At 34.9% G+C, this 57,671-nt stretch carries 52 protein-coding genes (2 of these 52 cut by a window edge); 24 read left to right on the forward strand and 28 right to left on the reverse strand.

The genetic code is table 11. The features are described 5' to 3' along the window. From QSH13_RS13150 to QSH13_RS13165, 4 genes are all read right to left on the reverse strand, one after another. Positions 1–156, reverse strand: partial view of a M15 family metallopeptidase gene (locus QSH13_RS13150; protein ID WP_196544832.1) — the 5' end (the start) only. Its footprint begins 234 nt before the window's first position; only the first 156 of its 390 coding nucleotides appear in the window; its start codon is at positions 154–156; its stop codon lies beyond the left edge, outside the window. After that, positions 153–470: a phage holin family protein gene (locus tag QSH13_RS13155; RefSeq protein WP_196544831.1), complete on the reverse strand. Its 318-nt coding sequence runs from the start codon at positions 468–470 to the stop codon at positions 153–155. Before QSH13_RS13155 ends, QSH13_RS13150 begins: the two co-directional genes overlap by 4 nt. A 62-nt stretch (positions 471–532) precedes the next feature. Continuing rightward, the gene (locus tag QSH13_RS13160) at positions 533–4,864 is read right to left on the reverse strand and encodes a SpvB/TcaC N-terminal domain-containing protein (RefSeq protein WP_286039257.1); all 4,332 of its coding nucleotides are present in this window, start codon (positions 4,862–4,864) and stop codon (positions 533–535) included. 55 nt (positions 4,865–4,919) lie between these two features. Continuing rightward, a complete protein-coding gene (locus QSH13_RS13165) occupies positions 4,920–11,789 on the reverse strand; it encodes a Tc toxin subunit A-related protein (RefSeq protein ID WP_286039258.1) in 6,870 nt (2,289 codons plus the stop codon). Positions 11,790–12,204: 415 nt separating this feature from the next. On the opposite strand from QSH13_RS13165, the gene QSH13_RS13170 reads away from it, so the two are divergent. After that, entirely contained in the window at positions 12,205–13,077 is an 873-nt protein-coding gene (locus QSH13_RS13170; protein ID WP_286039259.1) for a LysR family transcriptional regulator, read from the forward strand. Positions 13,078–13,081: 4 nt separating this feature from the next. Here the strand turns inward: QSH13_RS13170 and QSH13_RS13175 are convergent, their stop codons facing one another. Beyond that, positions 13,082–13,537: a regulatory protein RecX gene (locus QSH13_RS13175; protein WP_109398273.1), complete on the reverse strand. Its 456-nt coding sequence runs from the start codon at positions 13,535–13,537 to the stop codon at positions 13,082–13,084. Between the two features lie 356 nt (positions 13,538–13,893). Here QSH13_RS13175 and QSH13_RS13180 point away from each other — a divergent pair, with 356 nt between their 5' ends. From QSH13_RS13180 to QSH13_RS18595, 7 genes are all read left to right on the forward strand, one after another. Continuing rightward, the gene (locus tag QSH13_RS13180) at positions 13,894–14,895 is read left to right on the forward strand and encodes a hypothetical protein (RefSeq protein ID WP_286039260.1); all 1,002 of its coding nucleotides are present in this window, start codon (positions 13,894–13,896) and stop codon (positions 14,893–14,895) included. Beyond that, the gene (locus QSH13_RS13185; protein WP_109398275.1) at positions 14,895–16,037 is read left to right on the forward strand and encodes a BamA/TamA family outer membrane protein; all 1,143 of its coding nucleotides are present in this window, start codon (positions 14,895–14,897) and stop codon (positions 16,035–16,037) included. The genes QSH13_RS13180 and QSH13_RS13185 overlap by 1 nt, the downstream gene beginning before the upstream one ends. After that, positions 16,037–17,191, forward strand: coding sequence for a DUF4056 domain-containing protein (locus QSH13_RS13190; RefSeq protein WP_196544305.1), 1,155 nt, complete (start codon positions 16,037–16,039; stop codon positions 17,189–17,191). Before QSH13_RS13185 ends, QSH13_RS13190 begins: the two co-directional genes overlap by 1 nt. Positions 17,192–17,466: 275 nt before the next feature. After that, positions 17,467–18,261: a protein bax gene (locus QSH13_RS13195; RefSeq protein WP_109407032.1), complete on the forward strand. Its 795-nt coding sequence runs from the start codon at positions 17,467–17,469 to the stop codon at positions 18,259–18,261. Between the two features lie 163 nt (positions 18,262–18,424). After that, a complete protein-coding gene (locus QSH13_RS13200) occupies positions 18,425–19,843 on the forward strand; it encodes an MBOAT family O-acyltransferase (RefSeq protein ID WP_286039261.1) in 1,419 nt (472 codons plus the stop codon). Continuing rightward, complete coding sequence (locus QSH13_RS13205) at positions 19,830–21,032, forward strand: SGNH/GDSL hydrolase family protein (protein WP_286039262.1); 1,203 nt, start codon at positions 19,830–19,832, stop codon at positions 21,030–21,032. Before QSH13_RS13200 ends, QSH13_RS13205 begins: the two co-directional genes overlap by 14 nt. Next, the gene (locus tag QSH13_RS18595; protein ID WP_286039263.1) at positions 21,007–22,239 is read left to right on the forward strand and encodes an SGNH/GDSL hydrolase family protein; all 1,233 of its coding nucleotides are present in this window, start codon (positions 21,007–21,009) and stop codon (positions 22,237–22,239) included. The genes QSH13_RS13205 and QSH13_RS18595 overlap by 26 nt, the downstream gene beginning before the upstream one ends. 69 nt (positions 22,240–22,308) lie before the next feature. Here the strand turns inward: QSH13_RS18595 and QSH13_RS13215 are convergent, their stop codons facing one another. From QSH13_RS13215 to gntK, 3 genes are all read right to left on the reverse strand, one after another. Continuing rightward, positions 22,309–23,247, reverse strand: a complete 939-nt coding sequence (locus QSH13_RS13215) for a methyl-accepting chemotaxis protein (protein ID WP_109398281.1) — start codon at positions 23,245–23,247, stop codon at positions 22,309–22,311. Positions 23,248–23,397: 150 nt separating this feature from the next. Next, positions 23,398–24,735: a gluconate transporter gene (gene gntU, locus QSH13_RS13220; protein ID WP_109398282.1), complete on the reverse strand. Its 1,338-nt coding sequence runs from the start codon at positions 24,733–24,735 to the stop codon at positions 23,398–23,400. After that, complete coding sequence (gene gntK, locus QSH13_RS13225) at positions 24,732–25,286, reverse strand: gluconokinase (protein ID WP_286039264.1); 555 nt, start codon at positions 25,284–25,286, stop codon at positions 24,732–24,734. Before gntK ends, gntU begins: the two co-directional genes overlap by 4 nt. Before the next feature lie 148 nt (positions 25,287–25,434). On the opposite strand from gntK, the gene QSH13_RS13230 reads away from it, so the two are divergent. After that, a complete protein-coding gene (locus QSH13_RS13230; RefSeq protein ID WP_286039265.1) occupies positions 25,435–25,557 on the forward strand; it encodes a hypothetical protein in 123 nt (40 codons plus the stop codon). A gap of 49 nt (positions 25,558–25,606) precedes the next feature. Here the strand turns inward: QSH13_RS13230 and gntR are convergent, their stop codons facing one another. Continuing rightward, complete coding sequence (gntR, locus tag QSH13_RS13235; RefSeq protein ID WP_109398284.1) at positions 25,607–26,602, reverse strand: gluconate operon transcriptional repressor GntR; 996 nt, start codon at positions 26,600–26,602, stop codon at positions 25,607–25,609. A 231-nt stretch (positions 26,603–26,833) separates the two neighbouring features. On the opposite strand from gntR, the gene QSH13_RS13240 reads away from it, so the two are divergent. The 6 genes from QSH13_RS13240 (at position 26,834) to QSH13_RS13265 (ending at position 33,538) form a co-directional block, all read left to right on the forward strand. Continuing rightward, positions 26,834–27,865 (forward strand): iron ABC transporter substrate-binding protein, encoded by a 1,032-nt coding sequence (locus QSH13_RS13240; protein ID WP_196544308.1) that lies wholly within the window; start codon positions 26,834–26,836, stop codon positions 27,863–27,865. Next, a complete protein-coding gene (locus QSH13_RS13245; RefSeq protein WP_109407034.1) occupies positions 27,862–28,860 on the forward strand; it encodes a FecCD family ABC transporter permease in 999 nt (332 codons plus the stop codon). The genes QSH13_RS13240 and QSH13_RS13245 overlap by 4 nt, the downstream gene beginning before the upstream one ends. Then, on the forward strand, positions 28,857–29,651 hold the full coding sequence (locus QSH13_RS13250) for an ABC transporter ATP-binding protein (RefSeq protein WP_109407035.1): 795 nt from the start codon (positions 28,857–28,859) through the stop codon (positions 29,649–29,651). Before QSH13_RS13245 ends, QSH13_RS13250 begins: the two co-directional genes overlap by 4 nt. Next, positions 29,638–30,462, forward strand: a complete 825-nt coding sequence (locus QSH13_RS13255; protein ID WP_286039266.1) for a class I SAM-dependent methyltransferase — start codon at positions 29,638–29,640, stop codon at positions 30,460–30,462. The genes QSH13_RS13250 and QSH13_RS13255 overlap by 14 nt, the downstream gene beginning before the upstream one ends. Beyond that, a complete protein-coding gene (gene modD / locus QSH13_RS13260; RefSeq protein ID WP_235375974.1) occupies positions 30,459–31,307 on the forward strand; it encodes a ModD protein in 849 nt (282 codons plus the stop codon). Before QSH13_RS13255 ends, modD begins: the two co-directional genes overlap by 4 nt. A gap of 278 nt (positions 31,308–31,585) precedes the next feature. Further along, positions 31,586–33,538, forward strand: coding sequence for a TonB-dependent receptor plug domain-containing protein (locus tag QSH13_RS13265; protein WP_286039267.1), 1,953 nt, complete (start codon positions 31,586–31,588; stop codon positions 33,536–33,538). A gap of 98 nt (positions 33,539–33,636) precedes the next feature. Here QSH13_RS13265 and QSH13_RS13270 read toward each other — a convergent pair whose 3' ends face one another. From QSH13_RS13270 to QSH13_RS13355, 18 genes are all read right to left on the reverse strand, one after another. Then, positions 33,637–34,734: an IpaD/SipD/SspD family type III secretion system needle tip protein gene (locus QSH13_RS13270; protein WP_286039268.1), complete on the reverse strand. Its 1,098-nt coding sequence runs from the start codon at positions 34,732–34,734 to the stop codon at positions 33,637–33,639. 172 nt (positions 34,735–34,906) lie between these two features. Next, a complete protein-coding gene (locus QSH13_RS13275) occupies positions 34,907–35,038 on the reverse strand; it encodes an IpaD/SipD/SspD family type III secretion system needle tip protein (protein WP_196544332.1) in 132 nt (43 codons plus the stop codon). A gap of 99 nt (positions 35,039–35,137) precedes the next feature. Next, positions 35,138–36,001 carry a type III secretion protein gene (locus QSH13_RS13280; RefSeq protein ID WP_286039269.1) on the reverse strand — a complete coding sequence of 288 codons (864 nt, stop codon included), beginning with the start codon at positions 35,999–36,001 and terminating at the stop codon, positions 35,138–35,140. Between the two features lie 22 nt (positions 36,002–36,023). Further along, positions 36,024–38,291, reverse strand: coding sequence for a type III secretion system translocon subunit SseC family protein (sctE, locus tag QSH13_RS13285; protein WP_286039270.1), 2,268 nt, complete (start codon positions 38,289–38,291; stop codon positions 36,024–36,026). 1 nt (position 38,292) lies between these two features. Then, positions 38,293–38,799: a type III secretion system translocator chaperone SicA gene (sicA, locus tag QSH13_RS13290; protein WP_109398294.1), complete on the reverse strand. Its 507-nt coding sequence runs from the start codon at positions 38,797–38,799 to the stop codon at positions 38,293–38,295. Between the two features lie 148 nt (positions 38,800–38,947). Continuing rightward, positions 38,948–40,009, reverse strand: coding sequence for an EscU/YscU/HrcU family type III secretion system export apparatus switch protein (locus QSH13_RS13295; RefSeq protein ID WP_109398295.1), 1,062 nt, complete (start codon positions 40,007–40,009; stop codon positions 38,948–38,950). Beyond that, positions 40,002–40,775, reverse strand: a complete 774-nt coding sequence (gene sctT / locus QSH13_RS13300) for a type III secretion system export apparatus subunit SctT (RefSeq protein WP_196544315.1) — start codon at positions 40,773–40,775, stop codon at positions 40,002–40,004. Before sctT ends, QSH13_RS13295 begins: the two co-directional genes overlap by 8 nt. 5 nt (positions 40,776–40,780) lie before the next feature. Further along, positions 40,781–41,035 (reverse strand): type III secretion system export apparatus subunit SctS, encoded by a 255-nt coding sequence (gene sctS / locus QSH13_RS13305; protein WP_023583014.1) that lies wholly within the window; start codon positions 41,033–41,035, stop codon positions 40,781–40,783. After that, positions 41,035–41,694: an EscR/YscR/HrcR family type III secretion system export apparatus protein gene (locus QSH13_RS13310; RefSeq protein ID WP_109398298.1), complete on the reverse strand. Its 660-nt coding sequence runs from the start codon at positions 41,692–41,694 to the stop codon at positions 41,035–41,037. The genes sctS and QSH13_RS13310 overlap by 1 nt, the downstream gene beginning before the upstream one ends. Before the next feature lie 3 nt (positions 41,695–41,697). Next, complete coding sequence (locus QSH13_RS13315; RefSeq protein WP_286039271.1) at positions 41,698–42,639, reverse strand: FliM/FliN family flagellar motor switch protein; 942 nt, start codon at positions 42,637–42,639, stop codon at positions 41,698–41,700. Then, positions 42,639–43,946, reverse strand: coding sequence for a hypothetical protein (locus QSH13_RS13320; RefSeq protein WP_286039272.1), 1,308 nt, complete (start codon positions 43,944–43,946; stop codon positions 42,639–42,641). The genes QSH13_RS13315 and QSH13_RS13320 overlap by 1 nt, the downstream gene beginning before the upstream one ends. Further along, positions 43,927–44,388 carry a type III secretion protein gene (locus QSH13_RS13325; protein WP_196544318.1) on the reverse strand — a complete coding sequence of 154 codons (462 nt, stop codon included), beginning with the start codon at positions 44,386–44,388 and terminating at the stop codon, positions 43,927–43,929. Before QSH13_RS13325 ends, QSH13_RS13320 begins: the two co-directional genes overlap by 20 nt. Beyond that, entirely contained in the window at positions 44,372–45,673 is a 1,302-nt protein-coding gene (gene sctN / locus QSH13_RS13330; RefSeq protein ID WP_109407041.1) for a type III secretion system ATPase SctN, read from the reverse strand. Before sctN ends, QSH13_RS13325 begins: the two co-directional genes overlap by 17 nt. A gap of 2 nt (positions 45,674–45,675) precedes the next feature. Beyond that, entirely contained in the window at positions 45,676–46,089 is a 414-nt protein-coding gene (locus QSH13_RS13335) for an InvB/SpaK family type III secretion system chaperone (protein ID WP_109398303.1), read from the reverse strand. Between the two features lie 9 nt (positions 46,090–46,098). Next, positions 46,099–48,195 carry an EscV/YscV/HrcV family type III secretion system export apparatus protein gene (locus QSH13_RS13340; protein ID WP_109398304.1) on the reverse strand — a complete coding sequence of 699 codons (2,097 nt, stop codon included), beginning with the start codon at positions 48,193–48,195 and terminating at the stop codon, positions 46,099–46,101. Between the two features lie 35 nt (positions 48,196–48,230). Beyond that, positions 48,231–49,319, reverse strand: coding sequence for a type III secretion system gatekeeper subunit SctW (gene sctW / locus QSH13_RS13345; protein ID WP_286039273.1), 1,089 nt, complete (start codon positions 49,317–49,319; stop codon positions 48,231–48,233). A gap of 4 nt (positions 49,320–49,323) precedes the next feature. Continuing rightward, complete coding sequence (sctC, locus tag QSH13_RS13350; RefSeq protein WP_196544319.1) at positions 49,324–51,030, reverse strand: type III secretion system outer membrane ring subunit SctC; 1,707 nt, start codon at positions 51,028–51,030, stop codon at positions 49,324–49,326. Then, complete coding sequence (locus QSH13_RS13355) at positions 51,014–51,769, reverse strand: helix-turn-helix domain-containing protein (protein WP_109398307.1); 756 nt, start codon at positions 51,767–51,769, stop codon at positions 51,014–51,016. Before QSH13_RS13355 ends, sctC begins: the two co-directional genes overlap by 17 nt. A gap of 297 nt (positions 51,770–52,066) precedes the next feature. On the opposite strand from QSH13_RS13355, the gene QSH13_RS13360 reads away from it, so the two are divergent. Genes QSH13_RS13360 through QSH13_RS13390 form a run of 7 tightly spaced genes read left to right on the forward strand, consistent with a single transcriptional unit; the run spans position 52,067 to position 56,174 of the window. Further along, positions 52,067–53,140 (forward strand): hypothetical protein, encoded by a 1,074-nt coding sequence (locus tag QSH13_RS13360; RefSeq protein WP_286039274.1) that lies wholly within the window; start codon positions 52,067–52,069, stop codon positions 53,138–53,140. 50 nt (positions 53,141–53,190) lie between these two features. After that, positions 53,191–53,445, forward strand: a complete 255-nt coding sequence (locus QSH13_RS13365) for an EscF/YscF/HrpA family type III secretion system needle major subunit (protein ID WP_109398309.1) — start codon at positions 53,191–53,193, stop codon at positions 53,443–53,445. A 24-nt stretch (positions 53,446–53,469) separates the two neighbouring features. Continuing rightward, positions 53,470–53,751 (forward strand): type III secretion system inner rod subunit SctI, encoded by a 282-nt coding sequence (sctI, locus tag QSH13_RS13370; RefSeq protein WP_109398310.1) that lies wholly within the window; start codon positions 53,470–53,472, stop codon positions 53,749–53,751. Between the two features lie 2 nt (positions 53,752–53,753). After that, positions 53,754–54,524: a type III secretion system inner membrane ring lipoprotein SctJ gene (gene sctJ / locus QSH13_RS13375; RefSeq protein ID WP_194294858.1), complete on the forward strand. Its 771-nt coding sequence runs from the start codon at positions 53,754–53,756 to the stop codon at positions 54,522–54,524. Then, positions 54,499–55,065, forward strand: coding sequence for a type III secretion protein (locus tag QSH13_RS13380; protein WP_196544321.1), 567 nt, complete (start codon positions 54,499–54,501; stop codon positions 55,063–55,065). Before sctJ ends, QSH13_RS13380 begins: the two co-directional genes overlap by 26 nt. Next, positions 55,046–55,735: a type III secretion protein gene (locus QSH13_RS13385; protein ID WP_196544322.1), complete on the forward strand. Its 690-nt coding sequence runs from the start codon at positions 55,046–55,048 to the stop codon at positions 55,733–55,735. Before QSH13_RS13380 ends, QSH13_RS13385 begins: the two co-directional genes overlap by 20 nt. Beyond that, the gene (locus QSH13_RS13390) at positions 55,725–56,174 is read left to right on the forward strand and encodes a hypothetical protein (RefSeq protein WP_286039275.1); all 450 of its coding nucleotides are present in this window, start codon (positions 55,725–55,727) and stop codon (positions 56,172–56,174) included. Before QSH13_RS13385 ends, QSH13_RS13390 begins: the two co-directional genes overlap by 11 nt. Here the strand turns inward: QSH13_RS13390 and soxR are convergent, their stop codons facing one another. Next, positions 56,175–56,624: a redox-sensitive transcriptional activator SoxR gene (soxR, locus tag QSH13_RS13395; RefSeq protein WP_109398314.1), complete on the reverse strand. Its 450-nt coding sequence runs from the start codon at positions 56,622–56,624 to the stop codon at positions 56,175–56,177. It lies immediately after the preceding gene. A gap of 109 nt (positions 56,625–56,733) precedes the next feature. Between soxR and QSH13_RS13400 the strand changes: the two genes are divergently transcribed. Together QSH13_RS13400 and QSH13_RS13405 are read left to right on the forward strand one after the other, a co-directional pair. Continuing rightward, positions 56,734–57,156, forward strand: a complete 423-nt coding sequence (locus QSH13_RS13400) for a DoxX family protein (RefSeq protein WP_109407045.1) — start codon at positions 56,734–56,736, stop codon at positions 57,154–57,156. 45 nt (positions 57,157–57,201) lie between these two features. Then, a protein-coding gene (locus QSH13_RS13405) for an efflux RND transporter periplasmic adaptor subunit (RefSeq protein ID WP_286039276.1) crosses the window boundary here: on the forward strand, positions 57,202–57,671 show its beginning. It continues 637 nt past the right edge of the window; the window shows 470 of its 1,107 coding nt (coding positions 1–470); it begins with the start codon at positions 57,202–57,204; its stop codon lies beyond the right edge, outside the window.

A 57,671-nucleotide genomic window follows, 5' to 3' on the forward strand; every position in this document is an offset into this window, starting at 1 on the left:
CATTAACGCTTTTTGACGCGCAAATGAACGTAGCCCTTCGATGACAACAAAATCATATTCACTCAATGTCAGCGCCAAATTAACCACTCGGACTAAATCTTGATGCACATCCTTTAAGTTATTTTGACTTCGTTGACTCAATGTATACGTATTCATTTAGGCTCCTTAAGGCTATTCATGCCAAAAACACGGTTCCATAGCCAAATCAACGTGGTACTCCCCATTGAGCCAAAAAGCCCTGCAATCATGTAAGACATATAGCGACTTGCCCCACTTTCAAAACTCAATAATCCACCAAGTAAGCCTGTAAATACTGAAATCACGATCTGGCTAGCAATGCCATACCAAGACCACTTAATTTGTTTTTGCCTAATTTCCATTAAATACCTCACGATACCTCCCCAGGCTGAAAATCCACCGATAATCATCCAAGCGAGTGCATCACTTTCAGATGGGATTGAGACCAGCATAATAAAATTCCTACGTTAAGCGGGTTAGAGAAAGAAGAGTCAATAACCCGCATTTCATCACCTTATGTTAAAGTGTCATTTTCATCTTCCTGCACAATAAACCAAGGTGTCACAAGGGTATTACGCTGATAACCTTTGGCAGTAATAACCCGATATAAACGCCCCAATGCGTCATAGTAGTGAGTATCAGCAAAACGATTTTGCTGAGCTGAACTATCAGCGAGATAACGCCAGTCATTAAGAAAGTAAGGTTGATAAACTCGCTTTACATTCCCTTTGTTGTCATATTCTGTTTCGCCTGAAATAGCCCAACGAATCGTGGTGCTCTTTTGTTGCGCTCGCTGATTTTTATCAACCCTCAGTGTGGCATTATCGCTACGTAAAAAGGCTTCACCGGCTTCTACTCTGACAGAAGTTTGCAATAGGCGTCCCAAACCATCGCTAAAGGCGATTTGTTGGCGAATTTGCTGTTGTGAATTGCTGTCATAACGATCTGTCATGATTTGCAGAGCGTGCGGAGGTAGCTTTGACGATGTTGACATCCAACTGTCTGTTACATACACAAAACCCGTTGCAATCGGCAGTGGCGCGGTTAATGCTAAAGCCCCATCGATGGTTGTTGGCATAGAAAACGCTTTATCGCTATAACCGCTTTGTTTGCCGTCTTCCGTTCCTGAAAAACGCGTCGTCGTCACACGACCTAAACCATCAAAAGTGACTTGATGAATATTATGATTGGCATCAGTAATCGAATTAGGCGATAAAAAACGCCAATCGTAAGTGAGATGGAAATCTTGTGTATTCTGAGGGGATCCTTTACCCATTAATGCGCAAAATTGTTTATCCCATAACAGTTTGTAATCACAAGAAAGCGCAGACTGTTTATACACCAGCGGTTTGTGAAACTGAGCTAAAGTACCGTAGGTTGTGACGCCTAATAACTGTTTTATCCACAGCTGTTTCTCTTTCTCTTTTTCATCAGCAAACTGATAATTTGCTTGTGAATAACCCGCATCTTTCAGTACGTTATCAAGCTGTAATTGAGGATAAGGCTGCGATAATACTCTTGCTGTCTCTTCATCCAATTCTGCGGTTTCTGTATAAGCCAAACGAATAGGAAAATCAGGTGTTTCCAAGGTTGCTTTATTATCAGCATCCATATAGGCAAACTGCTGTTGACCAGCAAATACGGATGCGGATTTTTGTGTGAGCAAATTATTGGTTGCTAATAATGCTTCGACACTTAAGCCCTCTTTAGGCTGTTTTTCAGCACCAAAAGTCCAAATATCGTGACGACTTGCTTTCACAACGCCGAGCTGATAAATCTGCTTTTCTGAAATATCAAGATGATGACAAGTTTGACGCGATAAGCTTAAACGTAAGCTTTGTTGCTGTTGATCATAGCTAGAGCTCCATAATGTATCAGGTAGGCTTTCATAATGCTGATACGGATTTTCCGCTGTATTATGGCGTCTTGGGTAATCAACAGAGACTGCTTTAGAGACAACACCATAGCCATCTTGCTCTAAGGTGATTTGTTGATGGCAAGTGGGATCAGACGCAATACGCTCATAATGATAGGCACGACTCTCAACCACAGATGGTATCACCACAGGGGAACTTCCTTGTGCTTCAATCAAACGCACTTGTGGGCGTTGTTCTGTTACGGCATAAGGTACAGTTGATACCGTTGAATTATCCAATCCATAGACTTCACTTCTTATTAACGTGCCTTGCAATCCACGCTCAAGCCAATAATTTTGTTGTTGACGTAAATCGCTATCGCACTCTTTTTCTGCACTCCCTTCACCTTGCGTAAATCGAGGAGAAAACTGTGGAAATGCCGCGTTATCGCCCTGCCAGAATTCATCAGCAAATTTGGCATCAACAGACAATTTACCAGTAAAAAACCACTGACGCGTTAATGCATTTGGGGTTTTATCTGCGCTGTTTTCTTCGCTTTTAAATGACTCCGCATTAGTGACTTCAACACAACCAAAACCACGAAACTCTTTCTCTTTACCATCCCACACACCGTGGCGATAGTTATAAGTTTGCGTTAAACGGCTTTGTGTTATTTCATCAACGGTTTCAATTTGCCACAGAGTATGCAACGCAAAAGGCAGATAACTAACGGCTTTTTCTTTACCTTGCTGTTTTCTTGCTAATTTTTCATCCAACCAACATTGCGCTGAACTGCGGTAATGTAGATGTTGAACCATGCCCATATTGTTATTAATCGAGCTTAACAACCACGGTTTTTCATTCTGTAAAGAGAGCACCCAATGTTGTGCTTTAGGTGTCAATTTGGTCAGTAAAATACTGGCAACACCTAAACCTTGCACATCGGCAATCTGTAATTGGCAAAGGTTATCGAAATGCATCCCTTTAGGTAGCGCGATATCATCGCCACGCACAAATTGATTACCACTTTGGTTAAAATAGACCTCTAAGTGAGTGGATTGAGCATAAATAATATCCGTTGTACCACTGCCATCTAAATCCGCCAAATAGAGCTGATTAGGATTAAATTTCACGCGATCAGCAGAAAAACCCGTAAGAGTGATAGGAGTACTAAACTTACCATTACCTAAATGCACCCAACACGTCACACCTTGATAATCCACCTTAATCAGATGTTGTTGACCGGAACCTAATACATCACTAAATGCCACTAAAGTTCGTCGATTAACGTTTTTAATCGGCAAAGTGACGCCATCAGCCTGCATAATCTCTTTACTTTTTTTCCAGCCTTGCGCTGAACCGGCATAAAGACGAATACTACGAGGACCAATCAACGCTAAATCAGCAAAACCACTGCCTGTTAATGAGGTTATTTCTGCTCGAGGATGAAAATATTCCATCGGAAAGGCATTAAGAGGCACAAAATTTAGCCAATTTTCTGCTTTTTCTTCATCTTGCGTGTAATAGCCATTCACATTGCCTTGTGTCACTAACCACTCTAATTTGCCGTCACCGGTAATATCCGTCAGCATTGCCGAACCGCGTAATGAAGGAATAATCGGCAATGGCTGCGCTTTATCCCATGTCATTGCATTTGGGTTTTGCTGATCTTCTTTTCTAATCGGTGCGCGATACCACCAAGCGTCGCTGTCTTGATACAGTACGCCAGCAAGTCCTTCACCTAATAAATCAACATATTGATAAGGCTGTTGTGGTGAAAATTGCGCCAATTCATCTAATGATTGCCACTGTGCTTGTGTAGGAGAACCCACTTTTTGCCAATCAAAATTTACAGGTGGTAATGTCATCAGCGATTGTGCATCTTTATTGTTATTAAATGCCGATTGCTGTGCTGAAACTAACATGCTACCTGATGCTGATTCATCGTAAGTCAGTGTTAATCTTGAGACTAACTCTGGCGTTTCCGCTTTGGCACTTTGCTGCGCTAAGCTTTCTAAACGGTGATACATCAGCACTTGGCGACATAAACGACGAGTACGCACTTCAAAACCGTAATTAAATTGAGAAAAACAGTCTTTACGCACTGCCCACGCTGAACCACTTTGCCATTGCGGATACGTTGCTAATGCACTGCTACGTTCACCGTAATCAAATACCAGTGTAAATAATGCATTGTCAGGTAATGTGTTATCGGTTTTAGTACATGAAAAGGCTCTTTCACCAATAGGATTACCGTAATACACTTTTTCTAAATAACGTTGTGTATTGGCATTCTTGTGTGATTGAATTTCTTGCTTATCGCACCCTTGTTCATCTTCAGCGCGATAGTGATATTCAATTTGCTCACCGGTTGCTGAAACAGACGCATTGAGGTTCCATTGCGCAATATTCGCACTGTTTTGACTATCCACAATCTGCGCTGTGGTTTCATAACCAAATAAATGCACATCACCATTTGCACTTAACATCACCCAAAACTGTTTTGGGGTATTGGCAGGTGCATTCTTGTCATTAAGTGACCAACACTCAAAACGGCTAAAGCTTTTTTCAATACGAGAGCGATAAACGGTCACTTGATATTGATGTGATAAATTCACACCTAATAATTCACTACGTTGTAGGGTTTCAATGTCGCCCTTTTTATTAACAACCGGGACAATCACTTCGCCTTCAGGACCAACAAATTCATCTTGTTGAGTATAAGTAGGAACACCTTTTGAAGTACGACGACGAATCGACATCACTCCTACAGACCAACCAAAACCAAAAGCGCCATTACCAGATTGATTTTGATAAGTTAAACCTAAAGAAGGGGCGTAACCACGGCCTTGACTAATGGGCAACGGCAAACTAAAAGTAGCGGCACCATCAGGGCCAACAGCGCCCATATTGCCAGTTAACCCTGTGACAGCACCACCGCCTTTCGGTAAATTAGGTGCATCAAAGGTCAATTTCTCTGAATTTTGCATGTAGAACTCCTGACAGGCTCCCTAAGGAGCCTGTAATTAATTAAGATTTAGATAATTAACGAATGGTGTAATTAATGTGGAGAATGATGTCGTTCAGTGTCAGTAACATCTCTTTTTGCTTATCTGTGGCATCAGGGAAGCTTAAAGTCAGTGTACTGGTGTCATTCACTGGTAAACCTTCAAAGGGTAGATAACGCTCATCATTAAAGTTCAGTTGGAACTGACCACTGTCATTCATGCCATGAGAAATCGCAATTGCATTACAACCACGTGGTTTCACTGCACTACCGCCATAATTCAGTACGGCTCTAATATTCTGATAACTGCCTGTTAATGCTGGTAATGTCACACTAATTTGCTTAACGCGACGCAATTTACCTAAATCAGCAGGGTAATCTTTGTCAATAGCTAAATCAGATAACTTAATAGAGGCTTGCAATTGACCATTTTTCAGCGTGATACCATTTTCTGCTGTACCTAGCTGAGTTTTCGATTTGTTAATCACATCAGCCACTTGGTCAAAGCCAAACTTATTACTACTTAAACCTTGATACACATCTGCCAACGATACAATCTTGGTGATTTCCAGTGCACGTTTGTCTTTTTCAAGGTAGCTATTTTCCATTTGAGTCAGGTTATGCATTAAGCTTTCACCCGCCATCAAACCAGAATAGTTACCTTGCCATGCCCTTGGACGAATAAAGGTTTGTGTTTCACCTAAGTCGTACTGATAAGCCAATTCTGCCATACGACAACGAGAAACAGTTAAGTCGTAAAAAGGTTTATAAATCGCCATTAATTTACCGCGTAACCAGCTATACAGGGCTTTATTGGTAAATTTATTTTGCAAGAAGATTAAGTGCTCTCGTGTTTGCTGTTGTTGTAACTTCATGCTATCTAACTGCAGTCTCGCCGCCTGTTGACGAACCTCTAATGCAGCAAGCTGAGCATCAAACTGATCTAATTCGGATTGTGCGGTATCACATAATGAGCCCCACTCTTCATGGCGTCGACGATAATACTCTGATTGACTTAATCTATCTGCAGAAATACGGGTGGAAGAACTTGATAATTGCAGACAAATTGATGTTGCATTAAAAATAGCGCCTAAACGTGATCCCCCGACAGCCATACCATAAATATTTGGCACAAGATCTGCAGCCGCTGCTGCCATATTGAGTCCTTGGCTTGCGGTATTTAGCACAGAAGAGCTCAAATAGAGATCCATGGCTTGTTGTTCTCGCGTGCTAATATTCTGGTTATACAATTTTTTATAATAAGTAAGGCGTTTATCAGCACCTGAACGTAAATCCTGTAATGCTTTTTTATTATGCTCAAATTCTTCCAGCGTTTTCTGCTGGTATTTGATATTTTGCAGAATAATTTCGCTACCTTGAGTGATCAATAATTCAGACAATGCTTGTGCATCTTGGCGTTCTGTAATGCTAAAAAGTGAGCTACCAAATTGCATTAGCTGATTTACCACAGATTTTGCGCTATTTAAAATAACAGGGAAGCGCTGTATTGGCATCACTGCATTTGGCAAACCACTACCACCTTGTGATTGAATCACGGCAGCATTTTGCAGTGCTTTAGGATCTGCTGGTGCCGTATAAATTGGCAGTGACAACGGTTGTCCATCAATCGATAAATTGTGACGTAAGTTAAACAAACGAGCTTTTAATATGTCTCGATACTGCGCTAATTTTTCATTAATTTGCGGTAAAAAAACCGAAGTTAAGGTATTTGCAGTACGCGGTAACTCCCCATCGTTACACACTTCATGAATTACGCGTGTTGAGGTTGTTTTTGATGCTGCATCAATTAGTTTTGGCGCAGACCAAATAGCGTCACTGACTGATTCCGTTTCAGCACCTAACAGTTTCAGTGCCTGCACATACCACATTTTAGCTTCATTTAAAGAGTCTCGTTCAAGTAGACGATAAGCGCTGTCTCCCCTCGCCATAACAATATCGAGGTACTTCATAAACGTAGCCAGCTTATAGTGCATTGGATCAGCTTGTGCCACAGCATCAGGATCGGTTGAATCCAATTGGTCATTATCCCAAGCTATATCTGCTAACAATGGCTGCGAATTCCAAACACGATGAGTATGAGTATCACTATCAATATAACCAATTGGACTAAAAACATAACGTAGCCAACGATTAGCTTCATCGTAATTTTGTCCTTCTAACATCACATTTGCTAACATCATCGGAGTGTAATAGAACAGTTCCCAAAAATAGAGGGCATTAGCACCATTAAAATCCATCGGTACGTCAGCACCTTCATCCAAAGCAGGTTCAGGTAGCCTCTGAGAACTTAATGTTAAAATAGCATCAATTCCTTTATTCGCACGTTTGACTAATTGGCGTGCAAATAACGTATTTAAACGTACTAACAAAGGTTTATTTGCTACTGTCATTGACATATATTGAGCATGCTTTCGATTTGTTTTTAAGCTAATAACACTTTCATTTATATGTTCCAATTCACTAACTTTGAAAGAACATAAGATTTCAGAAATAACTTTTTGTTTCTTATTAACCGCTATTACTTTTGTAGTTAATATTAATTCACCATCATCATTAAATTCTCTTAGCGGCAGATCAAGCTTAAGTACATTATTTTTACTATTGAAGCTATTACTGCCTTCATTTAAAGAAGTATTGGCTTTAGACCATTGTTCAAGAGAATAGGTGACTTTATTATCTGGATTAGAAGATAATGTTATCTTAATATCTTCAATCATTTCATCATCAGTATAGATAACTTTATTTAAATCACTCTCACTAATAGTCAATGGGTAAGATATCATTTTCCCATATGCACCCAGAAGCAAGTCACTCTTTGTTTCTCCTGAAACAGAAAAAAGAAATCTTGGCGTTTCTGTGTTTAAAAATTTTTGTAACGATACATCGCCTAACTCATTAGAAAGCGTAAAGGCGATTTCATTTTTCGATGTATAAGTTAATAATTTATTTGACTGTTTAGTAAAAAAAGCCAGTTCTACGTTATAATCTTCTCCATTATTAATATCTGAGCCTTTAATTATCGCATTTTTATTATTATCATAAATAAAGAAGTAAACTGTATCTGTCTTAATATCAAAACCCAAATAATAACTATAATCAGTTTTTATATTAAAAGCCAAAGTTTCTAACTTACCGACACTACCAGAAGTATAAACAATATCCTCTAATATAGCCCCCTCTTTTAACAAACCTTTAAAAATATCTTTAATAGATGCAGGAGCAAGATGTCCATAATTAACATCACAGTTAATAAAAGCGGAAAGATAACAAGATAACATTTCATTTTTCGATTCTATACTTACGCCATTAATTAAACTGCCTGAAAGAGAAACATTTTTAGAGTCAGTCGTTTTTATATTATCAATAGGATCATGAGAGATAGAATAAGCAAATTTTCCTCTCAACATAAATTTATTATTAACATTATTAATGGATTCTTTACCAACTATATCAAATTCAGATTTCACATTAATATAAATGTTTTCTGCATTTTCTTCATTTGAGTCCGATATATTAGAAAATATCATTTCATTATCAATAGAATAAACATTATACTCCTTATTTCCATCATCATAGGTATCCTTAGTGATATAAGTTAAAAAGTATAATTTATCAAGCTCTTGATCATAGCTTAAATGAAAATTCCCTTCTTTTTTCTCTATGATATTATTAGAAAATTGGAAATCAATAGGTGAACTCCAAGTTCCATCATAACGGATATGTGATAAATTTAAACTATAACGTGCCTGCGTAGAAATTGGTACAGACATCGTTTTTTCTTTATTTTCAATTTCTCTATTTTCAGCTTCTTTACGTTCAATCCAAGCAACATATAATCGATTATTAAAAATAACAGGACGAATTAAATTATTGTAAGGGCTAGCACCATTCTCAATTTTCGTCCACTCAGTCCAGGCATTGGATGCCATGACACCTTTTTTTATTTTACTATGATCTGCACTACGCCAATAATAACTTGCTTTTTCTGATACATTATGACCAATAAAATAAGTCTTTCCATCTTCTAATGTCACACCATCATGGTAACCACTAATTACATCTAAATTAGCAATTTGTTCAAAAGAAGTTAAATATGTTTTAAATGCATCATCAATTGTATCACTGTTAATGCTATTTTGACCGATCGTCTGTAACAGCGTATCCATCATTTTAGTTTGACCAATACGTACTGTAGGATCAATATAATTTTCAGGATAATAAGTTAATAAAGAAACGCTACTCCAAGTGCTATAACGCTTATTATATTTATCCCAATCTATAAAAAATTGACGAGATTTAATAGGTGTGTGATTAGCTTTTATATCTAAGGATAAAAATTCATTGATATATAGCTGTATACTTGCAATAGCTTGCTCTATCTTTGTGGTTTTTATTTCAGATGAGATCTTATTATCAATCAGTAAATAATAATAAACATCATCACTAGTTACTAAATTTAACTCACTAAACTGATTAATATAAAATGAACATAATGCAACATTCTTTTTTTCATCCATTTTATTTTTTAGTAAAATAGCTTGTTGAGCATTTAATCCACTTTGTAAGTTTTTACTGACTCTATCCCAATTCAAATAATCTTCTTCTTTATTACCACTTATGGAAAATTTTAATTTAGTTAATAAATCAAAATTATTTGGTGTAATATTAAAAACTTTAACCATATCAATATAGCTAGAAATTTCTTTGATATTATCAAAGTTAATCACATCATCAAGTTTCAATAGAGAGATTATTTGATTAATAACATCTTCACTAACTTTATATATTTTTGATAAAATTGAAGCTCTATCTCTACCTATAATAATGTTTGACAGATCCTCTTTATTACTTATTTTATCTAAATAAAAATGATGAAAATCAGATAAATCTTTTATTGACTTGATATTTGGAAGGATTGTTCCATTACCAATCACACGTTGCCACCCCAATATATTTATCTCATCTTCATTTAAGCCTATTTTAGCAAAAATAGCGATCATTTGACATAAATTTTGTATATAAGTAATAACATTATTTTTATCCTCTTGTGTTTTATCTTCCTTATTGATTAAATCAACAAAATCATAAATAGTTGAATTTAATGAATCTGTAGATTCCAGAGTCATCCATACAGAACCAGCTTGGTTTAAAGAAGAAATATGAAAATAAGAAGATATTATAGGTAAATAAGATTCTAATATTTTCTGTGGAGATAATAAAACATCATTAACTAACTTAACATTCATTAATTCTTCAATAAGATTTTTTATTTCATCTGTATAGCGCAAATCATATTTATTTGCCGTCATTACATATAGTTCCGGAATATTCAATTTATAATCTGTAATAAATTTTAAATAATTATCTATTGTATAAATTAAATTAGCCGCATCATCTGATGAAGATTGTTGATTAATAGGTTTACTAAAAGGATCTGACAACATATCGAGTAATAAAGAAAGAGTATAAATATCTAGGCCATGTACTGTTGCCAATAAATATACTCGATATAACAGTGAAATATTTTCTATAGAACAAGTAAATTCCGTTGTTTTACCAGAAGCTAATTTCCACATAGCAACAATACCAATATCATCAGCATGAAATGCTCTTTTTAAGGTATTAATACGTATTATATCATCTGGAGATGATGAATTAAAATCAAGTGCTTTATTATCTGCAATAAATTTTAATTCACCTAAAGGAGGAGAATTAAATAAAACATCAAATAGAGATAAGGAATTATTTAATGTTTTTTCATTAATGTTAGCACCATTAAGCACTATAGATTGCTCAATATTAATATTGTATTTCTCCATAATATATTGCACATGAAGAATAGCTCGGATCACCTCAGAATCAATATTGTTATCATTATTTTTTGTTTTAATTAAAATAATTAAATTATCAACAGAGATCCCCGTTGCTTTATGCAAGCGAATAATTTTATTTAAGATCAACATGCCTTTTGAAGATAATTCATTATTTACTTTAAGTGTATTAAATAATGGTAATATTTCTTCTTCTGGAATAGAATAATATTCAGATAAGAATCTTAGATTATTTTTTAAACTAATATCCTTATTTCCGAAATTTTTCTCTACTAGTTCATCAATATTATTTTCAGAAATTACTTCTGTTAAAATAGTATATAACTCAGGAGAAATCGATGAAATAATTGTTGAGATCCATTCTGTATCCAAAATATCAAGAGAATCCTCAGCTTTCACTAATTTATCAACCAAGCCATCCTGTAATAATAATGTTTCTCGAATAGTTTGATAAGGTTGATGATAAGGATTTTCACCCATTGTACGGTTTGTTGCTAGTTCTTGAAATAAATCTTTATCATTACCTAATTTATGTTGTAATGCTGTGGTTAATATTTGATTTGATAAAGACAGTGTTGAAATTTCTTTATCCATATTTTCTTGAGAAAGTACTAATTCTGCTAAATCAGGACGGCGTCTATTAAGGCGATACCTTGGGTTTTCAGCATGTATTTCTTTCGCTTCACGATAAAGTTCTGTTAAATAACCCGCAGGCGAAAACATCGATGCTACAGATTTAGAATCGACATAATAGTTGTCTCGATTTGGGATCCAATTTTCTAATGTATTACTTTGAGCAATCTGAGATCGCATTCCTAAAGCCACTGCATTTTGCACTTGTGGATTACGACGTGCTAAATAGTGCGCTTCATTAATTTTACTCTTTTTGGCGGCTTTTTGTGCTTCTTTATATAATATTTTTGCTTCATGCCAACTAAGTTTTTCTTCACTAAGTGCGTAAATTTCATGAAGTGATAAGGGAGCCAGATCATTTAACGTAATATTTTCTACTGCATCAGAATTCATTTTTGTTAAAAGCGTATTAATGTTTTTCATTAAATATTTTCCTAATATAAGTTAATTTAAAATAGAGAGAATTTAATCGTCGTTTCATCTCGAAAATTAAAATAACAAGAAAAATAAAAATGAAAATTGAGTTTTTATAACGTGATATTGAGTTTTTTTATGCTTTATAGAATAGCCACGTTTTTTAATAAAAAAAACATATAAAAAAAGATATAAATAACAAATAAAATGTAGCAATAATAAAATCAATCATTTGATTTTATTTCTTATAAAAAATGCCATTATTTATTATCAAATTTAGTCATCGATATTCTTTTTTAAATTTATCTTCGATAATTTTTCACTTTTAGTCGCTGTAAAAATATTATTGACCAATATCAATATAAAAATCCCATTCAAGCAGATTATTGTTTTCAATTAATATGTCTCTGTGGAGAACACTTACATGTTTTTCTCACGAAAAATAAACCAGTTTTTTGCCGTTGCAACTTGTCAAAGCCTAGTCAAAGCAGCAGAACAAATCAATGTTACCCCATCCGCATTACGCCACGGTATTAACGAACTTGAAAGCCAAATAGGTAAATCACTGATTAAACGCTCCAAAAGCGGAATGAATCTTACTCCTGCGGGGAAAACACTCTATGAACGTTTATATCCCTATTATGAAAAAATTAGAAAAATTGAAAATCAGATACTGACCTCAAATGAGGACAAAATCTCACTCTCCATTAAATTAGATGGTCTTTATTACCCTGATTTAAAAACAAAATTGTTAGAGATCCGACAAAAAAACAATCAATACAGCCTGTCTTTAGAAGACGGTTATATCGATGATATTAAAGAGGAACTTTTTGATAAAGAGTTTGATCTTGTGATTTCTTCTCTTGAGTTTGACTATCCACAAAAAAATATCAATGCAATCAATTTATGCACACAAAAAGTCGGCTTATTAGTAAATAAGAAGCTCTATGAACAATATCCCAATACCAAAACATTTTTTGCCAAAGAAACCTTGATACAAAGAAACAGCACTTTACAAAATCCAATATTTTCAACGATTTTGAGTAAACTAAAAAATCAAGGTTATCAATACCATACTTTAGGTTTAACAGAAATGGCGGATGTTTTGCACTGCGTGGATGAGGGGGCTGGTTACTGCTTTATACCTGAAAATATTCATTATATTTCAGCCATTACAAACGATGAAGTACAGTTTATTCGTTCTCCTTTTCCTTTTGATATTTTCTTACATCAAAAAGTCTATTTTAAAAAAGAGAATAATAAGAAATTAGATGATATCGCAATGACACTACGTTAATGACTTAAAACAGAGCATTAATCGTATCAGAGGTAAACCCTCGGTATTGTAAATAACGAACTTGTTTGGCTTTCTCTTTATAATCTTTGGGTTTACCTGTACCAAATTTTTTCTCTTTAAGATCTTGGCAGAGTGCATACCAATCAGTATCTGTTTCTTCTAATACACGGTCGATTATTTCGCTAGGGAATCCTTTTAGGCGTAATTCTTGGCGGATACGTAAAGGTCCATAGGATTTATTTAAATAACTGCGAAAAAAACTATAAATAGTTCGATTATCATCAAGATATTGGCTTTCAAGTAAGCGTTCGATAACTTGAGGCAAATATTCAGGGGCGGTAGGCGAATCTTTCTCCGTTTCGCGAATTCGGCGTTCGATTCGACGTTGTAGTTCGTTTGTACTGTAATCACGGCGAGAGAGCATAAAAATAGCGTACTGATAAAGTTCTTGATAGGTCATAACGTTCCTTTATTAAAAGAGTCCATGTGAATTGACTCTTATCATAACGGTTTATCACCGAAATAACTTATTTCGACGTTAATTTAATCAGTAATCTGGCGAGTAATAAAATTGTAATAGTTAAAAGAAGAATTATCATTCTCTTTTATAATTTAAATCGACTATCTTTATTAAGGTTAACTTAGAAAAAATAAGGCTTTTTACTTAATAAACCCTTAATAATCCTATAATGGGGCTAAATAAAAGCATCTTTTACTATATATCGCACTTATAGCTGGTGATCATTAATAAGAAAAAGATTAAAATTTCCGGCTACTCTTTTACTACTTACTTTTTTAATTTTCTGTGGGTTATATATGCACTTTTCCAATTTAAATAAGGTGGTATTAACCGCCTCCCTCCTTGCGACTGGCTTTTCTTACGCGGATAGCGATCGCCCACTACTCTCCCTAAGTGTTAGCCAATCCGGCGGTACTGCTTTAAATAGCGAAGGCTCATTAAATACTCGTACCCCAGCAAGCCAATCTCGTGTTTTACCAATCTGGGGCGATGAAGCCCGCGCCCGTGGTTATGATTTACCCGAGCCTTTTGGTGTTAGTTATAATTATATGAATCTGCGCCAAGATATTATTGTAGATAAAATTGGATTTAATTCTAGTACAGAATTTGGTCAAGATATATTTTCACAATTACTTATTGATGTTGGCCATACACGCAGTAGTAATGAATCTCATATGCTGAAACTAGATACTTGGGTTTTCCCTTTTATGAATGTTTATGGAATTTATGGTAAAACCAAAGGAACATCTACAGCACAACTAAAATCTGTTGGCTTTGACGTTAATGCCCCTCTAGCAACTGATATCCCTTTTAATTTAGATTATGAAGGTAAGTCTTACGGTGCTGGTTTTACTTTAGCAGGTGGATATAACCAATATTTTGCTACTTTTGATCTAAACTATACCAAAACAAATCTAGATATTTTAGATGGGGATATTAAAGCATTAGTAATCACACCTCGTGTAGGTTATGAATTTGTTTTTGAGCCTTTAATTGCGGGACAAGGAAATACTAAATTGCAGGTATGGACAGGTGCAATGTACCAAGATATTACTCAACGATTTAAAGGTGACATTAGTAAACTGAGTTTACCTGATGAATTTGACGATATAATGAATAAACCTTGGATAAAACCCCTTATGGGTGACATGAAATTCGATGTTGAACAGCATCTTGCTCATAAATGGAACCAAACTGTGGGTGCACGTTTAGAAGTCACACGTAATTTTAATGTCATTACAGAACTCGGTTTTAATAACCGTAATAGCTTCTTTGTTTCAGGTGAGTTCCGTTTTTAATGGTTAAATACCCTTTTATTTTTGGGCTGGCCTTTGCCAGCCTCTTTACTTCACACACCGCACAAGCACAACTCTTTCCCGATAGACAACAAATAGACCAATGGTTAGTGGGCTTAGGGGGAGAAAATAACTTCGATCGCAGTAAAACTATCGACTGGGGGATCTTACCTGGCCCTTTTTATACACCAGAATTAGAGTTTGGTGTGGGGATTGCCCTTGTTGGGCTTTATCAAGCAGATAGTCGCCCTGATAGCAAAATTTCGTCTTTCTCATTAAGTGGCTTTGGCTCATCAACGGGTGCTTTTGGGATGACCTTTAGCAACTATACCTATTTAGCCGATGATACTTGGCGCTTTTATCTGACGGGAACATTAAATAATGTCCCTACCAATTATTGGGGAGAGGGTTATCACGAAGGGCAAATTAAAGATCATTTCGGTGAATTTCGCTCTCAAGAATTGCATCTAACACCTACTTTACTGCGCCAAATTACCAAAAACACCTATATAGGCTTAGGGTGGGATTACTCCAATCTACAAGCCGCCAACCCTGATACCCCATTTAAAACGTATATGGATAAGCGTGGTTTGCCATTACGCAGCACAAGCTCTGGATTAAGTATCCGTTTTACTTATGATAGCCGTGATTTTTTGCCGAATGCTTATCAAGGTCAGGCTCTTGATATCCGTTATACCCATTATTCACCGAAGACAGGTAGTAATAACCGCTTTAATGCGACTCAAATACAATATAACTACTATTATCCTTTAAGTGACAGTGCGGTCTTAGCATTTGATAATTATGCGCGCTTTACATCAGGTGATATACCTTGGAGTCAATTATCTAAACTGAGTAATGGACAGCAAATGCGAGGCTATTACGAAGGCCGATACCAAGATAATCATGTCTTTTCAACCCAATTAGAGTACCGCCAAAAACTCGATTGGCGCCATGGCATTGCACTTTGGGTCGGAGGGGGAACGTTAAGCGATCAAGCGCGTGATTTAGGTAAAGGCCACTGGCTACCTAGTATCGGCGTGGGTTATCGATTTGAATTTAAACCACGTATGAATGTACGTCTCGATTTTGGTATCGGTAAAGAAAGTACAGGATTCTATTTTCAAGTAGGTGAAGCATTTTGATGTTTAAGCGGTTTCTTTTTATCAACACCATTGTCTTCTTCTTATTTATTACAGGTTGCACTCAAGTCACACCTGTTAAATCTCTGTATGCCAATATTGATAGTGTTACCCATGAAGAAGCAACACAACTTTGGCAAACGCCTGCACCGTTAACAGCCCCCAATGGTTTAAGGCCTTGTTGTGCCTTTGGTTACGATTTAAAAGTTAAAGCGTTTGAAATTCCCATCCCGTTTTATCGTATTGATAACGTTATTGAAGCCTCAGCATTGGGCAATCACCGTTATAACGACAATTTTTGGCTCGGTACTGTAGCTGTATTAGGGATTGGAAGCGAAAAATCCGGTTTAATTTACTCTCATAAGGGTGGGTTTCTTGATATTGCCCATATTCGTGACACCGCAGATTATACTTATTATCTCTTTAGTCATATTTATCCAAAATTAGGACAGGAGTGGACATTAGCGCTAAGTGATGAATTAGCACAACGTAAGATCCACTTTAATGCATTTACGCCACCTAAAAACGAATTAGAACGTTATACCTTAAGCGCCTATCTTGCCGCACACCTCGGTTATCGCCTTGCTGTATGGCATGAAATTGCACAATGGTATGGTTTTCGTTCTGTACCCAGTTTTTCAGAAGGTATCTCGGCATTTTCACCCGAAGATCTCTATTCCAATTTACTTGGAGCAAGGCTTTCTCTTACACTGATCCTAAAGGGACACGCCACCAGCCTTGAACAATATAATCAATCAATGCAAGGTATTATTCCTTCTGCACTTTATCAGTTAGAAGCTCAACCACGCCAAATAACACAACAATGGTTTGATGTTATTGATGGACAATGGTGGGATAGTCAGCAGCGAGTTCCTGATAAATTTTTAGTTTTAATGCGTGATTATCATATCTCAGATCAACGCTATCCCGTGTTACCTTTCGAGGAAATCGCATCACCTCACTTTCTCACTTTACCTAGTGCTTATTCTGGTTACGTTTTAAAACAATTAGCAGAATTTCAGCTTTGGCCAACAAAAGAGATGGAGAATTTACCTCATCCCAAAACCTACTGGAGTGAAGCGGATTTTACTGATTTAACAGAAAAAGCACGTGAAATTGATAATAAAACTAGACCTAAAACAACAAAAATTGACTAAATAACAAACAAAATTGACACATTAAAAACGCTTAATTTCACTAAATTTAGGTTAAGTCACATCTTTTTTCATAAGACAAATTTAAGTTTAGAACAAAAAAGCACTTTTTGTTAAAGGAAAAAAGCGATTATAAAACGAGGCTTTCCAGTAAAACTTATACATTTATTTAACAAATCACTCGTAGTTATCCTAATGTGAGGCGATATTTTGTAGATATGAAAAAAGTAATTTGCTAGTATTCGTTCGATTTTTATCCAGTTAAACGAGGAGAAGCAATGCCCTCTCAATTGATGAGGACAAGTGCCGTCTTCGCTTTCTTGATTTCACTACTCTTTACTGGTGTAAGTTTTGCTTCAACCAGTACCGGCAGTTCCCATATACTGCAAGCGTATTCTTTCAAAAGCACGTCAACACCGTTGCCAGATTTGAAAAAATACCCTTCGGGAACACAGCGTAAGAAAGCGTTTTTAAATGTCATAGTTCCTATTATTGACAATGTTAATAATAAGATTTTGAGAGATCGTGAGTGGTTAACCGCTCAACGTAAAGCCCAGCACTGGGGCAGCGCAGATTTAAAAAAATTGCGTGAAATCTGTCAATATTATGGCGTTACATGTACCAGCCCGAAAAAAGTAAATTGGGATTCGTTATTAACTCGCGTTGACATTATTCCGACACACTTTGTCGCAACGCAAGCTGCAACAGAATCTGGCTGGGGAACATCGAAGTTGGCACAACAAAATAATAATCTATTCGGTATGCGATGTGGGAGTCAGTCTTGCAATAACGTTCCAGGGAAAACCAAAGGCTATGCAGCCTACCCTGATATTGAAGGCTCAGTGATTGCTTATATGCGTAATCTAAATACGCACCGCGCCTATAATTCATTGCGCTCCTCAAGAGCACAGCAAAGAATGACGCAGCAACAACTCGACTCTCGCCAGTTAATCACTGACTTGAAAGGTTACTCAGAAATGGGCTCAAGTTATAACGATTATCTGACCGAAATGTTCGACTCAAATAAAAAACTGATCACTCAAGTTCAGTTGCAGTCGAAGCAAGATAGTTAAGCTTTAACAAGCTTTCATCCAACAAAAAGCCACTTTTCTATCTAGAGAAAAGTGGCTTTTATTTATCACAAGATAATCTTTTGATTGAAAGCCTGCTTAGAATTCATAATATATGTGGTAACACGTTTGGTATGACTTTTAAATCACACCCTTAGAGCCATTTATGAATTTTTTTTCATTCGAGTTTCTCGGAGCCTTTGTTAGCTTTTTTGTTCTATACTGGCTCTTTCAAAAGCACGTCAAGATCCAAAATATCCTACTGATTACAGTCAGTTATGCTTTTCTATTTTATGCGGATTATCGTCCTGCGATTATCTTATTAAGCTATACGCTCTTTATTTATTTACTGGCGAATATATTAACTAAGTATACATCCTCTAAAGTAATATACTGGCTATTAGGATTACTCGTTGCAGTCTATTTTACTGCCTTTAAATATTACTCATTTTTCCAAGAAACACTGACACAAGCATTCCAACAATGGGGACTCAGTATTGAGTTGCCTCTTATTGAGTTGCTTGCACCATTAGGACTCTCTTTCTATATTTTCCATTCGGTCAGCTATGTTGTTTCTGTTTGCCGAAAAGAGATCCCTAAAGCGCCATTTTTAGATGTCGTTCTTTATTTATGCTTTTTTCCAAGCATCGTCGCGGGGCCAATTAATCGCGCTAAAGAATTTCTCCCACAAATTCAGGCGCCAACACGTAAAATCATTGATTATAAAGGGGCGATAATGCTAATTGTTTTGGCTATCGCAAAACTCTTTTGGTTAAGTGGTTGGTTCTCAACAAACTATGTCGATCCCGTATTTAATGCACCTGATTTAGCGCAAAGTGGACAAGTACTAACCGCAGTTTATGCCTATGCATGGCATATCTATTTCAACTTCTCGGGTTACACCAATCTTGTTACAGGTATTGCCTTATTACTGGGTTTTGTCGTGCCTCGTAACTTTAATGCACCTTATTTAGCGATAAACTTAGCCGATTTCTGGCGTCGATGGCACATTAGTTTATCTACCTTTATTCGTGATTACGTCTATATTCCTTTAGGGGGTAATCGTAAAGGGGTGATTAGACAAAACATTAATGCATTTGCTGCAATGGTGATTTCTGGATTATGGCACGGTGCGGCAATGACCTTTATTATTTGGGGCGCTATTCACGGGATGGGTGTGGTGTTATTGAATATTAAACACCGCCTCTTTCCGCCGAAGAAAAATCCCCTGCCGAGTGCCTTATCGTCATTAAATATGTTGTTGTCGTGGATAATCACTTTCCACTTTGTTTGCTTTGCGTGGATATTTTTCCGCAGTCAAACCGTGGGAGATGCGTTGGTCTTAATCCAGCAACTCTTTAGTGTGGGAGCTTGGGCATCATTACAAGCTGAAGGCTTAACCCTCTTTATGTTCTGGGGACTTTTCTTACTTTATCCTTGCTTTGTGACATTAAGGGATATCGTGGCTCGTCTTGAGAAAAAAGTGCCGTGGTATGTTTATCCTCTACCACTTGCGTTGATCCTCACGATTATTTTTATGTTGTCTCCAGATGGGGTGCCAGGATTTATTTATGCCAACTTTTGATTTCTGCTCAAATTTAAAAAAGACAGCAAAAGTCGCCTTAATGGTACTCTTTAGTACCATCTTGTTGATTTGGCTAAACCAAACATCGCTAGAGCGCTTTTGGCAACAACAATATCACCGCCCTGCACCTTGGTCTGGGCTTTCTCACTATTATGCTTGGCAAGTAGGTGGACAACTACGTGATGGTGTATTCGTTGCGATAGAAAGCTATGGTGATTACCTACAAGTTAACCATCCCGATAATCAGGCAAAACCAATAGTACAAACCTCAGCACCTGAGCAACTTCCTGAAGGCTTTGCTGTTGGCCTACACTTCTTTAACGGGTATACACGACCAGCGACTCAATTAACACAACGCTTCCCTCAACTGTTAGAGCGTAAGCAAGCAATGAGTGGATTACCTTACCATTCAGTTACGGATGTGTCTGATGACGCCTTACAAGCCCTAAAACCTATCGTTCAGAAAACAGAAATTACCTTATCACCAAAAGATAAAGTGTTATTTGCGGGCGATTCAATGATGCAAGGTGTTGCACCTTTACTTAAACGCCAGCTGAAAACAGATTACAACATCAGCAGTATCGATTTAAGTAAACAAAGTACAGGACTTGCTTATCCACGCTTTTTCAATTGGCCACAAACGATTGCGACACGTTTAGCCAGTGACGACTCTATCAAATTATTAGTGGTCTTTTTAGGTCCTAACGATCCTTGGGATATGCCACCCGATGGGGGAGGACGTTACTTAAAATTTGCGAGTGAAGCGTGGGAATCAGCCTATCGAGCTCGTATTGCAAGCATTATAGAAAATGCTCGGCAGAATAATGTCACTGTTATTTGGGTTGGACCACCTAATATGCGCAAGCAGAAGTTATCTGAAGGTATGGCATATCTCGATAAACTTTACCGTGAAGAAGCTGAAAAAATGGGCGAAATTTACCTTTCCGTCAATGATATGTTTAAATATGAGAAAGATATTTATTCTGATTATATGGGTGACGGTAGCAGTCGTGTTAAGTTAAGAGCCGGTGATGGCATTCATTTTAGCTTAAAAGGCCAGCAAATTATTGCTCAACACGTATTCTCACGCATTCATCTTCAAGAAGAAATTAAAGAAGATAATGCAGTCGATGATGTAAACGATAAAAACACGGTTATTGTAAATGAAACAGATAACGCACATCCTTAAGCGTAAAACTTTAGTCAGTAGCTCAATCATATTGGCTTTAGTTTCACTCTTAGTTGCTTGTAACCAAGACACTGAAAAAAAAGTAAAGCTCCCCACACCAACCGTATTACCCGCTGATGGTTCAAGACAGCTTTATAACTATCATGATCCCAACTTTGCAGGCTTTGTTAAGAAACTCCAGCAAGGTCGCCAAACTGTTCACATTGTCCAGTTAGGAGATTCCCATACTGCGGCTGATTTTTTCAGTGGTAAGTTGCGTGAACGTTTTCAAACTGACTATGGTAATGGCGGTATTGGTTTTATTCCTCCGACAAATATCGCAGGTCAACGCATTGCAAACGTACAATACCAGAGTGACAAAAAGGCATGGGCACTGCTTTCAAGCAGAAAAGACAGCGATCCTGATTTCCCATTAGGAGGCTTTATTAGTGAACCTCAAGCGAAATGGGCAAAATTACAGTTATCTGAAAACCCTGTGACTCAACAACGCTATCAGTTACAAGCACTTTATAAAACGCCAACAACGGCACAAGTGAATGTACAGTCATCGACAAGCAAAGTCCTTTCACTATCGCAAACACAAGGTAAATGGCAGTTTTCAAATCCAACAGCCATGACATTCCCTGTCAACATTACAGTGAGCAAAAACCAGCCAGTAAAATTAGGCGGTTGGTTGATCACCAATCAACAACCTGGGGTAATGCTTTCTTCATTAGGCATTAATGGCGCCACTATCAATATGATGGATAAATGGGGCCCACAGTGGACTGAAACGTTAGGACAATTACATCCTGATATGGTGATTTTGGCTTATGGTACAAATGAAGCTTTTAATGACACCTTCGATTTAGTCGCCTATCGTCAACAACTTACGGATAAGATCCGCCAAATTCGCCAGTACGCTCCTAATAGTGCCATTTTATTAATTGGGCCTTCTGACTCAATCAAAAATAAAGAAGCGCTAGATTGCCGTTCACAACAACCTCAATGGCTAAGTGATATTGTCAAAATTCAAAAAGAAGTCGCCCAACAAGAAAAAACCCTTTTTTGGGATTGGCGTAACTATATGGGCGGAGAGTGCTCAATAAAAGTGTGGGCATTGTATGATTTAGCAAGGCCAGATGGTGTTCATCTTTCTCGTGAAGGTTATGAAAGTAGTGCCAATACACTTTATAGCCAATTAAATACCTTAATAAACAAAGGCTGATCCACTCTGTTTAATACACCAAAAGGAGCCTATCGCTCCTTCTTGGTTTTCTTATTTTTATTTATCTAATTAGTAAGTTCCTGAGTTTAATAAAACATCCACATACTTGATAACATCAACACTGGCTTGTTCCATTCGTTCTATATATTGCGTTACTGCATCTTGATCACCATTTATATTAGCGCTTAGTGCTAAACGCCCGCATTCATGTACCAACTTATGTGGTTCTTCTAAACGACGAAAAGCCTCTGTACCTGCGAATTTCCGTCCATCACCTTGGTAATACCATTTACCTAATCGACATTCGGTATGTTGGTTAACACAGTGCTCATCATCATTATTTAATAAATGGATATAAATCGCTTCTTTCCATAAAACATGATCAAGTTTAACGGTATTAAAAAATTGCTGCATCGAAATAAAGGTAAAAATATGTTTAAGTTCATTCACTTGCTCTGACAATGAGATTAAGTTTTGATGCCCTTCTTCTACCTGTATTTTTATTTGTTGAACCTGTTCTTGGTTTTTTTCTGTAGTTTCTTTAACTGGAATAAAGCGAGCACCTAAATTGTTATTAATGCTAGCAATAGAAGAAGCTTGTTTCTGGATTTCTAATGATAATTTTTTCATCTCTTGGGCTAAGACTGAAAATCCCGCACCTTCTCGCCCTATATGCCCAGCTTCAATTGCCGAATTTATCGATAACAAGTTCGCTTGACTAGAAAGCCTATCAATATTGCTGGCACTCTCTTTAATTTTTTTTAGCCAATCTGAAAAATTTTCTATCTCTTCTCGGCTATGCGTAAAATGTGTATCAACCTCATTTAAAAATTGAGTTAATAAGCTGGAATTATCTAACATCTTATTGAATAGATGTTCCATCTCATCAAGTAAATTAAGCTTATCTTGTAACTTATTACTTGATGCCAAAATCGAATCACGTATAAGTGTGATTGTATGAATATTACAATCCGTGTGTTTAATAAAAAGCGAATTATAGTCAACCATATATGATAGCCCTAAATATTCTCAACGAATAAAGAAGCCTATAGGTTAATCATTAATGCGGTATTTTCTGTCATATTTGATAGGCATTTATAGCAATGAAAAAAGCGCGTCAAAAGACGCGCTAATAATTTGAAACACAGGGATTAGATATCAAAGAAAAGCGAAGAAAATCATACCGATCACTGCACCTGTTGTGCCAAGAATCGTTTCCATTAATGACCATGTTTTTAAGGTTTGTGCTTCTGTCGCACCCGTAAATTTACCAAACAACCAGAAACCTGAGTCATTAACATGGCTAAGAATAATAGAACCACCCGCGATACAGACTGACAATGCTGCCATTTGAGCACCACTGTATCCCAACTCATTGATCACCGGTAAAACTAAACCCACCGCGGTTAAACAAGCAACCGTTGCTGATCCTTGAATCACACGTACTGCACCCGCTAATATAAAACACGCGACTGCGATAGGCATACCCGCGCCAATTAAAGCATTCCCTAAGGCAGGGCCAACACCTGAATCGACTAATACTTGTTTAAAGACACCACCTGCACCCGTCACCAGCAAAATGATCCCCGCCGGTTGAATGGCAGCAGAACAAATCTCCATCACTTTTTCTTTGCTCATACCACGGCGGATTGCTAAGCCATAAATAGCCACTAAACACGCCACAAGAATAGCGATAAAAGGATGACCAACAAATTCAAGAATGTTGTACAGCTCTGAGCCTTTCTCAACGAAACGTGCACCAATGGTTTTACATCCCACTAAGACTAAAGGTAACAACACAAGTGCAAGACTGAAACCAAAAGAAGGCATTTTATTCTGACCTAAGCTAGGCTCCGATAAATCTTTTGGTAAGTCTAAGGTGACATAACGGCTGATAAAGTTACCAAAGATAGGACCGGCTAATAACATGCCTGGAATAGCCGCACACAAACCAATTAAGATCATCCAACCAAAATCAGCATTCATTTGATCAGCTAACAACATCGGTGTTGGTCCTGGCAATAAGAAAGCTGCAGCACCGGCAACCCCCGCAAATAGAGGAATAGCCATTTTTACCACATTGCCACCGGTACGACGAGCAACAGCGAATACAACACCAATTAATAAGACAACAGCGACATCAAAGAACAGAGGTAGAGCACAAATTAAACCTGCAATACCTAATGCGTAGTTGGCACGTTTCTCACCAAAGTATTTTAATAATCGCACTGCGATTTGGTCTAATGCCCCAGTTTCATGCAGTACCTTACCAAACATTGCCCCTAACGCGACGACAATAGAGAGGAAACCTAAAGTCCCCCCCATGCCGTTTTGCATGGTTTGTGTGATTTTCTCCAAAGGCATACCAGAGAAAAGGCCTGCGCCAATGGCAACAATCATTAATGCAATAAAAGCATGTAAACGAGCATACATCACAAAAAAGAGCAGTAATAAAACAGAGCCAACTGCCGTTAGCACCAGTGTTAATGTACTCATACCGTTTCCCCTTCAAAGGTCCCTTGAGTGACTGAATTTATCTTATTAATTGCACTTTCAATCACATCATCAAGTGGCATTGAAATATCAATTTCATACACATCGTTTTCAGCTTTAGTTGGCTCTTCTAAGGTTTCAAATTGAGTCACTAACATTTGAGGTTTAAAGAAGTGCCCTTTACGTGCTTTTAAGCGACTTTCAATCAGCTCATAGTCACCTTTTAAATATAAAAAGTGCAGACATTGATTGCCGTCTCTTAACATATCTCGATACTGTTTTTTCAATGCAGAACAAACAATTAATGAAACACTATTGGTTCTTTGCATTGCAAATGCGGCATCATTTAATGCTTGTAGCCAAGGTTTACGATCTTCATCATTTAAAGCATGGCCAGATGCCATTTTAGTAATATTTGAGCGAGGATGGAGGAAATCACCGTCCAAAAATGCAGCACCTGTACGTTGTGCTACACCACTTGCGACCGCAGATTTACCGCTGCCTGATACCCCCATTAAGATGAAAACATGGTGTAGGGATTGGGTATCGTTCATAGAATGCTCCTTTAAGGCAGATATTAAGTCTTTCTTGTAATGTTACCCGTAACTGTTACGGGTAACATATCCGAAGTAGCAAGGTAAATACAACAACGAAGATCAACTAAGAAGTGAAAATGTGAAGCGACTCTCAAATGAAAGTAAGATGATCTACAAACTGACAACAAAATATCTTACCAACTTCTTTTTATTCTCAGCAAAATGGGGAAAGATAACGCTAAAAGCGAAAGGCTATCTCAATAAAAAAGCCCTACTGTTACGAACATAACAATAGGGCTTAAATATTTATTTTTAAATATTATCAATAAGTTAATTAATTATATACTTTCACCAGTAATAATGCGGAAACCAACATCTATCACTTGACCCCGAGCAATTTTACCTTTCATTCGTTTAAGCAATAAATCAGCCGCTTGTTGCCCCATTTCATCACGTGGCGTGAAAATACTGGCAAGGCGAGGTGTCATCACTTGTCCAACATCGTGCCCGTGGAAACCCGATATCGCAATATCGTCTGGTACAGAAATCCCTAAACGTTGACACTCAAAAACAGCACCAATTGCAATATCGTCATTGGTACAATAAAGCCCGTCTAAATCAGGATATTGCTTACGTGCAGCATGTAATAATTCGGCCCCTAACGAATAAGATGAGCTTTTGGGCGTCATCACATTACCGATAGGTAAACGCGCATCTTGCATTGCTTTTTCATAACCCTTTAAACGCATTAAGGTCCGTTCATCCTGTCTTGCACCAAGATAAATAACGCGTTTACATCCACGTTTGATCATCTCATTGACCATCTGTTCTGACGCATTCACGTTATCTAATCCCACCGCCGAATCAAAACAAGGCGACACGCTGTCCATGATTTCCACCACAGGAATACCTGCAGTTTCTAACATTTTCATTGTCTTTGGCGTGTGCGTTCTTTCAGCAAGAATAAGCCCATCGATATTATAAGAGAGTAATGAAATCAGACGTTCTTCTTCTTTTTCAGCACGATATCCGTAGTGCGCTAACATGGTTTGATAACCGTATTTATCGGTCACTGATTCAATACCACGAATAACTTCAGCAAAAACTTGGTTAGTTAAAGAAGGTAGCAATACCCCAATCGCATGACTGGTCGAATTAGATAAAATATCAGGTGCGCGATTAGGAATATAATTGAGACTATCTAATTCACGCGCAATTTTTTCTCGTAAAGCTTCAGAGACTTGTTCGGGGTTACGCAGAAAACGACTCACGGTCATTTTGGTAACTCCAACTCGTGAAGCGACATCCTGTAATGAGGGGCGTTTTTTCTTCATTTTATATCGCAACTATCCAAAAACACTCGTATTAATACGCGCTTTAATTTTCCAAGAACGCTGATTATAGCCCTAGGTTATACACTATTTCGAATAAAGTTTTTCAGATGTGTACCTAGATTTGATTTTGACTGATGATCCCTTGACTTAAGCCAAAGGAAATATAGTATTCTTCGCTATATAATAAATGAAATAACGATACCAATATAAAACAATAAACAGTGTGAACTTATGGCGATCCGTAGACGACAATTTCTAACTTATCTCACAACCCTTGCAACATTATCAGCACTTCCGCATTCTGTAAGAGCCGCAATAACCTCACGTATTGCAGCTCAATTTGGTCATGTTCCAGTATCAACCGCAATCAATCGCGTGATAAGTGCAGGACCTCCCACTGATCAATTGTTACTCGCATTAGCACCTGAAAAATTATTGGGTTTTTCCTCACTTAATTTAGAAAAAAGTCCTTTATTTTCAGACGAACTGCGCAAATTACCCCGTTTAGGGCGTTTGTCAGGACGAGGAAGTACTCTTTCTTTAGAAGCTTTACTGACATTAGAACCCGATATCATTATTGATAGTGGTAATGTCGATGAAACCTATCGTTCATTAGCAAAACGTGTTTCCGATCAAACAGGTGTACCTTATGTATTAATTGATGGCACATTAAAAGATAGCCCAGCTCAGTTACGTCAAACAGGCGCTTTATTAGATGTTGTAGAAAGAGCCGAAACATTAGCACTCATTGCAGAACAGTATCTTAGTGATGCTACCTTGTTTGCATCCACACAAAAAACAGCTCCTCGTTTTTATCTTGCTCGCGGTGCAAAAGGGTTACAAACAGGCGCAAGGCAATCTATACATACCGAAGCTATTGAAATGTTAGGTTTTGAAAATGTGGCAGATATTCCTAATTTCACGGGATTAACGGATGTTTCACCAGAACAATTATTAATGTGGGATCCTGAAATTATCATCACACAAGATGAAAATGCCTATCAACAAATTAGGCAAGATCCTGTATGGAAAAGCATTCAAGCCGTTAAAAATAACAATGTGTTGCTATTTAAAGGCCTACCATTTGGTTGGTTAGATGGTCCTCCTGGTATCAATCGTTTAATGGGAATGCGTCGCTTACAGAGCCATTTTGACTCTCGAATAGAAAAACAAGCCACTCAAGATCTACAAAATTACTTTGCTCATTTTTACCATACGCAATTAAGTGCTGAACAATGTCAGCAATTGTTGGAGTATTCATGAGTCAAACCTTACGTATCACGCTTTTATTTGCGGTATTCTCTATCGTTGCGTTAATTGCAATCACAAGTGGTAAGTATTCACTTACTACTAATGAACTGTGGGTTCTGATAAGTAATAAATTTACCGGCAATATAGCGTATAACCGTACTGAAACCGTCTTTTGGCAAATCAGATTTCCTCGCGTTCTAGCGGCAATCTTAATTGGTGGAGGACTGGCGATTGCGGGTGCTGCTTATCAAGGAATGTTCCGTAATCCTTTGGTATCACCGGATATTCTTGGGGTATCTTCCGGTGCTGGCGTAGGTGCCGTGTTCGGTATTTTTCTTGGACAATCAATGTTGTCTATTCAACTTTTTGCCTTTACTGGCGGTTTAGCCACCGTTGCTCTAGTCTACTTTATTGCGAGGCTTGCAAAACAACACGATCCGGTACTTTCCCTTGTGTTGGTTGGTATTGCTGTTAGTGCATTGTGTGGCTCAGCAATCTCATTAATGAAAATTCTCGCCGATCCTTATACTCAATTACCTTCAATTACCTTTTGGCTTTTGGGTGGGCTTTCAACCATTACCGCTTCTGATTTAATTTCGATTGCCCCTTTAATGTTAGTGGGTTTTATTCCACTCATTTTATTACGCTGGCGTATGAATATACTCAGTTTATCTGACGAAGAAGCGAGAGCGTTAGGTTTAAACGTTGAAGTCACTCGACTTATCTTTATTTTGTCAGCCACATTAATCACCGCAAGTGCTGTTTCTATTGCAGGTATTATTGGGTGGCTCGGCTTAATTGTTCCCCATATTGCAAGATTGTTAGTGGGTGCCAACTTCAGCCAACAACTCCCTGTTTCCTTACTTGTGGGAGCCATCATGTTGTTAATTACGGACACATTAGCCCGTACAATTGCCAATATTGAACTTCCATTAGGTATTTTAACGTCTGCCATTGGTGCGCCATTCTTCTTAATGTTATTACTTCGAACAAGGAAAGGCTCATGATCATTGCTAATGCAAAGCAGCTCGCCATTGGCTATAAAGGCAAAACCTTAATTAAAGATCTCTCATTCCATATCGAGCAAGGGCAAATCATCTGCTTATTAGGCGCCAATGGTTGTGGCAAAACGACGTTGATGCGAACGCTGTTAGGGCTAATACCCTGTATTGATGGTCAGATTCATATTGCGGGTAAAACACTAAGTGAGTGGTCACCAACAGAACTTGCTAAAGTAGTGGCGTATGTTCCTCAAGCCACACATATCCCCTTTTCGTTCAATGTTATCGATATGGTTGTGATGGGGCGAGGGGCGCATATCTCCTTTTTCTCTATGCCTAGCTCACAAGATAAAGCAATGGCAATGGAAACCTTAGAAATGCTTTCACTTTCTCATCTTGCACAACGAACTTTTGATACTTTAAGTGGCGGTGAAAAACAGATGGTATTAATTGCGCGCGCATTGATACAACAACCTAAGTTGCTGATTATGGATGAACCTGCAGCAAGCCTTGATTTTGGTAATCAAATAAAACTGCTTACCCAAGTTAAGGCATTAAAGACTTTAGGGATCAGTGTGTTTATGTCTACACATCACCCTCAACACGCGGCCTCTTTAGCAGATGATGTTATTTTACTGACACCTCATACCCCTGTTTTACAAAACAGTCCTAACGTTTTGCTAACACCCGAAAACTTAGCGCACCTTTATGGTGTACAACCAACAGATATTCAGGCGCATTTTCACGCCTACTCTGATAATAAAAATGGCTATAGGCAAGAATATGAATACTATTGAAACCACTGATTTTGCTGAACTTTATAAAAACCATATGATACAGGCAGAAAGAACTAAAAAAGAGCCTGAACATTGGGATAAACGAGCTGAAAAGATGGCAGAAACCTGTGCCAATCCTAATGATCCCTATTTAATAAAATTTCGTGAAATGATGGATTTTACCGATGCTGAAACCCTATTAGATGTAGGTTGTGGCCCGGGCTCTATCAGCCTTCATGTGGCAGACAAATTCAAAAAAATCTTTGGTATTGATTACAGTACAGGCATGTTAACTGTCGCTAAACGCAGAGCTGAACAATCGGGTATCAACCACGCTGAATTTATCACTTGTTCATGGGAAGATAGTTGGGATGATCTTCCTCGTTGTGATATCGCCGTTGCTTCACGCTCAACATTAGTGATGGATTTGAAAACTGCGCTCTTAAAGCTTAATCGTCAAGCTAAACTACGTGTTTATACTACTCACACGGTTTCACCAACCTTTGTTGATCAACGTATTATTCGCTTACTGGGTCGAGATGTTCCTACTCTTCCGACGTATATTTATGCAGTGAATATGCTGAACCAAATGGGGATCAACCCTAAAGTGGATTATATCCGTAGCCGTAATTGTCAGAGTAATTTCAATAACCTTGAGCAATTTATTGAAGGCATCAACTTCTCTGTAGGGCCTTTAAACGAAGACGAAATAGTACGCCTAACGCATTACTATCATGAAAGCATTGCAAGGGGTGTTTCACTGATTTCCCCCACTCGTGATTGGGCGATGGTTTCTTGGGATGTCGTCCCTGAAAGTGAGTTAACCCTATGATTTATTATCCTGATACCTTTCTTGATAATTTATTGATGGAAGATATCCAATATGGCGACCTCACTAGTCGAGCGCTCAATATTGGTGATCACATCGGTACAATGACATTTACACGCCGTGAAGTGGGTTGTGTCAGTGGGATCACGCTAGGTTGCCGTTTATTAGAAAAATTAGGATTAGTAGTCACAAGACATCTACAAGACGGTGATTTTGCTAATAATGGTGATTGCTTAATCACTGCCGAAGGCCCTGCTGATGCACTACATCAAGGATGGAAAGTAGTACAAAACGTATTGGAGTGGAGTTGTGGCGTTAGTGACTATATGGCAAGAATGCTAGAAATCTATCACCGCTATCAACCTCAAGGGCAAATTGCGTGTACTCGTAAAAATATCCCTAATACCAAATTACTAGCAACCCAAGCAGTACTCGCTGGTGGTGGTATTATTCATCGCCAAGGTTGTTCTGAAACTATTTTACTCTTTGCTAATCATCGCCGATTTCTATCAGAGCCTGATAATTGGGCACAACACGTTAAGCAGTTACGCCAAGCGGCACCTGAAAAATGTATTGTTGTGGAAGCGGATGATATTGGACAAGCAAGAGAAGCGTTAAAAGCACAGCCTGATATTTTACAGTTAGATAAATTTTCGATTGAAGATATCTCACTGTTACAACAAGAAGCGCCTCAAATCGCGCCTCATTGTCACTTATCTGTAGCTGGTGGTATTAACCTCAATACGATAGAAAATTATGCACAGACAGGTATTACTTTAATGGTAACGTCTGCGCCTTATTATGCTCCACCGGCAGATATTAAAGTTCGTTTGTATCCAAAAAATTAAATAAAAAATAACAAATTACATGTAAGTAAGTGTTTACAAATTTAATCAATAATAAGCAAAGAAAATGCACGTTGTAAACAAAGTGAAGTAAGCCACAAGGAGACGGTAGTGTCGACATAGTGGAATGCTTCGCCGTACTTGAGTCACTTTCAACGTAATCAATTTGTTTTATAAATAAGCAGAGCACTTATAAGTAAGTGCTCATTTTATTCATTTATTTTTACGCAAACCGTTATATAAATAATTACATAATGGTTACATAATTTGAGATTGGAATAATGAAATTAAAACCTCTATGCTACTGCTTATCTTTCGCCCTACTACCAAATATTGCGCTTGCTGATACCACTTATGGCCAATCAACACCTGATTTATTAACTGTTTGGAGTAGCCCAATAGCGGCAAATCCAGATGTGTTAACGCAAGAGCAGATGCTTGAACAAAATAAAGTGAATGCAGCACAAGCTATTGCAACATTACCTGGTGTTGTTATGCAAAAATCAGGTAACCGTAATGAATACACCATTAAAGTACGTGGCTTTGATAGCCGCCAAATACCAGTATTCTTTGATGGTATTCCTACTTATGTACCTTATGATGGCAACTTAGACTTGGCTCGTTTTACCACCAACGATCTGGCAAGCATTGAAGTTAATAAAGGTTACACGTCATTACTACAAGGCCCTAACTTAATGGGGGGCGCTATCAATATCACAACAGCAACACCGAAAAAACCGTTAGAAGGCAGTATTGCCTATTCTCAAGGCTTTGCTCGTGGTGCTGATTATGCACACAACATGAGTGCACGTTTAGGTGCTCGAAATGATTTAGGCTTTATTCAAATTAGTGGAAGTCAATTAAAACAACGTTTTACTCCAATCCCCGGCGCTGATGAAAATAATGCAGTAGCTGGAACTCATGGACGTCGTGATAATTCAGCAACTGATGATAAACGTGGCATGATCAAAGTTGGTTGGACACCTCGTCCTTCTGACGAATATACCCTAACTTATGTAAAACAAGAGGGTGAAAAAAATAGCCCGCCTAATACCTCTATTAATGCAAAAGGTAAATATAAGTATTGGGCATGGCCAGATTACAACAAAGAGAGCTACTACTATAGCGGTATTACTCAAATCACCGATGGTATTAATCTACAGAGCCGCGCTTATCACGACAAATTTGAAAACACTCTCTATATGTATCCGAAAAAAGGCAACTATGTTGACTATAGTCATTATGATGACTACAGCACAGGTGCCGCATTACAGTTAGGCATTGATACTCGCGAAAATGATTTACTCTCTTTTGCGACACACTGGAAAGATGATGTTCACCGCTCTCAAAAAAAGAGAAATGGTGATTGGATACGTTATAAAGACAGAACATGGTCTTTAGCCTCTGAATATCAGTGGGTGGCGACTAACGATTTAGATTTTGTGGGTGCGATTAGCTATGACTGGCGTGATAGTGTTGATACCGACAAAGGTGCTGATGATAATAAACAAACTGCCTTTAACTGGGAGATGATGGCTAAATATTCATTAGCGAATAATGATAGCATTCGTTTCTCTGTTTCTGATCGTAGCCGTTTCCCTACCCAAAAAGAACGTTACACGACTGAAAAACCGAAAGATAGCTCAAAAGGGATTATTAATCCTAATTTAAATCCTGAGCGCGCTTTATCTTTCGATTTAACCTATAACGGTCATATTACCGATAACTGGGGTTATCAAACGAGTCTTTACTACAATCGTATCAGCGATGCAATTATGGCACATACTGTTTATCGCAATGGTACAGCTTTCTTCCAAAACCAAAATAGCGGACGTATTGACTATATTGGTTTAGATTTAGGCACCAAAGGTAACGTGACAGATTGGTTAGAACTTGGCTTAAACTATAGTTATATTCATAGTGACCCGAAACAGATCGAACGCATTGAAGGCTTACCAAAACATAAAGCCTATATGTGGATAACATTTATTCCAGTTGAACAAGTTCGCTTTACCGTTATGGAAGAAGCACAAGGCTGGACTTATAACCGGATTGATGAAGATGACAAGCTGGCCGGCTATGCAAAAACAGATCTACGTTTAGATTATGATTTGGGGTATGGCATTTCTGCTAATGCATCAATCAATAACCTATTCGATAAATCTTATGAATATACTCAGGGTTATATGGAAGATGGTCGTAATTACTGGTTAGGCGTTGAATATAAATTCTAATTTATTTTTATCGATGTAAGAGCTGATGTTTATTTTAATATCAGCTCTTTTTTATCCATAAATAAACTTTAATTTCCATTACGTTACTCTATAGAAAATTAGAAACGTAAGAATCCTTTTGCCATTTCTAATAAGGTATTCATGGTACTACTAACTATTTTAACAAAATTATCATAATTACTATTTGCAGCACTATATTTTTTAGAAAGCTCATCAAGATTAGTATTTATATTTTTTTCAAATGCATCTATACCATTTTTTAGCAAATTAAATTCCGATGATAAAAGTTTAACATCTGAACCATCAGAGGCTTTATTAATTTCATCCTCTGATGTTCCATCCAATACTAAATCTAATAATTTATTAAAACTAGACAAATCCACCTTGAAGTGAATTTCATATTCCATATCTGGGCTGGATAATTGATTTATACTAACCTTGCCACCTTTAATCTCCTTTAATAAATCTTCTATGGCATCAATAGGTACCATAATTCCATTAGCATATATTCTTTCGCCGTTAATTTCACGATAAAAATGACCATCACTATCTTGTTTGAAAACAAAACTCCCTAAATAAAGATCTTCATTGAAACGAGAACTATATTTATCAATAAAATCTTTTATTTTTTTATAAAAGTCTTTTCGTTTAAAGTTAATATGGTTATCATCACTTCCTGCACTAACATATTGGCTAATACTTGCTAATATCTCTCTTAATTCATTAACAAACTTCATATAATTAGAAAAAACATCTTTTAAAACATCTAAGTAATCATTTTTACCTGTGACAATAGAATCTTTGACTTCTTTAAAAAAATCATGCAATGAATTAGCATTAGAGTCACTTCTGCTATTAACTTGAGAGTCCATCTGTTGAATTTGAGATATCTCTTTCTCTAGTATTCTGGCATTGTTAGTATTTATTGCATATTTGTTTTTATTAATAATCTCTTCTTCTTTTAAAGAATAATGATTAACAAAACAAGTAGATGATGATGATATTGAAATAATTTTATTAATTTCATTTTGGAATTTCTCTTTAACTCTAATAGCTTCTTGGTTAAATTTTTCGGGCATTAGCTGATCATATTCTTTATCAACAACATAAGAGCTATTTTCGTAAAGATTAGTTCCCGTTAATAATTTTTTATTTTTTTCAAAAACATTAAAATTATCAATTACATGACCGACCATAATTAACCTCTTACCTTTAAATAAAATAAGTGTCTTTCTATAAATTATAAATTTATATATAAAGCCATAAAAAATTAAGTATCAGCATTTTTAGTTAAGTTATTACTTGATTTAAAGTCAAAACAATTGAATATTTTCAGTATAATTATAAATTTATAATGCTATCTATTTATTAAAAACGTAAAAATTCTTTTGCCATTTCTAGTAGTACATTCATTGTACTACTGACTATTTTTACAAAGTAATCATAATTACTATTTTCAGCACTGTATTTTTTAGAAAGTTCATTGAGATTGGTATTTATCCTTTTTCCTAATGCATCTAGTGATCTTTTAAATTACTTTTATTTAAATAAAGATTATTATTTTATAGTTTTTATCATAGTTAGTTGGGTTTACCACTATTAACCTCTTACATTACTAGAAATCGTTGAAGCCGTATCTTGATTGGCTCGAATAATTGCATCCATTGCTTGTATTAACGTTTTAATAATATCTAAGGCTTCGCGTTGGATCTCTGAGTTATTACTATCCAATTGCCCTGCGGCATGAATAGAATTTTCTAATACCTTAATATCACCGTCCATACGTAATGCATTATTTTGAATAGAACTATCAACTATTTTTGATACAGGGTCTGCCATGGATGAAATAAATGAACCTTGAATCATAATCTTGTTATTTGTCTCACCTGATAATTTCGCCTTACCTAATCCTTTTATTGAGGTAAAAGCACCAATGCCATGAATGGCCATAGAAACAGTAGCACTTGAAATAGCAGCAGAAAATACAAGGTCCGCTTTTTTATATAAATCATCTTTTATTTGATTAGCGTAACTCAATTGCATTAACATAAACACATTGCCTAACTTTCTTGATGACTCATATTTTTTTATCATAGCTATTAGATAATCAATCATTAAGTTAATAATATTTATCATTTCTTTAGAAAGAAAATTAAAAATACTATTATTTATTATATTATTTTTCTTTACAGCTTTATCTTTTTGTAATTCAATAGTTAAATATTGATAATTTGCTTTGTTTTTTGGCTCCCTTATCTTAGGATTTTCAATATAAACCTGATATTCTTTTCTTTCAATTCGTTCATTTATCTCATTTGCTCTTCTTCTACTTCTATTATCAAGCATTAAATTATTATTAGTTTCAGTGTTTTTCTTAACATTATCAATATTATCAATACCATTTTCTAACTGTTTTTTTATTGAAAATACATTATCATATTTATTACTTACATTGGAAACCATAATATTACTCCTATAAAATAAATTAAATATTCATATTTTTTACAATAAGTGCTCGAGTTTTATTACTTATAGATAAATTATCACTCATGCTCTGCAACATTTCAGTTAATGTGTCTACTTGTTCGTGATAACTATCCATAATTTTCTCTATTAATGATTGGATCATATTTAATATAACTTGTAACTTTTTAGAATCTGCAATAGCTCTAATAATTGCGTTGGTAATGGTCGCTGTATATATATTAATAATACTTTCAACTGCAGCAGTAATTAATCTTGATATTAAAAGCATTCTATTCAAAGCATTTAATCCAAAAGCAGCAAGATCTTTAGTTAATAGTTTAATTATTGATTTAAAAAGATTCTTTAATGTTTCCATAATTATTTCTTTAACCATTTTACCTAACATAGCTTCAAGATAATTATTTAATATTTTCTTTAATATCATTTTAACTTGTTCAGTAAAAATCTTTTTAGCGACACTAGTCACTGCATTACCCGCTGGACCAGCAACAAAACTTAATGCAATACTTCCCGCTAAAAGTCCAACAGCAACGACAGACTTTACTACCATTCTTATCCGCTCTGTCATTTCATTTTTAGTTTTTTTCATAAGATCTTCAATAGCTTCTTTACTTACACCAAATTTCGATAAAATATTAGAAAATGCAGTTTGAAATTCAGCCACGAGTTCATCGGTAATAGCATCAACAAGTTTATCGACAAGTTCACTTACCGCCTTTGTAACAGGAGCCATTGCCTCTTCCATAAACGATTTATGAGTTATCGCTTGATAAATTTCATCAGCAACTGTTAAAGAGACACTGGCTACCATCATCACCACAGCAACACCAAGTAAAACTAATGAAGCACCCGCTGTAAAAATAGCAACGGCACCCGCAATAAGTGTTAATAAAGCACCCAATATCTTTAAAGCAATCCCCCCCCAAAAGTCAGTTTCTCTTTTCTTTTCAAGTTGAGCTTTTTGATCTTCAATTTTTTGTTTTAATGATTTAGTGGTCACTTCCTGAATATCATTAAATATTTTCTGTTCACCCCGAACACGTTGTAAGGTGACTCTTAATGTTAACTCTCGTAATTTAGCTAATAAAAAAGTTAATAAAGCCATTCCCGTTAGTACATGTGATACAACTTCGAGCTCTATTTTACTTTGCGATTTTGTTAGCTTAAGATAAATATCTTTTGCGCTATCTAATCTACTATTAATTGACTCATCATGCTTTTTATTAATTAATGAATTTAATTCATCTCTATGAAATGTAATAGAATTAAGCTTATCATTGCTCATAGAAACATTTGGTATATATTTAAATGCTTCATCTAAAAAATTAGCTAATTTATTAGCTAATTTATTAATATCCGCTAAAGTATAATCTTTAGTGCTATCAGGTAAGCGCATAAAAGGAAATTTATCTTTAAGAAAAACCTCCATTTCCTCTCTAGTTTTAATCTTTTTAGTAAGTAATTTGCTAATAACAGCATCAGGAATATTTTTATTTTTTAAAAAATTAATAACTTCATCTTTAGTTTTAAACTTATTAATCTTAATTTGATTATAGATTTCCATCCAATAATCAATATAAGCTTCTTTATAATTATTCATATCATCTAAAATAGATTGATAATCATTTTTTAGCCCATTAACACCTTGAGATAATCTATCTAATTTATCTAGATAATAATCAATATTATCAATATCTTTTAATTTATCTAAGATACTTTTATTTATTAAATTTTGATATGATAGTTGTAGATAGAGGTAAGTATTTGTTCCTTTCGGAGGGGAAAAGCTTGACTCAGTAGATAAACTCGGATGTTCTTTTATAGTAAGATTGATATTGATAGAATTTTGGTTTACACCACACTTACAATCATCATATAGGTGCTTTTGATTGGCTAAAATCTCCTCTTTTCTATTTGCCTCAACGGGGCTATTTAATACATATTCTCTCTCTGTTTCTTTTTTTTGAGGATATGGCTGTGCCTTGTCTTCTTGTGTTGCTGCTGTTTTGATATTAAAATTTAAATCAGATTTAGTATCTATTTTTTTACTATTTTCTTCTTGTTCTATAGGTGCTCTTAGAACAGGATATTCAAAACTATTTTTATCTTTTAAAACGACATCATTAATTAACTTTTCATTAGTAACAGTATTAATTATTTGAGCTTGTTTTACACTCTGCTTATTAACTTTCTCAACCTCCTTAGAAGGTGAGAAAGTAGAAATTTTTCGTTCATAAATAATATCATTATTAACTTTACCATTCATATTACTCATCCTTACTTTCATCGATGACGATAAGAGGTATATCTTTTAATGACTCTAAATAAACTATTGCTTTCTCTTTTATCGCTTTATCATTAATATTTTTAACCACTTGGTCAAAGCAATATTTTGCTTTCTCTTTTTCCCCTAAAGACAAGTTACACTGCCCTGCATAAAATACGGGGCGATAATCTTTATCTGCATTTAAATAAGCTAAAGCATATAGATCAACTGCTGCTTGGTACTGTTTTTTCAATTGATTAACTGCAGCTAATCCCATGATATAATCAACATTATAAAAATCATAAAGACATAAAAACTTGAAAATAGCTTCGGCTTCATCCAGCTTTCCCTTCTGGTAGAAGTCATAAGCAAATGAGTAGATTCCTTCCATAAATCCTTCTGGAATAGCGCTTTCATCCTTAAGTGTTGTCCCATTTTGAACAATAGAAACAATATAGCTTGCTAATTGATCAATTTCTTTTTCTGACATTTTTTCATATATTGACATCGTGTTAATCCTTTCATCTTAGATGAATAATTAATAATAAAATCATAGAATAATTTTCGTTCAATTACTTTAATAAAACACACGCCACTATTTATAAAAATGAATTATCTTTTTTTATATTTTTTTATATTTATAAAATAAAAAGCATTTATTCATTTATATAATCCATCTCTTCTCTTAATCTTCCATCGATTTCTATTCTCTTCAACCAAATTAAAATATCCATAATATCTAATAAATCCTGATCCATCATAACTTCAAAAAGATGATATTTATGATAAATCTTCCGGGCTAATTCAGGATATCTTACAACAGGCGTACCTACTTTTTTTGCATAGGATTTAACGGCTAATGCCTTTGCATTAATACATTTCAATGAAACCAATGGCATAATGCCATTATCAGGATCAAAATAGATCCCAACAGCCACATGGGTTGGATTAACAATGACTGCAGAAGAATCCCTAATCACTTTCTTCATCGGTTCATCAAGTAACTCTTGATGTAATTGTTTACGTGTTGATTTTATTTCGGGATCGCCCTCCATATTCTTATTTTCTTGTTTAACCTCATGCTTTTCCATCATCATATCTTTTAAGAACAGAAAGAAATCTGTAATAATGTTTAAAATAAGAATAGGTAAAGACAATATAAAAAAAACAAATATAAAACTAACAACTAGCGAACCCCATTTATCAATAACTTGATTTAATCCAGAACGATATAATAAAAATATTTCTCGCCCATATACAACAATAAATAAATAGCAAGTAATGACAAATACTACAATAAAAAGTAGTGTTTTTATAAAATCCTTAACAGTTCTTAAGCTAAATATTTTTTTAAATCCAGAAATGGGATTGATACGAGTTAAATCTAGTTTTATTGCCTCTGTGGCCAATTTAAAACGCGATTCAAACAAAGAAGGAATTGTGCCAACTAATGCAGTTACAACTAATATTGGCAAAATGATATCAAAAAATATTTTTGATATCACTTCAATATAACTTTTTAATGTAATATTAGTAGGATGAAGTAAAAGTGATTGGTAAAAATGAACAAACTCGGTGAAATCAGTCTGATGAAATATATACATCATACCAATAATATAGACTAACCCAGAAGTTAGCTCTTTATTTTTAAAGCTTTGGCCTTTTTTAGATGAATCGTCCAGTTTTTTCTGGGTTGGTTTTTCCGTTTTTTCAGCCATGATAAATTCTCATAAATAACTCATAAAAATATCTGTTATTAAAAAATTCAGATAATTCATTTGTTAATGCTGAAGCAAAAAAGAGGAGCAACGCAGAAAATGCTATGACCCCCTTAATACACAATGATAAAGAAAAAGCATTAAGTTGTGGGCAAAATAGAGAGTAAACACCCAATGCAACTTCACTTAAAAACATAATAATAAGTACAGGTGAAACGAGCACGATCGCAACTCTTACCATATCAGTTAGCCATTTACCAATAAAAGAGTAGCCAATATTTTGATTAAAATAACCGATAGGAAAGACATCATAACTGTCTTTTAAAGTATCCATTAAAATAACTAAGCCACCTGTGTTCATAAAATAGGCAACACAAAATAACCCAGTTAAAGAAGCAAATTCAGAAGATTCAATACCTGTCGTTGGATTAATAGTATCACCAATGCTTGCACCTCGTTGATTATCAATAAATTCACCAAATGCTGACGCAATCCAAAAAGGCGTCGCTATTAATAATCCAATTAATATGCCAACCACTAGCTCACTAATTAAAATAATCCCCCAACTCTCTCTTATATCATCAGTAATAGGAATACTGGCTTTTATTCCCATTGCAACATAAAACACGATAATGTATTTCAATAACTGACTATTTAATACTCGGCTATTAAGAAAAGGGATAAACATAAAGACAGGAAATAAGCGAGCAACTAAAAGTAGCAAATCGATCAAATAAACTTGTAAATACCCAAATAGTATCAACATGTTATTTATCCAGATAATCCTATAACTAGCATCTCTTTTGCATAGACTAATATTTTATCGCCCATCCAGCCCATTGTGATCAACAAACAGACAAAGACACTCACTAACTTTATTCCAAAAGGTAATGTTTGCTCTTGAACTTGCGTAATAGTTTGTAATAAACCAATAATTAAGCCAACAAAAGTTGCTACTGCTATCGGACCCGCAGAAAGCAAAATAACCAGATAAACTGCCTTATTTGCTGCATAGACCATATCCATTAGCTTACCGCCATAAGATCAAGATATTGATTAATCAATCCTTTTGATAATAAAGTCCAACCATCCATTGCAATAAATAAAATAAGTTTTAATGGTACTGATAGCGTTATAGGGCTCATCATCATCATACCCAATGCTAATAAAATACAAGACACCACCAAATCAATAACAATAAAGGGAAGATAGAGATAGAATCCAATAATAAATGCAGATTTAATTTCACTTAATGCATAAGCAGGTAATAATGAGAGTAAAGAATTTTCAATATTTTCACTATCACCTTGGCTCTCGGGCCTATTTCCCTGCGCTTTTTCAAAAAACTCAAGTAATTCTGGCTCTGAATAACGATATAAATAGCGCTTGTATTCACCTAATGCTTCATCAGAAAAGCGTTCTAATGATTCTGGTGATGTAATACTAATAGGTTCATCAACTAAATATTGATAGCTATTTTTAGCAATTGGCGTCATGACAAATAGCGCCATCATCAATGCAACCGCATTAAGTACCATATTTGACGGAACTTGTTGAACACCAAGTGCATTACGTGTCATCACTAATACTATTGAAAATTTTAAATAACATGTTCCTGCCGCAATAATAAAAGGAGCTAATGTTGCAAAAGCAAGCGTCAGAATTAGGGTTGTTGGGCTATCCATAAATTACTCTTGAGCTGAAAAAGAACGTTGTATTTCAACAGCAAAGTTATCGCCAACTTTAACTAACTCACCCGATGCAACAGATATGCCATTTACTTTTACAATAATATTTTGGTAAGCATTTTCTGGTAACTCTATTTTATCACCTGGCGCAAGTGCTTCTATCTGTTCTATCAATAACGTCTTACTAGCTAATAAAAAAGAGACAGTAACAGGAATGGTGCTAATTGATTGTAAATTGACAGAATTATCATGCTCTAGAGTTGGCAAAATATCATCATTATGGTCATCAACATTTTTTTGATGAAGTTGAATTAAATCATCAAGATCGGTTTTTTCAGGATCAAACATTTCATTTAATTCCACGCTATTTTCCCCTTTCCATTCAAATTTCATCCATTTCTTTTGCCCAATAACTAATATTGGAGAAACTGTCTTAATTAATAAAATATCGCCTTGTAATGCACTTTTAAGTAATGAAAGGGAAATTTGGCTACTTCCCCAATAAAAATCAGCTATAGCACCAATTTTCTTTTCTGATATGCTCATCCATTGAAATTTACCATTAATTTCATTTATAAATAATTCACCAATATCACTATTAACTACAGGATAACGAATGTCAGCTGACTTTCCCAAACAGACAGTATTTACCTTAAGAGACATAGGCTCTTGTGCAAAAGGAAGTGTAATTTTTGAGAATTTTTCTAATAAAAAAGCACATAAATAAGATGCAGGAACTTGTGTCCAATCAATATTTTTTTCGGGGTAAATTTTAGTCATAACAGTATTCACTAAAATAAACCCACTAAAAGTGGCTAATGTATTTTCTCCTTTAATATGAAAATAATAGCTTGATATGTCAGTAGGTAATGAATCAAATGATGCAGATAAATATTTCATTGCACTGCCTTCATAATTTTCATTTTCTAATGGCGTATTCATCAATATTCATCCTCTTTATGCTTATCTGCATCAATTGAATTAATATGCCTATAGCTATTTTTTTCATTATTTTCTAAAGATAGTGTTGAACGACCTTGATACTGATTTAAATTTTCAAATGATGCTTGATAAACTCGTCCAGTTGATGCAATTAATTGAATTTGATTTTCTAGCGCAAAACGAATTTGTACTTGGTGATTGTCATTTCCCCAACGTTTAAAAACATAAGTTATATTATTAGGTTTAGAGAATAGAACATCTGTTTTATGTAAAATATTCCACGTTGGTAAATTAAGTAATTGCTTTCCAGAAAACGTATTTTCTGTTTTAGGTGTTAACTGTGATTTTGCTACATCAGATAACGACATAGTCGTATTTATTAACGCTGTATCTTGTAATTGTTCTTTTAATCTATTTTCCGTCTTTTTTCTAAGGTTATCGGCTAACAAAATATGATCATTATCCTGACCTAATTTATTATTTAATGGTAATTTATTATTCTCATATTTTATGAGATCATGATGTGACACATTCTCTATTAATATATTATCTAATTTATTCTTTGAGTTTGATATTTTATTTTTAACCCTATCAAAAAAAAGGTTTCTTTCATCAAAATTAATAAATTCATTTTTATTTTTTGATTCTAATCCATATTTTAAATCAGTATTTGATAAGTGTGGCTCCATACTTTTTTTTAGTATTTTATTTATACTTTCTTTTTTATCAACCTTACTATCAACAAACTCTTTATCTTTTTGTTTTATATTTATTTTTTTATTTGTGATATTACTATCAGGCGTAGACAATTCTCTTTTAAGATCTACCTTTCTACTATTTTTATCAATATAATTTATAGTGTTTTTTAATTTATTATTTTTTATATCAATACCTTGACTGATTAACTGTTTTTTAAAATTCAATGGGATAACTGGTTGCATTATTTGCTGGTTGAGCAATAATCCTTCTAGATTTTTAAGCTCATCACCATCCGTATCCAACTCATCTTTGGTATTTTTATTTGTAGATAATTTTTCTTTTTTATCTACAACTTCTGCGACTTCTTTTTTACTATCAACATCTTTTTTATCTATAACTTCAGCGACTTCTTTTTTACTACCAACATCTTTTTTCTCTGCGCTATTGCCTTTTTTACTTATAAGAGATAATAACTGCAATTTAATTTTGAAATTTTGTAGATTTTTAGACGTTATAGTTTTTAGTTGAGATTCATTATTTGTAAAATGAACCTCATCATTATAAGTAATCTGAGTTAATCTAATACTATCAGATATTATTTTGTTCATACAACGCCATCTCCTGTATTTCATTCTGTTCTAAACGTTCTAGATATAGTGTTTTTTCTAACAGTTTTCTATCAAAATAACGTTGCATTTTCTTTTGTTTCTTAACAGCTACAAGATACTCTTTTTGCAAAGCCATCTTATCTTGTTGTAATTGAGTTAATTTATTTTCAATTTCTTTAATTTGGGCATAACATATATTTAATGATGATAAAACGATAGCTTGTTTTCGTCGCTGTTGATTTAATGAAATAAAAGAATAAGTACCAGCTTTTTCATAAGCCGGTATCTCATTTTTTAATGCATTTGCTAATTGTTGTTGTTCTATTTTTTTATTTTCAGCTTCAATTAATAATTGTTGATATTGGTGCTGTTTTTTTTCTATTTTTTGTTGACGTTTAATAACAGCATTAATAAGAGATTGCTGTTCAAGAGGTAAGCGCATATAGCTTTTCCTGAGTTTCTTGAAATTCAGCTTTTTCTTTAAAGGATTGAACTAAAAAACGTTCAATTAAAGCTTGTTTATTGACGGCTTCGTCATTAAGTGCGTTATCGCCAACATGATATTCACCCAGTTCTTGCAATAATTTAATATCTTGTAAACGCATTAAAATTTGTCTTACTTTTAATGCTGCTTGTTGCTGTTTTTCACTCGTAATTTGTTGAAAAACACGACTTACACTGCCTAAAATATCAATAGCAGGATAATGGCCAGATGCTGCAATTTTACGCGAAAGATAAATATGACCATCCAAAATAGAGCGTACTTCTTCACCTATAGCATCAGGTTCATCATCGCTCTCCAATAAAACAGTATAAAAAGCAGTTATCGAACCGATTTTAGTCACACCAGGTCGTTCTAAGATTGCAGGTAACTTATCAAATACAGAAGCAGGATAACCTTTACGTACGGGTAATTCACCCGCAGTAAGCGCAACATCACGTAATGCCCGACAATAACGTGTTATCGAATCAATAAATAAGACAACATGTTTTCCCTTTTCCCGAAAATATTCTGCAACCGTTGTTGCTACAAGCGCAGCATTACAGCGATCAACCGCAGGCTGATCAGAAGTAGAACAGATCAAAACTGTTTTTTGGCAACGACTATCACTTTTCAACTCTTCAACAAATTCCGTGACTTCACGTCCCCTCTCGCCGATTAGGCCAATAACAAAAATATCAGCTTGTGAAAAACGGATAAACATATTCATTAACATGGTTTTACCTGTTCCTGCACTCGCAAATATTCCCATTCGTTGCCCTAATCCACAACTTAATAGACCATCAACGGCTCGTACTCCTGATTGAAAAAGTGTGTTAATAGGCAACCTATCACTAAATGATGGCGGGTTTGCGTCAACAGGAAATAACTCATTATACGTCTCTTCAGGTGGTTCACTGTTATCAAATCTTAATAAGCAGTGCCCTTTGATATCAATCATGCTACCTAATACATTGCTATTTAATGCAACCGAAAAAGATTTTCCTGTCGGCTCTACGACTATCTGTAAAGAATATCCTTGAGAACTTCCCATCATACTCAGTATTGTTATGCCATTACGAAATCCAATAACAATAGCTTCACCAACAGCTTCTTTATTTTCTATGCCTGTTTTTATTTGGCAAATTTCACCAATAAAAACGTCACGCAGCATCACCTCCAGAATATTTCCTTGTATTCGTGTAGGGTGAGCTGCGTAACGAAATGCTGAAAATAATTTGTTCATTACTAATTAATAAATTGCTGATAAATTTGATTCATAACTTGAAAAAATTCATCAATCGCTTTTGCCATTGTTTCACCATTTTGTAATGCAACAGGCATAAAAGAAGCTCTCAGTTCTAAATCAGACTCCACTTTCACTAAAGCAGGTTGACCAGGATAAAAGCTCTCTGTTTGTGTATTTATTTGCTCTAATAAAATACCACTGCTATTTTGTCGTAATTGATTTTCATCATATTCACGTAATACAGACCAAATCATAGGAACATCATCGACAGTTAATAAATTAATATCGGGCATTTCACCAAGACTAATAGTAATTGTTGAATGATTATCGATAGATCTACCACCAGAAAAAAGATCATCACGACCTATAACACTCATGGAGTCAATAATTAAACCTGCTAGATCACAAGACATATTCTTCCCCTAAATAGATTGCAAAACATTTATTTCCATATCTGAAGATAATTCGTCATAAGATAAAACTGAAAGCTGTGAAAATTGCGTCTCTAATAATTTTCTAACAAATCGTCTTATATCTATTGCCGTTAAAACAACATAGTTTTGAATATATTTAATTTCATCAAAAGCAACTGTCATTTTTTCCATAATAAGATCAAGCTCAGCAGGCTCTAAATTAAGGAATGTACCAGAAGAACTTTGCCTTATCCCACTACGGATTATCTCTTCGATTTCATTAGATAATATAACAACATTAATCTTTCCATTTTTAGAAAAAAAACTACTTATATACCGGGCTAACAATGAACGAATATGCTCAGTTAATAATATAGGGTCTTTTTCTTTTCCACCCCATTGTACTAAACCACCAATAATTGTCTTTATATTTCTGATAGGTATTTTTTCTTGTATTAGTCTTTGTAAAACTTCATTAATACGCTGAATAGAAACTTGTCTATAACACTCTTTCATTAACTCAGGAGATCGCTCTTCGACTTTATCCAAAATATTTTTAGTCTCTTGAATACCTAGAAACTCGATAATATTGGATGTCATTAAATATGAAAACTTATTATAAAAGTAATTTTCTGACTTAATAACTTGATAATTTAACTTGGTAAGTTTCTCTTTTTCTGTTTCTTTCACCCAATATCTTTTTATTTTATTGTCTTCTTTTTCAATATAGTTTAATCCTAACGAGAAAAATTCATCATTAGGTTCCTCTATATTAATAAGGGGGAATGGACAATCAAACTCATCAGCTTTTACTTCATTAATTAAAATAATTATCCTATCTTCTTCAATTACATCAGAATAATGGATCATAATGTCAGGTAGCAAAACACCATATTGTAAAATAAACTCTTTTTTAAGCCATTTATCAAAAACAATTTTCGTTAGGTAATCTTTTTTCGTCGTTGAGACAGTGACAATTAAAGGTAAGGTTTCTGCTTGTTCTAAAGAGATCGTTTCTGTAAGTAAAACATTTTCTTCTTCCTCTTTCTTTCCTGAAAAAAGATTAGAAATAAGTCCTTTTTTACTTTCTCCCTCTTCATTTTTTTCGCCTTCTTCTGTTACCACTGATGCGGTGGTTTTCTTTTTATTTCTCCTATTTTTTTTAAAAAAATAAAGACTAATGATCGCAGAAAGAATAAGAAATACTGGAGTTGGAAAGCCAGGTAAAAAACCAATCACAAATGCTAGTATTGCTGTCACCAATAAAGCAAAGTCTTGAGCTAATAGCTCATTCATTATGCTAAAACCTAGGTTTTTATTTTCACCACCAACACGAGTAACAATAAAACCTGCACTAATAGAGATAAGCAATGCTGGAATTTGAGCAACTAAACCATCACCAATGGTCAATAATGTATAGGTATGCAATGCTTGTGAAATCGATAAATCCATTTGAGCCATACCAACAGAAATACCACCAATAAGATTGACAAAAATAATCACAATACCAGCAATTGCATCACCTTTAATAAATTTCATTGCACCATCAAATGAACCATAAAGTTGACTCTCTTGCCCTAATTCTTTACGCCTTATTTTGACCTCATCATTAGTAATGATGCCGGATTTTAAATCTGCATCAATACTCATTTGTTTACCCGGCATACCATCCAATGAAAAACGCGCAGCAACTTCTGCAACACGTTCAGAACCTTTGGTAATAACCAAAAACTGCACAATAGTGACAATTGAGAAAACTACAAATCCGACAACTAGGTTTTCACCAATAACAAATTCACCAAATGAAGTAATAATTTCACCTGCATCAGCATCAAGTAAAATTAAGCGACTAGTACTAATAGAAAGTGCTAAACGAAAAAGAGTGGTTATCAGCAATAATGCTGGGAATGTCATGAAATTTAAAATTCGGGTAATATAAAAAGAACTCATAAAAATCAAAAGAGAAATTGTGATATTTAACCCGATAAGAAAATCGACGATGTAAGTCGGAAGCGGAATAATTAGCATCATGATCACTAAAACCATAATTGCTAATACAATAAGCTCAGAACGATTTCTAATGGCAGAAAGGAATTTATAAACCATAACTTATATCCATAAAAGCATGCTTAATATTATATTTATATTGATTTTCTTAAATAAAATCTTTCTATATTTATATATTCATCTATAATTTTTTGAATAATCACTTGGCACTCAAACCTAAACTCATCAGATAAAAACAAGCTCTCTGGATATTTATTAAACATGGTTTTTACTCCCTGTAATAACTTCATTTTTACCGTTATTAATAAACTTCCCCATTCACCTGATAATAGTGAGATTAAATATTTACTCATATCTTCTGGATATGTCATTCCATAAAATATTAATTGATAAAGTTGTTTTTCTGATATGGTATTCTGTAACTCTATTTTCTTAAAAAAATTCATATTTAATTCTATAAAACCATATAATGCTCTTAATTTATTTACTCGTTCTAATAATTGTCCAAATTCAGAACTTTGAGCACAACTAGGCATTAAAGATTGCATATCACATAACAAACTTTGAGAAAGAAATGTCAAAATAATCGTGCATTGTTTAACGTCATATTCTTCCATCCACATCTGAAAGAAATAAATTGGGTCTATATCTAAATTAATATAACTACGATATAAATCTCGTAGTACAGTGGAATTTAATGATAATAATTTAGCAAATGTTTTTGCTTTTAAGGCAATATTTATTCCTGCTTTAATATTCTTGGCATTTTCACTCTCAAGTAATCGAGCGATTTCATTTTCTATTCCAGCATCTAACTGAGCACCAAGTTTTTTCTTTCTTAATAACTCACGTAATACCATCACCAGATCGCTTTCATCAGGAAACATTTGCCGTAAATAAGCAAGAAGTTCTTGAAGACTTAGACCTGATTTTTTAAACATTAACAAAACTTTATCGAGTTTTTTATCTGCACCCTCTTCTGTTATATAGAGTGTACTTTTCCCACGATTAGCTTTTTTATCTAACCACTTTCCATAACGTTGAGAAAATTGAGTCGCAACCATCGACATATCATCAGCAATATCGGCTAATTGATTTTGGTAATTTTGCTTTTCTGAAATTTTCGGTTGCTTATATTCTGTTTCTTGCTGACTTTTGCGACTAACGTTATTTTCTTTCGATTCCACTCTAATCGGTATAGAAGAGTTAATTGGTGCAATCATTACATTACCTCATAAAAGCTTGAAGTTGTTGCAATGCTTGTGTTGTTTTTTTATTCATTGGTTGAAATGGATCTTGGCTTAGGGATTCTGATAAATCCGTTTCTGTATTATCCAATAAACGAGGTTGTAACATAAAAATACGTACCATCTTTTTATTATTGTCTGATTTATAACTAAATAATCCACCAATCAAAGGTATTGAACTTAATACGGGAATTTTAGTTTCAGCATTAATATTATCTTCACGAGTATAGCCACCAATTAATAGACTTCCTCCTTCTGAAACGCGCGCGACAGTACTAATATTCGTGCGGTTAATTACAGGTAAACGTTCAACCGTCTCATCTTTTTCTGCATCATCTTTTTTTTCTGCCCCATCTTCCAAATTGATGATCATTTCAATTTCTTTATTAGATCCTCCAATTCTTGGCAATACACTCATCATCGTCCCAAACGTTGTTGATTCTAATGTCGCAACACGCTCACCTTTAATTTGGGTATAAAAGGTGGTGTTATTATCAAAAATTGCTGGAGTATTTTCTTGAGTTAATAGAATAGGGCGAGAAACCATTTTGGCATCGCCGTCTTCTGTTAATGCTTTTATTTTTCCTAAGAAATTAAAACCTGATGCAGCACTTAAACTTGATGTATTAAAAGAGAAGGAGTGATTGCCTGAGGTATATCCAGCTTGCCAATCAATACCTAAGCTATCCGCTTTATTTTTTGAAATATCAATAATCCATAGCGATAGTTCAACTTGTCGTTTAGGTTTATCGAGTTGTTCAATTAAAGAACTGACTAATTCTAACCCTTCTCGACTGGTTTTAACTAATAAGCTATTTGCCGCAGGCAAAGGAACCAATTCAACATGATATTGCCCCATTTGTGTAATAATCGGTGTGGCTGATAAATCATTTTCATTATTATCAGTAGGTAGTGAGCTATCACCTTCCCTTTCTATAGGGTTATTTCTTGAAGAATAAGTGCCTCCTGTTTGAGACATAAACAACTGCTGAAGCACTGTTGTAATACCTGGCAATACAATCTTTTCATCTCGTAAAGAGTAAGTTCTATCTTGTACAAAGGTATTTTTTAGTGCAAATACTTGCACAAATTCCTCTCCATAACGGGAACTACCTGTTGGTACTTGATTACTTATATTTTGATAAATTTGCTCCTGAACCGCATTATCAAGATACTCAGCAGCCGCTTTAACTAGTTTAAGATAAACAGGAGGTCCAGAAATATAAAAAGTACGCTGATCCTGCCCTGAACGTAATGGGAAACGAGTATCAAATAGCCCTACATCTTGAAGATAATTTTTGAGTTCAGTTATTCCAATATTTTTTACTTGGAATAATTCTTGTTGGATCTCACTATTATCATAAACATAAATAGATTCTCCATCATTGAAATAGAGTAGTGACATTCTGCGCACCATCGAATCAAAAGCATCCTGAGGTGAAGAAATATCAAAATTTCCTGTCACTCGTTTTTTCTTAACAGCATTACTTAAAATAAATGGTTTATCTAATTTATCTGATAATACAAAGAAAAATTGCTCGATACGTGTATCAACTGCAATAAACATATCAGGTTTTTTTACCTGATGTGTGTAGATAACCTTCCCCTCTGCACCTTGAACAGGAAAAATTAAACTACAACAAATTGATAGCCCAATAGCACAGCAAATATTATTTTTTATTTTCATAAAGTAGGTGACCAATTCGACGGAATTCCGTCGGTGTAATACCAAACAGTGTTTTTATTTCATTAGAAAAATGGGATGCAGAACTAAACCCATTATCTACTGCAATTTGGGTCAACGATTCGCTTGTTGATAAAGTAGTAAGAATCGATGATGCCGCTCGCCATGAACGTAATTGACTCTTACCACAATTACCTAAATAACGTTTACAGAGCCTTCTAAAATGCGTGCCTGATACACCATATCGCTCTCCAATTTGAGCAATATTACTCTTTTTCTCATCTAAATAACTGATGAGATGTAATACAAGCCAATAGCTTTCACTATGGCGAATGGTGACAAAAAGAGGTTCTAATTGGCTATTCTCTTTTAAAGCTTCGCTAATTAATATGTACTCTAATGATCCTTCTCTATTTTCTATATGAAAAATCTGCTGATTAATATCAAATTCAGTGCCTATTGCTGTCATTTTTGAAAAATCACGAGCATAATCAATAAAGGCTAATAATCTGGCGCAGATAAAAAAAGACCTTTTTTCTATTTTCCAACTTTGATTATCAGATTGAAAAACAACATCACTATTTTTAGCATTATAAATAAATGCACTTCCTTTTATCATTTTTGTAAATTGGCCATCTCGTATTTTAATTGATGATTCATTATTCCGCGGAATACAAAAAAACAATGAATTACCCATTAATATATTTTTATCACCACTTATCTTTATATCGTTTATCAACATAATTTAAACCTCAGGAATATAAATCAACTCAAAAATGACAAAGATAACGATACAATATCGTTAACGAGAGACAATTTACGTGTTATGATTTGCATGTTCTTCGAATAATACCATCAATAATTAGTGATAAAAATATATAATTAAAGTACCGAGTTTATATTTTACAAAATATTTTTATAAAAGGTATCTTAAAGTAACAAATAAAAAACCTGTTCTTTTTTTAAAAAAACATTCTGATATTAGAATCTAATATCAATTCACGCAACAAATAGATGAGATAAATTCTAGGATATTTTTATGCTTTATTATTTATATATTTTGAATGGACCTTTAAAGTATACAAAAATATCATTAATCCCAAATGAATATTCACTATTAACATATAACAAAGGAAATAAAATACATGATAATGATGCAAGCCAACTTTACATTCCATGCGATGATGAGACATTAATTAAAAAAATTAATATAAAACTAAAAGATACAAAAGAAGATCAAAATACATTAGTGATAGAAGAGAGCATAGTAGCGAATGAAATAGGTAGTGAAATAAATATAGATCTTGATAAACCTATTTATCTTGATAATACCCCTATGTTTTTAATTAGTGAAAAAGCGAATTTAGTAAAAGAACAATTAGTATTTCAGAAGAGAGTCATTCACGTTAACTCTCGTAAAAAGATAGCTATTACATTGATAGTAGCTATCTTTTTCTTATTGCTATCTATTCTAGTTTTCTTTTTTAACAAAAAAGAAGTTAACAATGTCATACCAGAACCAACGTTATCAGTAGAAAACTATCACCATTTTTTAGGTTTAAAAAATCATTACTGTTTCTATGATGAGGCCACCCCTGAATGGGTTAAGAATAACAATAGTCAATATTCATATGTCGACATAAAAAAAATAAATCTTATTTTTAATCGAGAGAAAAAAATAGTAAATAACATTTCAATTAAAGATGGGTCAAATCCAATAATAGCTTTTATTTATCATAACAACCATGAAAAAGATAAAATTAACACATTTATTCAACAACAGTTTTCCACTTTTTGCCAACCAACTATCAAAGCTATCTCTATTCCTAGTTTAATTGAACAGGTGAATGCATTCTCTTTTGCAAACGAAACCAGTTATCAAATAAAAGAAGAGAACAATGGGATCACCTTTATATTTGATGGTGTTTTAAATAGAGAAAGCAAAATAAGATTTGAACAATTTATAAAAAAACAAACCTTCATTTTTGGCAGAAAATTTATATTTTACCATGAGAATATAGGTAATCCCGATTTAATCAATAAAGCAACCTTACAGGAAGATAACGGATATATTTTTATTGATAGTCAACACCGTTATTTTCCTAAAGGATAATATTCATGCTTCATTACTATAAAGTCACAAATATTTAGAGGATTAATATCATGGCAAATAGCTCAGTGACCGATGATGTAAGTTCAATTAAAAAAATAGACGACTACTTTCAAGATCCCGTAAAAAATCAAAGTGATGCTTTAAAAGCATCACTAGATGCCTTAAAAGCAGATACTTCGAATGCCGCCGCATTAGCGGATTATCAAGCAAGATTAGCTGAATACAATATTACACGGAATGCTGAATCAACATCAATTAAAGTCGTTAAAGACTTAGCGATGAGTATTATTGGTAATATGCGTTAATCTTAATTTATATAAAGGATATTTATGGCTATTTTACCTGTTTCTACAGTTAATTTACCTGCATTATCTGAAAACACAGATAATGCAGATTCATTATCTTCAATAATAACTAAAAATATTGCCAGCGGTTTTCAATATGAAACGCAACTACATGAAAAACTGGCAACATTAAGTCAGCTTTCTGATGTTCACAGCTATACCAAGCTACAATCAACGCTAAATGATTATACCATTACGATGAATTTAGCCAGTACCTTGGCAAGAAAATCATTGAATATCGTAGAAACCTTATTAAAGGCGCAATAATAATGAAAACCAGATATTTATTAAGCATGTTATTATTTTGTCTGGTTTCACTATTAACTGGGTGTAAAGAGCAGTCATTATTAACCGGTCTGAATCAGCGCCAGGCAACACAAGTGCAAGCTGTATTACAAAAACATCAGATAACCAGTACTCAAACTGCATTAGGCAAAGGATTATTTGATGTGTCAGTTAAAAAAGAGGATGTTGCTGTCGCTGTTCAGATATTGGAACAATATCAATTACCTAGCAATGAGCGGATTGAGGTTACTCAAATATTTCCATCTGATGCATTGGTTTCTTCACCACAAGCCGAAAAAGCACGATTAATTTCAGCTATTGAGCAACGATTAGAACAATCATTACTCACGATTGAAACCATCATCGATGCAAGAGTACATATTAGTTACCCTATATCTCCTTCAGAGCGCATTATTCCACCTCCTCACGCATCTGTTCTCATTTTTTATGAAGACAGTGTAATTGATGCTGAACAACTTGGTGAAGATGTTCGCGCTTTTATTCACAATTCCTTTAGCGATATGAATGAAGATAATATTACTGTTTTACTTTATCCACGAAATATCAATAAATTAAGAGCATTAAAACCTCTTACTAGTAATGAAAATAGTGCAGTCGCTTTTAATTATTGGTGGTTGGTCGTTCCACTTTTTATAGGCTTACTGTTTATCACTATATTGATTTTTATAAAGTATCGCCAAAAAAAGTTGATGGAAAAGGAGAAAAAAGATGACACTCTCTCTTCCACAGTTTGAGAAAATATCTACTGTGATGTATGAGCCTCTGCAATACATCCACCCAGACTATAAAACAGTAGCAATCCTCAATGAGGAACGTATTTGGCAACAATTTGCTAATCATCAATTGATTAAAGAATATCAGCTTATCACTGAAATAGACTGCGATATAGAAGCTGACCTTGTAGTCGAAAAACTATTTACTCAATGGTCGTTATTACCTCAATGCGCATTGTTTTTAGGTTATTTTTACTCGCCTAAATATATTTTGCATTCAGGTGATTACTATGAGTTATCATCATCATTACAAGCTTTTCTCTCTTTAAGACCCGTCATGTTAATAAATGAGGAAAATAAAAATGATAATAATGAGATAGAACCTATCACGTTAGGTTATCAATTATTATTTACTTTTATTCATTCTATTTCAGTCGCATTAGCACAACGGTTTAAACTCTGCTTCCCAATAAATCAGCCCCAACTTGAATTATCACCGAATCTACTTTTATCACGTTCACTTTTTCTTTTGGTGCTTAATTATGCTGCGTTCAGTGCCTGAAAAACTGTTGGATTATACCTGTGAAGGGGTGCTTATTCGTGCCCGTTATATCCGACAATTGGATAATATCCATAAAATAAATCTCGCCACAAAAAATAATGCGAAAAAACTTATTCGCGTTACTGAAGAAAAACTAAAATCAAATCATGATGCAATGGTTAGACAAGGTTATAGCGAGGGATTAAAAACACTGTTGGGGGATATATTAACCTTATTCTCTCGGTATCAAACCCATTTATTCAACTATGAAATAAAACAAAGAGAGTTGATCATCAATACAGTTGCTCAATATTTCCAATCACCAGATATGCAAATAGAACTAACAAAACAACTTATTGCCGCGAGCCCCTTAGATAATAAACTCACACTTAATATTCCTAAAACCTTGCAACCTTATTTAGAAAAGGCACTGAGTGATCAAAATGTTGAATTTATTCCCCATGATAATACAACGATTTCTGTCAGTGCTGGATCACAAATCCTTTTCTTTGATCCACCTCTTTTCATGCAAGATCTCAAAGCTCAATTTCATCAGCCTTATACTGAAAAAAACCAACTCGCATTTTCTCAAGAGCTTAAAACACATCTAATCAATTATATTCAACAATTTGAATTGTTAGAAAGCCAAGACGAAAATCAAATGCAAAGAGAGCACCCTAATGAAGATTGATCCTGCCTATACACAATCGCCATCTCACTTATCTTCAAGAATAAATACAGATAAAACAGAAATCCCAACATCACTGCCTAGAGCAACAGAAAGTGATCTTTTAGCTCCTTTTCTTAATCGAGATTTTTATCAGCGATTACAAGCTCAAGGCATCAATGATGCAAAAAAGATCCTTAACTTCTTAAATCAATATGATGTAATGAATGATGGTAATCAAACAGTTAAAGAGAATCGCCAACGAAGCATATTAATGTATGCCCATCAACAGAGTGTATTAGATGATACAGAAAATAAAGAAGCTATTAATCAATCACTTATTTCATTTCTTTCCTATCAAGGCTTCTATCATCAAGTCACTCTTGATTTACTGGGTATGACAGATAACCAAGAAGAGTATTCAGATTTCTTTAAACTCGATTCAGCTTCATTTTTATTTTAATTATAAAATTTGAGCACCAGGTCCTTTTTCACCTAATACATCATCAGGATTACGTAACGGACAATCACTTAAAGATAGACAACCACAGCCAATGCAGTGATCAAGCCCGTTACGCAGTCGCTTAAGACGACGAATACGTTCATCTAACCGCGCTTTCCAATCCGTTGATATTTCGTGCCATTGTTCTGCCGTTAATTTACTGTTTGGTGGATATTTCCCTAATATCTCTTGAATTTCTTTTAACGGAATACCGGTACTTTGAGCAGCTTTAATAATCGCCACATAACGTAGTACAACCGGTGGGTAACGCCGTTGATTACCAGCACTTCGATAGCTTTCTATCAATCCTTTTTCTTCATAAAAATGCAATGTTGAAATTGCAACACCACTACGTTTTGCTACCTCGCCAACAGTAAGTGCTCTATTGAAATCTATTTTCTCTTTTTTCATTTTTTTCTCTTGACCTCAACTTAACTTGAGGTTTTATAGTCCTCACCTCAAATTAAGTCAAGTCAGTGAGATCCTGACTTTTATTTTTAAGAATGTTGAGGTCAGATGAATGCCTAACTCAATTGCACGTATTCTCGAAAGTCACGCTTTATGGCTTATCGCCAGATTACTTATTCTTGTTTTGTTTCTCTCCTCTGGCCTTGCCAAGATTTTTGATTACCAAAATAGTTTGGCTGAAATGCGTGCAGCCGGATTAACTCCAGATTGGTTTTTTAATATTGCCACTGCGATCATTTTACTTTGTAGCTCACTTTTAGTGCTTTTCGATCGCTATCTATGGCTAGGAGCAGGCTCTTTAGCCCTCTTTTTATTTTTAACTATCGTGATTGTTCATACTTTTTGGAATATGACGGGAGAGAAGGCGATGCTGTCGATGTTTTTCGCAATAGAACACCTCGCTGTTATTGGTGGATTAATCACTACAGCAATAGCAAGTCATTTCAGAGCGTTATGGAAAAAAGCTAACGTATAAGACGATAAAAAATATAAAAAAATTTCTGATGGGAACAATAATAATATGAATAAAAAACTAACTCTTACTGTATGTGCCTTACTCTTTTTCGTTAGTGCCGGTGTGATGGTTTATGCAACAACATCATCTGATAAAGATGCATCACAGCAATTTGCTTATCCCCCCACAAAAGTGGCATTAGCAACCGTACAATCATCAAAATTACCCAACAATATGCAAGGGGTTGGAGAATTAGAAGCCGCACGCCAAATTTATTTAGCGGCTGAAACTAATGGTCGAATTGCCGTAATTAATTTTGAGTCAGGGCAAACTGTTAAAGCTGGCCAAGTTTTAGCTAAATTAAATGATGAACCAGAACAAGCTGAATTATTACGTTTGCAAGCGCAATTAACCAACGCAGAAAAACTCTATTCTCGTACAAGACAACTTTATAGTAAAAACATGGTGGCAACAGCGCAATTAGATAGCACCTTATCCGAGCGCGATATGATTGTGGCCTCCATCCGTGAAGTGAA

The organism is Proteus faecis, from assembly GCF_030286765.1.
GTDB lineage: Bacteria > Pseudomonadota > Gammaproteobacteria > Enterobacterales > Enterobacteriaceae > Proteus > Proteus faecis.

Coding starts and splice junctions, on each gene's coding strand:
- QSH13_RS13155 (WP_196544831.1), bottom strand. CDS start 470: ATGCTGGTCTCAATCCCATCTGAAAGTGATGCACTCGCTTGGATGATT.
- QSH13_RS13160 (WP_286039257.1), bottom strand. CDS start 4,864: ATGCAAAATTCAGAGAAATTGACCTTTGATGCACCTAATTTACCGAAA.
- QSH13_RS13165 (WP_286039258.1), bottom strand. CDS start 11,789: ATGAAAAACATTAATACGCTTTTAACAAAAATGAATTCTGATGCAGTA.
- QSH13_RS13170 (WP_286039259.1), top strand. CDS start 12,205: ATGTTTTTCTCACGAAAAATAAACCAGTTTTTTGCCGTTGCAACTTGT.
- QSH13_RS13175 (WP_109398273.1), bottom strand. CDS start 13,537: ATGACCTATCAAGAACTTTATCAGTACGCTATTTTTATGCTCTCTCGC.
- QSH13_RS13180 (WP_286039260.1), top strand. CDS start 13,894: ATGCACTTTTCCAATTTAAATAAGGTGGTATTAACCGCCTCCCTCCTT.
- QSH13_RS13185 (WP_109398275.1), top strand. CDS start 14,895: ATGGTTAAATACCCTTTTATTTTTGGGCTGGCCTTTGCCAGCCTCTTT.
- QSH13_RS13190 (WP_196544305.1), top strand. CDS start 16,037: ATGTTTAAGCGGTTTCTTTTTATCAACACCATTGTCTTCTTCTTATTT.
- QSH13_RS13195 (WP_109407032.1), top strand. CDS start 17,467: ATGCCCTCTCAATTGATGAGGACAAGTGCCGTCTTCGCTTTCTTGATT.
- QSH13_RS13200 (WP_286039261.1), top strand. CDS start 18,425: ATGAATTTTTTTTCATTCGAGTTTCTCGGAGCCTTTGTTAGCTTTTTT.
- QSH13_RS13205 (WP_286039262.1), top strand. CDS start 19,830: ATGCCAACTTTTGATTTCTGCTCAAATTTAAAAAAGACAGCAAAAGTC.
- QSH13_RS18595 (WP_286039263.1), top strand. CDS start 21,007: ATGAAACAGATAACGCACATCCTTAAGCGTAAAACTTTAGTCAGTAGC.
- QSH13_RS13215 (WP_109398281.1), bottom strand. CDS start 23,247: ATGGTTGACTATAATTCGCTTTTTATTAAACACACGGATTGTAATATT.
- gntU (WP_109398282.1), bottom strand. CDS start 24,735: ATGAGTACATTAACACTGGTGCTAACGGCAGTTGGCTCTGTTTTATTA.
- gntK (WP_286039264.1), bottom strand. CDS start 25,286: ATGAACGATACCCAATCCCTACACCATGTTTTCATCTTAATGGGGGTA.
- QSH13_RS13230 (WP_286039265.1), top strand. CDS start 25,435: ATGATCTACAAACTGACAACAAAATATCTTACCAACTTCTTTTTATTC.
- gntR (WP_109398284.1), bottom strand. CDS start 26,602: ATGAAGAAAAAACGCCCCTCATTACAGGATGTCGCTTCACGAGTTGGA.
- QSH13_RS13240 (WP_196544308.1), top strand. CDS start 26,834: ATGGCGATCCGTAGACGACAATTTCTAACTTATCTCACAACCCTTGCA.
- QSH13_RS13245 (WP_109407034.1), top strand. CDS start 27,862: ATGAGTCAAACCTTACGTATCACGCTTTTATTTGCGGTATTCTCTATC.
- QSH13_RS13250 (WP_109407035.1), top strand. CDS start 28,857: ATGATCATTGCTAATGCAAAGCAGCTCGCCATTGGCTATAAAGGCAAA.
- QSH13_RS13255 (WP_286039266.1), top strand. CDS start 29,638: ATGAATACTATTGAAACCACTGATTTTGCTGAACTTTATAAAAACCAT.
- modD (WP_235375974.1), top strand. CDS start 30,459: ATGATTTATTATCCTGATACCTTTCTTGATAATTTATTGATGGAAGAT.
- QSH13_RS13265 (WP_286039267.1), top strand. CDS start 31,586: ATGAAATTAAAACCTCTATGCTACTGCTTATCTTTCGCCCTACTACCA.
- QSH13_RS13270 (WP_286039268.1), bottom strand. CDS start 34,734: ATGGTCGGTCATGTAATTGATAATTTTAATGTTTTTGAAAAAAATAAA.
- QSH13_RS13280 (WP_286039269.1), bottom strand. CDS start 36,001: ATGGTTTCCAATGTAAGTAATAAATATGATAATGTATTTTCAATAAAA.
- sctE (WP_286039270.1), bottom strand. CDS start 38,291: ATGAATGGTAAAGTTAATAATGATATTATTTATGAACGAAAAATTTCT.
- sicA (WP_109398294.1), bottom strand. CDS start 38,799: ATGTCAATATATGAAAAAATGTCAGAAAAAGAAATTGATCAATTAGCA.
- QSH13_RS13295 (WP_109398295.1), bottom strand. CDS start 40,009: ATGGCTGAAAAAACGGAAAAACCAACCCAGAAAAAACTGGACGATTCA.
- sctT (WP_196544315.1), bottom strand. CDS start 40,775: ATGTTGATACTATTTGGGTATTTACAAGTTTATTTGATCGATTTGCTA.
- sctS (WP_023583014.1), bottom strand. CDS start 41,035: ATGGATATGGTCTATGCAGCAAATAAGGCAGTTTATCTGGTTATTTTG.
- QSH13_RS13310 (WP_109398298.1), bottom strand. CDS start 41,694: ATGGATAGCCCAACAACCCTAATTCTGACGCTTGCTTTTGCAACATTA.
- QSH13_RS13315 (WP_286039271.1), bottom strand. CDS start 42,639: ATGAATACGCCATTAGAAAATGAAAATTATGAAGGCAGTGCAATGAAA.
- QSH13_RS13320 (WP_286039272.1), bottom strand. CDS start 43,946: ATGAACAAAATAATATCTGATAGTATTAGATTAACTCAGATTACTTAT.
- QSH13_RS13325 (WP_196544318.1), bottom strand. CDS start 44,388: ATGCGCTTACCTCTTGAACAGCAATCTCTTATTAATGCTGTTATTAAA.
- sctN (WP_109407041.1), bottom strand. CDS start 45,673: ATGAACAAATTATTTTCAGCATTTCGTTACGCAGCTCACCCTACACGA.
- QSH13_RS13335 (WP_109398303.1), bottom strand. CDS start 46,089: ATGTCTTGTGATCTAGCAGGTTTAATTATTGACTCCATGAGTGTTATA.
- QSH13_RS13340 (WP_109398304.1), bottom strand. CDS start 48,195: ATGGTTTATAAATTCCTTTCTGCCATTAGAAATCGTTCTGAGCTTATT.
- sctW (WP_286039273.1), bottom strand. CDS start 49,319: ATGATTGCACCAATTAACTCTTCTATACCGATTAGAGTGGAATCGAAA.
- sctC (WP_196544319.1), bottom strand. CDS start 51,030: ATGAAAATAAAAAATAATATTTGCTGTGCTATTGGGCTATCAATTTGT.
- QSH13_RS13355 (WP_109398307.1), bottom strand. CDS start 51,769: ATGTTGATAAACGATATAAAGATAAGTGGTGATAAAAATATATTAATG.
- QSH13_RS13360 (WP_286039274.1), top strand. CDS start 52,067: ATGCTTTATTATTTATATATTTTGAATGGACCTTTAAAGTATACAAAA.
- QSH13_RS13365 (WP_109398309.1), top strand. CDS start 53,191: ATGGCAAATAGCTCAGTGACCGATGATGTAAGTTCAATTAAAAAAATA.
- sctI (WP_109398310.1), top strand. CDS start 53,470: ATGGCTATTTTACCTGTTTCTACAGTTAATTTACCTGCATTATCTGAA.
- sctJ (WP_194294858.1), top strand. CDS start 53,754: ATGAAAACCAGATATTTATTAAGCATGTTATTATTTTGTCTGGTTTCA.
- QSH13_RS13380 (WP_196544321.1), top strand. CDS start 54,499: ATGACACTCTCTCTTCCACAGTTTGAGAAAATATCTACTGTGATGTAT.
- QSH13_RS13385 (WP_196544322.1), top strand. CDS start 55,046: ATGCTGCGTTCAGTGCCTGAAAAACTGTTGGATTATACCTGTGAAGGG.
- QSH13_RS13390 (WP_286039275.1), top strand. CDS start 55,725: ATGAAGATTGATCCTGCCTATACACAATCGCCATCTCACTTATCTTCA.
- soxR (WP_109398314.1), bottom strand. CDS start 56,624: ATGAAAAAAGAGAAAATAGATTTCAATAGAGCACTTACTGTTGGCGAG.
- QSH13_RS13400 (WP_109407045.1), top strand. CDS start 56,734: ATGCCTAACTCAATTGCACGTATTCTCGAAAGTCACGCTTTATGGCTT.